The organism is Candidatus Nitrotoga sp. BS (assembly GCF_927797785.1).
GTDB lineage: Bacteria > Pseudomonadota > Gammaproteobacteria > Burkholderiales > Gallionellaceae > Nitrotoga.
On sequence record NZ_CAKMLL010000061.1, the window covers coordinates 1 to 57,671 of the forward strand.

Consider the following 57,671-nt stretch of genomic DNA (forward strand, 5'->3'; position numbering starts at 1 on the left):
AATTTTTTACTCGCGCCTTGTCTTGTCTAGAAAATTGAATTTTTAGAGGCGCCCTCAAGTCTATATTTCGTCGCACTATGAGAAATAGGTAGCTTTAATAGTAAAACGTGACTTTTCAATATTAATTAGCCAATTTTGAAAAGCATGTATTCTAATTGTTAACAATACAGAAGCCGCGCAATGACTGCTATTACTTATTAAAAAGCATGCCAATTTCTTGATGAGCAAGCTGTTCCATGTTCTGTGGAAATGAACCACGTTCTGAAAGCGCTCTAAGAACTAAATGTGCCGGAAGTCTGGCTAAAGTCATCGGTGGACGCACAGGGTTTTCACCACCCGTTGTGCCTTCATCCTCTATTCCTGCAACGATGCCAACACTACCTACTACTTTTGTTACAGCGTGATAGTCCTTTTGATCTTTTAATGCATGGATGATTGCGACTTGAGTATTAATGATACCAATCAGTAATTCGGTCAGCTCTTTCTCGGTTACTACAGCCATAATATATCCTTTAAAAAAATCAATGTTAAGTAACAGTGTTAAAACAGGCGGTATTCAATAATCATGGAAAAGTGGTGTTTTACACTTTGAATTACTTTAACTCACCATTCTGTAGAAATCAATAATCTAAAGATCATAGCCCCACATAAGTCAGCGATTGGAGGAATTGCGCTGCACCTTGGTATCCAATCACTCGGCGGCCATCCTGCTCGCGCCCTTGTGCATCAAAAAACAGAATGGCCGGTGGGCCGAATAGCTCAAACCGTTTTAGCAGTGCTTTATCCTCGTCGTTATTAGCAGTAACGTCGATTTGTAGTAACACAGCATTTCTCAGTTTAGCCTGCACCTTGGCATCGCTGAACGTGAAGCGTTCCATCTCCTTACACGATATGCACCAGTCTGCGTAGAAATCCAGCATCACAGTCTTGCCATTCGCCTGTGCAATGCGGGTATCCAGTTCAGCCACATTTTTTATCCGCTCAAATTTCAGAGTCGAGATCGCTTCTGTCTTACCGTTACCAATTGCTGCCAGCGGCTGCAGGATGTCGCGTGCGCCAGAGAGTGCACCGACCAAGTAGGCACTACCGAGCAAAAGCGCGAGAATACCGATACCTTTCCATAGCTTCTGCCAACCTGAAGCATGATTTGGCAGCGCATCCAGTGCGTGCATATAAATGGCAGAGAGCACTAACAGTGTCCCCCACAGTAACATCTGTATGCTCAACGGGATCAACGGTGAAATAAGCCAGATCGCGAGCGCCAACATTAATACGCCAAAGAAGTGCTTGACCACTTCCATCCAGGCACCTGCCTTGGGCAATAGCGCTCCAGCTGATGCGCCGATCAATATCAATGGCAAACCCATGCCCATTGCGAGTGCGAACAATGCTGTTCCGCCTAGCAAGGCGTCATGTGTCTGCCCGATATACAGTAGCGCAGCCGCCATGGGTGCAGCGACACACGGGCTGACAATAACTGCAGATAGTGCGCCCATCATAAACACGCCGCTCAAATGGCCGCCATGCAGGCGGTTACTGGTGTTGGTCAATTTGCTTTGCAGGACAGCGGGAAGTTGCAGTTCATAAAAACCGAACATCGACAAAGACAGCAACACGAACAAGGCTGCGAAGCTGCCCAGCACCCAGGGCGTTTGCAGCGCACTGGATAATAGCGTACCAGACAGACCCGCAGCCACTCCGATCGCTGCATAGGTTAATGCCATGCCAAGCACGTAGGCAAGCGACAAAAGAAAGCTGTGCATTTTGGTGGGATGTGAGCTATGACCGACGATGATGCCGGAAAGAATAGGGATCATCGGTAGCACGCAGGGAGTGAATGCAAGCAGCAACCCGGCGCCGAAGAAAAATGTCACGATCAGCCAAAAGCCACCTTGCTTGAAGAGTTTGGCAAGCTGCGTACTTTCGGAATCAGCAGGCATTGCAACGCCTTGTGCTGTCTGCGGCGCAGCTTGCATCAGTGGCGAAATAGTTGATGCGAGACTTGCCTTGGGTAGCACGATATTGAACTGCTTATCAATCGGTGCGTAGCAAAGATCGTTTTCTTTGCACCCCTGATAACTAGCTGCCAGCGTAATATCCTGAGTAGTATTATTGTTGCGTTTTAGAGTAATAACCGCCTGAAAGGACTGATGAAATACAGCCATATCACCAAAGTTTGGATCAGACTTCATTTCCCCTTTTGGCATGGAAACATTCGTAATTTTCACGTCCGCAGCTTTTGCAGAATCACCTGATATTGTAAATTTTATTTTGTCACGATATAAATAGTAATCGGGCGTAATCCTGAAGTTGGCAAGCAAGGTCGATTCATCACGTACGCTGACCTCCAGCCCGAATGCCTTATCCGGATGCAAGATAACGGCTTTCTTCGCGCCGCCCAGCAGCGGCAAGCGATCCAGAAAACTGTCCGCATGAGATAACGGAACTAAACACAACAATATCAATAGTAAAAAACGCATCGCTTTCAATACCTTTGTGGGTGTTACCTATTAGTGAGTAATTTGACGAACCAAATGCCTCTACGTAAAAAGAGGATGTTCTATTTTCTAAATGGCTTTATGGTGAGTAATTGTATTCAAGACAGCCGTCACCTCTAATCCTTTCAACCTCATACTTTTCAGAGAAGGCTGGTAGAAGTTGGGGATGTTTCCCGCGCGATCCATTGTAGATAGTCGGGCAACCCTGCGTTAACCGAGACCGCAATGATTTCGGGAAGTTCATAGGGATGATGCGCATGGATGACCGCCTCGAGCTGCGGGTAGGCGGCGCGGGTAGTTTTGATCAGCAGTGGCACCTCACTGGCCGTCTCTGTTTTTTCCTGCCAGCGATAGACCGAAGTGCATTCCGCCAGTATATTAATGCATGCAGCAGCGCGACTTTCAATCAAAGCATTAGCCACACGTTGTGCACTCTCACGATTCGGCAGGTTGGTCAGAACAAGAAGAATTTCATCCATTTGCGTTATGCCGCTTTCACATTAGCGCAGCGAATCCCCAATTGCAGCAGCTCATCCCACACATTGCCGCGACGCAAACCCTTAACCACCTTGTCCACGTGCGCGACCTGGCGCAAGGCGCGCTCGGCTATAACCGGACTGAAGCGACGCGCAGCACGCTCCACGAACTTTTGGCGTGTACCCCATACACGCGCATCGCGTAGCGCAGAAGTCAAATTACCACTGCGCTGCATGGCGCGTAACACCTTGTTCAAGGTGCGGATATCTTCGGTCAACGCCCACAATATAAGAACAGTAGCCGTGCCTTCTGCACGCAGGCCATCAAGGATGTGCGCATAACGCGCCACATCCCCGGTTAGCATGGCCTCGGACAGTTTAAAAACGTCGTACCGTGCCACATCCATCACTGAACCTTGCATCTGCTCGAAAGATAATGGCCCGGCGGGGAAAAGCAGCGCGAGCTTTTGAATTTCCTGATAAGCCGCCAGCAGGTTACCTTCCACCCGCTCCGCGAGAAACATCAACGTGTCCGCATCAGCCGATTGATTCTGACGTTTCAATCGGCTCGCAATCCAGGTTGGCAATGCATTCAATGCAATTTCCTCGGCGGCGATGACCACCCCTTGCGCTGACAGAGCAGTAAACCACTTGCTACCCAGGGCAGCCTTGTCCAATCGTGGCAACGATACCAGTGTGATTGTGTCAGCGTTCAATTTTTGGCAGTAGTCCTGCAAGGTCTGCGCACCTTCCACACCCGGCTTGCCGGAAGGAATTCGTAAATCCACCAACTTGCGCGTAGAGAAGAGCGACAAACTTTGCGCGCTGTTGCGCAATTCTGCCCACTTGAAGCCTGGCTCGGCGATCAACAATTCGCGTTCGATATACCCTGCCAAGCGCGCCGCAGCGCGGATGGCATCGGCAGCCTCGATAGCAAGCAGCAACGCCTCACCGTGAATGACATACAACGGCGCAAGCCCTTGGGCAAGGTGGTGCGACAAATCCCCCTCAGATAGCTTCATTGTGGGTCAGCTAGTTTCATTGTGATGCTTGCGGCGGCTTGGCATGGCTCAAACGGCGCAATGTCTGCTGTACCGCGTCTTTGCGCATGTCTTGATATAGCAGCCTTTCCTCGCTTTCCTTAGCAAGAATTAGAGTGTTGTCATAAGATAAATAACGCTGCAACACAATTTCATCTGAGGGCAGCCATTCATGCTGTTTACTATCGTCGGCATGCAACACAACACGGTAAATCAACTGGTATTCGCGCACGCGTCCGGCATCGCTCAAGGAAAGTACCTGTTTGCTCATCGTTTCGGAAACGATATGCAGCGTCAGTTGCGCGTTTTTGGACGAGTCAACAAGCTTTACATCGTATAACTGCACAGCACGTTTTAAATCAAGAATAAAGGGTACATTGGTATTTGCTGCCTGTATGAATAAAGTCTGAAATGGGAATGCTACTCCCCCTTGCCCCTGCCCGCGCAAATGGAAGCCGCACGCGCCCAAGAGCAAGGTGAGTGTCAACAGCGGTACTAGCAGCAGATTTGTGCGCATTGGCATCTTTCCATTATTTAGATTACTACGTTGATCAATCGTCCAGGTACCACTATGATTTTTTTGGCAGCTTGACCAGCTAGCAGCTTCTCAACCGACGGACATGCCATAGCCAGCTGTTTGAGCGTGTCATGATCGGCATCTTTCGCTACGCGTAACTTACCACGCAACTTTCCATTGACTTGAATTATCAGCTCGATTTCGTCTTGTATTAATGCTGCTTCATCTACTTCTGGCCACGGAGCGGACAGGACATCATCGCCATAACCCAACTCTTGCCAGAGTGTTTGTGTGATATGGGGTGCAATGGGCGAAAGCAGGCGCAGCAGGATACTGAATCCGTTTGTGATGGCAGCTGCTGTTGTATTCATACCGGGGGTCACTATCGCTATTTGCTGTTCTAACGCTTTCAAAATTTTCATGCAAGCTGACGCCACTGTATTGAATTGCAAGCGCTGCAGGTCAAAATTTGCTTGCTTAAGCACTACATGCATTTCTCTATAAACCTCCTTTTGTTCATTATTCATGGCCTGCAAATAAGATTCGACAGACTCTTGTTTGCTGCGACTATGGCAAACCTCAATCTCTTTTTTATTTGAATAAGCAAAATTCCATACCCGCCTCAGGAAACGGAACGCACCTTCCACGCCAGCGTCAGACCACTCTAACGTTTGCTCGGGTGGCGCTGCAAATATTATAAAGAAGCGCGCAGTGTCGGCACCAAACTGATCAATGATGACCTGTGGGTCTACTCCATTGTTTTTGGACTTGGACATTTTCTCTGTGCCACCAATAACAACTGACTGGCCGTCGGAACGCAACTTTGCGCCGACTGGACGTCCGCGCGAATCTGTCTCTATATCCACCTCGGCGGGATTGATCCACAGTTTTTTACCCGCCGCGCCTTCGCGGAAAAAAGTCGGCGCGATCACCATACCTTGCGTGAGCAGGTTGGCAAAAGGTTCATCTATGGATTTTGGTCGCAGCGCTAGCTCCCCCGTTTTCTGCGATGTTGAGGAAAGATCAGTATCGCCGAACAATCCCGCATCACGCATCAACTTATTAAAAAACCGCGCATACAATAAATGCAGGATGGCGTGCTCAATGCCGCCGACGTATTGGTCAACGGGCAGCCAGTATTGGGCACGTTCGTCTACCATCCCCGTGGTACAACCGGGACTGGTGTAGCGTGCGTAATACCAGGACGATTCGACGAAGGTGTCCATGGTGTCGGTCTCACGCTTTGCCGCACCGCCGCATTGCGGGCAAGTGGTTTCGTAAAACTCTGGCATCTTCGCCAGCGGCGAGCCCGCACCGGTGATAGTTACGTTCTCCGGCAATACAACAGGTAATTGTTCATCCGGAACCGGCACATCGCCGCAATTTACGCAATGGATGATCGGGATCGGACAGCCCCAGTAACGCTGACGCGATATGCCCCAGTCGCGCAGGCGGAACTGCACCTTTTTTTCGCCCAAACCTTTCGCGGCGAGGTCGGCGGCGATGGCGTCAACCGCTTGGTCGTAATTCAGGCCATCGTACTTTCCGGAATTTATGCAAATACCTTTCTGTTCGAAGATTTCACTCCATTGTTCCCAGTCTAGGAAGTTGCTGTAGTTGCCCATGGGAGTGCTGATATCGGCTCCCGTGGCATTAAGTAAACGAGGGGCTCCAGACTTGCTCGTGGTTTCGCCGACCTTGGATACATCCCAGTTGGCAGGAACGATTACAGGCTTAACTGGAGGGAGTTGAGCTGCGTACTTTTGCGAAAAATAGAAATCTCTCTCGTCGTGTGTAGGCACGGCCATCACCGCGCCTTCACCATAGCCCATTAATACATAGTTACCGACCCATACCGGCACTAGTTTGTCGGTGAGTGGATGGCTGACCTTCAAACCGGTATCCATCCCCCTTTTTTCCATCGTCGCGATATCAGCTTCCGCCACTCCGCCATGTTTACATTCTTCAATGAACGCAGTCAGCGCAGCATTACCTTGTGCTGCGCGAGTCGCCAAAGGATGCTCAGCAGCGACTGCAACGAAAGTAACGCCCATGATGGTGTCGGCACGTGTGGTATACACCCACAGTTTGTCCTGCTTGCCATCCAGTTGATAAGGGAAAGCAAAGCGCACACCGTAGCTCTTGCCGATCCAGTTGCGCTGCATGGTCTTGACCTGTTCCGGCCAGCCTTCCAACTGGTCCAGATCGGCGAGCAGCTCCTCGGCGTATTGGGTAATACGCATGAAATACATCGGGATGTCGCGCTTTTCCACCAGCGCGCCGGAACGCCAGCCGCGCCCATCAATTACCTGTTCATTGGCCAGCACAGTGTGATCAACCGGATCCCAGTTCACCGAAGATGTCTTCTTGTAAATCAGCCCTTTCTGAAACAGACGCGTGAACAACCATTGCTCCCAACGGTAATAATCCGGCTTACAAGTAGTCACCTCGCGCGACCAGTCGACGCCAAGTCCCAGGCTCCGTAGCTGCGTGCGCATGACGTCAATATTGGAATATGTCCACGCGGCGGGCGGTACGTTGTTGGCCAAGGCGGCATTTTCAGCGGGTAGGCCGAAAGCATCCCAGCCCATCGGTTGCATCACGTTAAAGCCCTTCATGCGGTGATAACGCGATAGCACATCACCAATGGTGTAGTTACGCACATGCCCCATGTGCAGCTTGCCGGAGGGGTACGGAAACATCGACAGACAATAATATTTAGGCTTTTCAGATTGATCCGCCGCACGGAAGGTCAACTTTTCATTCCAATATAGTTGCGCGACAGCTTCGATATTTTTCGGTTTATAATCCTGTTGCATTTTAATTTCTGCGTTGGTTCGTCCAGTCGACATTATAACGGCATAATCCTGCCTAATCTGTTCATGTACTGACAGGGAAGGCTGCAAATGGTGATACGTTAAGATGCCTCGGGGTGCGAGGTTCTGCTAGAATGCCGCCAAAATAATTTTTTAATATCTTTCAGGAGAGTTTTACTATGTCCCGCAAGCACCCCGTGATTGCTGTGACCGGTTCATCGGGCGCCGGCACTACTACCGTCAAGCGCGCTTTTGAAAACATTTTCCGCCGCGAACACATAAATGCCGCCGTAATTGAAGGTGACAGCCTGCACAGCTTGGATCGCATGGAGTTTCGGGCTGCCGTGGCTGAAGCTAGCAAGGCAGGCAATCATTCGTTCAGCCACTTTGGTCCAGAAGCCAATCATTTCGACAAAATTGCAGAGACCTTCAAATCTTATGGCGATACCGGCTCTTGCAAGCGTCGCTATTACATTCATAGCGACGCTGAAGCGAAGGAACTAAATGCGCGTTTGAATACCAGCTTGAGCCCTGGTCAATTTACGCCATGGGAAGATATTGCTGCCAGTACCGATCTGCTATTTTATGAAGGTTTGCATGGCATGGTGAAGACAGATACCGTGGATGCCGCCAAGCATGTTGACTTGAGCATCGGCGTGGTTCCTATCGTCAATCTGGAATGGATACAAAAAATTCATCGTGATCAAGCTGAGCGCGGTTATTCCGCTGAGGCGACAGTAGAGACCATCCTGCGACGTATGCCAGACTATATTAACTACATCACTCCACAATTTTCGCTTACTGATATTAACTTTCAGCGCGTGTCTACTGTGGACACTTCTAACCCTTTCATTGCACGGGACATCCCCACACCAGACGAAAGTTTTGTAGTGATTCGTTTCCGTGATTCCAAGGGCGTGGATTTTTCACACATTCTTGACATGATTCAACACTCATTCATGTCGCGCTCGAATACCATCGTAGTACCTGGTGGCAAAATGAGCTTGGCGATGGAAGTGATTCTTTCTCCAATCATGCATGAGATGCTGCAGAACAGAAATAAGTAATTTTTTAATTTGATATAAGCGGGGAATCAGGCATCGTTGCTGGTTCCCCGTTTTGTTTACGGATATCCCTAATGGATTTTCTTTCTGGCCTAAATCCAGAACAGCGTGCTGCCGTTATCCTGCCAGAACAATCGGCGCTGATCCTGGCTGGTGCGGGCAGCGGCAAAACACGCGTGCTAACCACGCGTATCGCTTGGTTGATCAGCACCGGGCAAGTCAGCCCGCATGGCATTCTGGCTGTCACCTTCACTAACAAGGCGGCGAGGGAGATGCTCTTGCGCTTGTCCGCCATGCTATCAATCAACATACGCGGGCTATGGATGGGTACTTTTCATGGGCTGTGTAACCGTATGTTGCGTGCCCATCACCTCGAAGCGATGTTACCGCAGACATTCCAGATTCTAGATAGCGGCGATCAGCTTGCTTCCATCAAGCGGTTAATGAAAGCACTGAATGTGGATGACGAAAAATATCCGCCGCGCGAGGTTCAAAACTTTATCAGCAAAAACAAGGAACAGGGCCTGCGCGCGCATGAGGTGGAAGCCTTTGATCCCTACACCCGCCGCAGGGTGGAAATTTTTGCTGCTTATGATGAGCAGTGCCAGCGCGAAGGCGTAGTGGATTTTTCTGAGTTGCTCTTACGCTGCTATGAATTGCTGACGCGCAATCAATCATTACGGGAGCATTATCAGTCTCGCTTTCGCCATATTTTAGTGGATGAATTTCAGGACACCAACCGCCTGCAATATCAATGGCTAAAATTATTAGCTGGGCAACACAATGCTTTGTTTGCGGTGGGCGACGACGACCAGTCTATTTATGCGTTCCGTGGTGCGAATGTCGGCAATATGCAGGAACTGACGCGCGATTTTCATGTTCAGAATGTGATCAAACTGGAGCAGAACTATCGCTCGCACGGCAACATTCTTGATGCCGCCAATGCGCTAATCAAGAATAATCTCAGTCGTCTTGGCAAGAATTTATGGACCTCGGAAAATAAAGGTGAGCCATTACGCGTTTACGAAGCACCCACCGATGCGGAAGAAGCCAGATTCATCGCTGAAGAAGCGCGCCAACTCAACCGCGAAGGCATTCATCTGGCCGAGATGGCCGTGCTATACCGTTCCAATGCTCAGTCGCGCGTCATCGAACACGCACTGGTGTCCGCAGGGGTGGCCTATCGCGTGTATGGCGGACTGAGATTTTTTGAAAGACAGGAAATCAAGCATGCGCTGGCTTATCTGCGCCTGATACAGAACTCGGGTGACGATAACGCACTGCTGCGCATCATCAACTTTCCAACGCGCGGCATCGGTGCGCGCACTATCGAACAATTACAGGAAGCGGCACGCGCGCAAAATATCAGTCTGTGGCAGGCGGCAAAACAGACCAGCGGCAAGGTGGCGGCGTTTGTAACTTTAATCGAAATGATGACCGGCGCCACGCGTGAACTGCCGTTGCCGGAAGCCATCGACCATATACTTCTGCACAGCGGGCTGCTTGCACATTATCAAAACGAAACGGGTGTTAAACAACGCGAGGCTCAGGAACGGCTCGAAAACCTTAATGAGCTAATCAATGCCGCTACCCTGTTTGTGCATGAGAATGAGGACGACAGCCTGACTTCCTTTCTTACCCATGCCGCGCTTGAGTCAGGTGAAAGTCAGGCAGAAGCTAATGCGGATGCGTTGCACCTGATGACGGTACATTCTTCCAAAGGTTTGGAATTTCATACTGTGTTCATGGGTGGACTGGAAGAGGGCTTATTTCCGCACCAGAACAGTCGCATGGCGGATGCCGGAGTGGATGAAGAACGCCGCCTGATGTACGTGGCTATCACCCGCGCGCGGCGCAGACTGTATCTCTCCTTTGCCCAGAGCCGCATGCTGCATGGACAGGTGAACTACAGCTTGATGTCCAGTTTTTTACGCGAGCTGCCAGAGAAGTTGTTGCACTGGATTACACCACGCATAGCGACACGCAATAACTTCAGTTCTCCTGCTTATTCAACCGCTTTTGTCCCCAAGCCTCCTCCCATAAACATGAGTGGGCTTGGGGCTAAAAAGTGTGTTAGTGTGCAGAATTCACCATGGCATATAAGCCAAGAGGTTCATCACGCCAAGTTTGGCGAAGGGGTAATAATCGACATTGAAGGTGGTGATTCAGATATGCGCGTACAAGTGAAGTTTCGCACAGCTGGTACGAAATGGCTGGCGCTGGAATATGCGAAGCTCACTCCGCTATAATAAAGACCAGAATAGAGTGTCCACATAAAATGAGCGTAAATTGGGCAAATTTTTTCGCCTCACTATAAAGCCAGAATTATCCAGACTCTCAGGAAAGCACATGAGCAAGAAGCCAAACGAACTAAGTCCGTTACACGCGCAAGCTGAAACGCAATTTGCCCAAGTACCAGAGAAACTATGGAAGCCGCGCCCTGCCGAAGAACTTCTACAAGAGCTCCAAGTGTATAAGGCTGAACTGGAGATACAGAACGAGACGTTGTGGCAGGCACAGATTGAACTGGAAGCGTCTCATGATCGCTACATGGATCTTTATGATTTTGCCCCTGTTGGTTATCTTACGCTCACCAGCGAAGCCCTGATCGCCGAGGTAAATCTCACTGGCGCTGCGCTGTTGGGAGTCAATCGCAAGGAATTGCTACTACACCGTTTCGCACATTTTATCGCAGAAGATTACACCGATAACTGGTATCTTTTTTTAGGGAGCTTTCTGCAACGTGATGAGCGGCAGAGTTGCGAATTGGTTCTTAAGCACAGTAATGGTCAGAACTTTCATGCGCATCTGGACTGCCTGCACATAAAAGCTGGCAACGGCGAGCACTTGGTGCGCATCGCATTTACCGATATCAGCGAGCGCAAGCAAGCCGAGGAAGCACTCAGCATTGCCGCTATAGCCTTTGAGTCACAGGAGGGGATTATGGTGACCGATGCTCACGGCGTCATCCAGCGGGTAAACAATGCCTTTGCACGCCTCTCTGGTTACAGTTCGGAAGAAGTGGTGGGAAAAACACCAGCGCTACTGAGTTCAGGACGGCATGACAAAGATTTTTTCCAAGGTATGTGGACAGCCCTGAATGAGCAGAAATACTGGCAGGGTGAAATGTGGAATAAACGCAAAAATGGCAAAATAGTTGCCGATTGGCTAACCATTACTGCCGTCACTACACTTGATGGAAACATCACTCATTACGTTGGAATTGTTTCCGATATTACCAGCAACCCCGAGTCATTGGCTGAGATTCACCGGTTGGCCTATTATGATTTTCTCACCCAGTTGCCCAACCGCCGCATGCTGCTTGACCGTATGAAGCAGGCGCTCGCGGCCAGCAGTCGCAGCAAACATTATGGCGCCCTTCTATTCCTAGACCTGGATAATTTCAAGAATCTTAATGATACGCGCGGCCACTATATTGGCGATTTGCTGCTGGTTGAAGTCGCGCGCCGCCTTAATGCCATCGTGCGCGAAGGCGATACTGTGGCCCGGTTGGGCGGCGACGAGTTCGTGTTGATGCTGGAAAATTTAAGCGAGGATATTCAGGAAGCTGCCAATCAGGCCGGATTGGTTGGTAAAAAAGTATGCGATGCAATTGCATCGTCTTATTTGCTTGAAGGCATTGAGTTACGGTGTACAGCCAGTATCGGAGTCGGCCTGTTTTTCGGCCATGAAGCTTCAGTCGATGAGCTGCTCAAACACGCCGATTTCGCAATGTACCACGCAAAAAAGGAGGGACGCAATAGCGTGCGCTTCTTCGACCCAGAAATGCAGGCCACGTTGATCAATCGTAGCGCGCTTGAAAGCGACCTGCACCATGCGCTAGAACGCCAGCAACTACGCCTCTACTACCAGATACAGGTAGGCAATGAGCGCCATGCTATCGGTGCCGAGGCATTACTCCGCTGGGTGCATCCCGAGCGCGGCCTGATTCTTCCCGAACAATTTATTCCGCTGGCCGAAAAAACCGGTCTGATCTTACCAATTGGATTGTGGGTGCTGCAAACGGCGTGCGCGCAACTCAGTGACTGGGCTGACAATCCGGCCACCAGCAGCCTGCAACTCTCCCTTAATGCCAGTGCGCTCGAGTTGCGCCAGCCAGATTTCGTCGAACAGGTGCAGCGGGCCATTTTAGTAACCGGAATTAATCCGACGCTTCTAAAAATAGAGCTAACCGAGAGCCTGCTAATCGACAATGTGTATGATACCGTTGCTAAGATGAATGCTCTCAAGGCTCTCGGCATCAGTTTTTCGATGGATGACTTCGGCACCGCTTATTCCTCACTCGCCTACCTAAAACAGCTACCACTGAATCAATTGAAGATAGACCAATCCTTCATCCGTGATTTGGGCGAGAATCCCAGCAATGCAGCCCTTGTGCAGGCTATCATCCTTATGGGACGCACGTTCGGTTTAGACGTCATTGCCGAAGGTGTGGAAGACGAAGCGCAGCTAGCGTTTCTCAATTTGAATGGCTGCCATGCCTATCAGGGATATCTGTTTAGCCGCCCACTGCCACTGGCAGAATTCGAGGAGTTTGTAGAACGAGTTTGATGCATGTTCTATGAAGGGGATGGCTGTAGGGCGCCTCTAAAAGCCGCAATTTTTCGAACAGCCACTTTACTGCTTGCCTGGTTAACTCGTTTCGTCATAATACGGTGTTACTTTAAAATTTATCGCTTACATATCAACTATATGCCGCGCTCAAATTTTTTACTCGCGCCTTATCTTGCCTGAAAACTTTAATTATGTGGTCGTTGCTCAAAAAACTCCCACCTTCCATCGTTGCACTACTACTGCAAACAGCAGCAGTAGTGCTTGCGTTGCTGACGCTAAACGTTATAGAACGGCACGACTCAGCGTTTTTATTTGCCGTGCTTTGTGGCCTGCTCGCCGCCACGTTCAGTTTTTTTGCCGGACTTGCCAAGTGGTGGTTGGTCATTCAACTGCTGTTTGCACCCGCTTTGGTGTTGATGCTCGCAGTCAATTTACCGCCTACTCTTTTCCTCGGTGCATTTCTAATACTACTGCTTGTGTATTGGAGTACTTTTCGCACGCAAGTGCCGCTGTATCTTTCCAGCAATAAAGTGTGGCATGCCTTGGAGCATTTGTTGCCTGTTGCTAAAACTGATTCGGGTTTTACCTTCATTGATTTAGGTTCCGGTTTAGGCGGGGTATTGACGCATCTTGCCAGTGCTCGCCCGGACGGACGATACATCGGCGTGGAGGCAGCACCCTTACCTGTTTTCTGGAGTTGGTTGCGTATCAAGTTAGGCAGTCATCGCAACTGCCGAGTAAAGTGGGGCAGTCTATGGGATTGCGACTTGTCGCAGTACGACGTGGTGTTTGCCTACCTCTCACCCGTACCGATGGAAAAGCTCTGGAACAAGGCACGCTCAGAAATGCGTTCTGGCACAATATTTATCAGCAGTACCTTTACCGTACTTGATCAAGCACACCATGAAATCGTGCAGGTGAATGATCTGCATCATTCCACTCTGTTTATCTGGCATATGTAATGATCTGGCAATATTACGAAATCAGAACTGACTATCTAATACGCAGCGTTGTGGAAGGCGCAGTAGAGAAGGATGTAGGTGGCGTAAAGTCAGTGCATATTTTCTCGAGTCCGGAAACTGAGTTTTCCCATGGCCGTTCGTAAGTCACGATATACAGCAGCAATATATCAAAATACAATCAAGCCCGATTAAGAGTGAAGAAGTAAGTGCTTTTCGTTGGCGATGCACGGTTATCGTATCTGCTAAAATACCAAACTTGTCTACGAGGTTAATCAATTGATCAAGTGATCAATTAGACAACAAGCCACGTCAAGTTCAAGTTTCAAACATTGGCTACCGATAAGTAGGTGAAATGAGCTCATTTGCAATATTAAGTGGGGAAATTACCCGCCATGGGAAAACTTGAAAGTCAGTCGGGAATTAAGGTGGCTAAACGGAATTCTATAAGGGCATTACCCATGCGTTTTCCAAAGTTTTTTTTGTTTGTATTGATTTTTTTTCCTGCTTTGGCGATAGCAAATCAGGATGCGGATTTTCTCGCCGCGCGGGATGCATTCCGTAAAGGTGATTTAGTGAAACTTGACCATATGGCCAAGCGATTAAAGCATTCCCCGCTAGAGCCTTATCTAGCTTATTACCAGTTACGTATGCAACTAGAAACGGCAAGCGTCGCCGATATCAAGAAATTTTTGGCGCGCACCGATGAGACTCCAGTGATTAACCGCCTGCGCGCGGAATGGTTGAAGTTGCTTGGGGAAAGGCAGCAATGGGACGAGTTTTCGACCGAGTACCCACGCTTGGTGGGTAAACAGGTAGATCTGACCTGTTATGAAATGCGATCGCGCCAACATCTGCAGGAGGAACCCATACTGCAGGAGGCCCGCAACCTGTGGTTAACCGGTAGCTCGGAATTGCCGGAGAGCTGCACTCCCTTGTTTGATATGGCAATTGGTAGCGGTATCATTAGTGTATCGGATATATGGCTACGCTTGCGCCTGGCATTGGAGGCAGGCAATCTGACATTAGCTAAACAGCTTTCGGAAAAGTTGCCTGCCAACCGCGCCCTTTCTTCATCCGAACTGGATAGTGCTGCCACTGATCAAGTGCGATATCTTGCAACGGCCAAGCTAGAAAACGCCTCTGAAGCTCTACGCACAGTGGCGATATTTGCCTTGCAACGGCTTGCCAAACAGTCGCCACAATTAGCCGATTTACAGTGGGAAAGCAAAGCAGCCTATTTTACTGCGGATGAACAGCATTATTTTTATGGGTGGTTAGGTTACGAAGCAGCACGTAAACGAGATGTGCGCGCGCTGGAATGGTACAAGGCGGCAGGTGAAGGTCCTCTGACTGAACAGCAGCTGGCATGGCGTGCCCGAACAGCGTTGCTTACGCAGGATTGGCTCGAAGTAGGGGCGAGCATTAATGCCATGACGCCGCAACAGCAGCGCGAGAGTGTGTGGCGCTATTGGAAGGCGCGTGCTCTGAAAGCACAGGGAAACTTGTCAGAAGCAAATGTGTTGTTTGCTGAATTGAGCCGCGAACATGATTATTACGGTCAACTTTCCATCGATGAGATCGGACTAGTGCTTTCCGCAACTACGCCTGCCAACTATCAGCCTAGCAAAGCGACAATAAATGCAATGCAGGCGCAGCCCGCCATTCAGCGGGCACTAGCATTATACCGTATGGATTTGCGCACTGACGCGGCCAGAGAATGGGCATGGGCACTGCGCAAACTTGACGACAAACAGCTATTGGTGGCAGCTGAAATTGCGCGCCGTAACGAGATGTATGACCATGCTATTAATACCGCCGATCGTACAGTGCAGATACATGATTTCAGCCTGCGTTATCTCGCGCCTTACCGGGAAGCATTACAGAGCCATATTCGCAATAATGAACTGGAAGAAGCTTGGGTGTATGGCTTGATGCGGCAAGAGAGTCGTTTCATCCATCAGGCCAAATCGCCAGTAGGCGCGACAGGTCTTATGCAGATCATGCCTGCTACTGCTCGCTGGATAGCGCAAAAGATAGGAATGAAAAGTTATCGCCAGACACTTTTGAGTAAACTAGATACTCAATTCAAGCTTGGCACTTATTACATGAAAACGGTGCTATCGTCACTAGACAATAGTCCGGTGCTGGCCTCCGCCGCCTATAACGCTGGACCTTCACGCGCCCGCAAATGGCGTGGGGAAAGCGCATTGGAAGGAGCCATTTACATCGAAAACATTCCCTTTGACGAAACGCGCGCTTACGTAAAAAAGGTAATGAGCAATACCATGCATTATTCTCGGCTTTTCGGCCATCCAACGCTTTCCCTCAAGCAACGTTTGGGTGTGATTGCGGCAAAGGATGTAATTAGCCTTTAGGTTATTTCTGATGAAAGATAGCGGCCTGAAAATTTACAGTGTTGGCGGTGCTGTGCGCGATGAATTGCTCAACCTACCAGTGAACGACCATGATTGGGTAGTGGTAGGAAGTACGCCGGAAGATATGGTGGCACGTGGCTATAAGCCGGTTGGCAAAGATTTTCCGGTGTTCTTGCACCCCCAAAGACACGAGGAATATGCGCTAGCACGCACCGAGCGTAAAACTGCGCCCGGTTATAGGGGTTTTACCATCCATGCCACGCCGGACGTAACGCTGGAGCAAGACTTGCAGCGCCGCGACTTTACCATTAACGCCATTGCACGTGACCAAGACGGTACGTTAATTGACCCCTATAACGGCATCGCCGATTTGCAAGCCGGAATTTTGCGCCACGTCAGCTCGGCATTCAGTGAAGACCCGGTGCGGATTTTGCGTGCAGCGCGCTTTGTGGCACGTTTCGGTTTCAACATAGCACCGGAAACTTTGTCACTGATGCGCGCAATGGTGACAAATGGTGAGGTGGATGCGTTGGTCCCGGAACGAGTGTGGCAAGAATTGGCGCGTGGTCTGATGGAAAAAGTACCTTCACGCTTTTTTTTCACGCTACGTGATTGCGGTGCGCTGGTGAAAATCTTGCCGGAAGTGGACGCGCTGTTCGGCGTGCCACAGCCACCTAAATATCACCCGGAAATAGATTGCGGCATACACACCATGCTGGTGCTGGACGATGCGGCACAACATGATTACCCACTGGAAGTGCGTTTTTCTGCGCTTACACACGACCTCGGCAAGGGGAATACGCCGACAGACATTTTACCGCGTCACATTGGCCATGAGGTGCGCAGTGTAGAGTTGCTGCGTACCTTGTGTGTGCGTCTGCGCGTAACAAATGAATGCCGCGACCTCGGCTTACTGGTGGCACGCTATCACGGGAATGTGCATCGTGCCCCTGAGCTACGCCCCGATACCATTGTCGCCCTATTGCAGAGTTGCGATGCTTGGCGCAGGCCGGAACGCTTCACACACTTGTTGCAGGCATGCGCGTCAGATGCGCGGGGGCGAACCGGTCACGAACAGGATGTTTATCCACAGGCAGGTTATCTATTGCGAATGTTACAGGCCGCACTGACGGTGAATGCAGGAGAGATTGCGCAGCAATGTGAGGATAAAAATACTATTGCTGACAAGGTACGCGAGGCGCGGGTTATGGCAGTGGAGCGGGCAATCAAAGGTTGAATTTCTCGCTGCCAAATCTCAATAGATTCAGTCAAAACATATAATGAATTTTCTTTCGATCTCTCAACTCCTCCAACGCCATCTGCTCTGGTTCTTGATCGCTGTATATGTTATTGCCGTTGTTTTGCCGGTTCCCGGTCTCAGGATAAGGAATATTTCTTTTGGTGAGATCACTATATACCAGCAAAAAATGAATATATCGTTGCTAATGATGATGCTCGCCATACTCATGTTCAATGCTGGCCTAGGGTTGCAGATTTCCCATATTAAAAAATATTTTGAAAAAAAATTTGTATTACTGGCCGGATTAATTGCTAACGTAATTATCCCAATTATCTATATTTTTGGCGTAACGCTCTTAATGCGGCTTTGGACTGAGCCGGTAGAAGTCCAATACATTCTTGTGGGTCTAGCATTGGTTGCCGCGATGCCGATTGCTGGAGGGTCTACAGCGTGGGCACAAAACGCTAATGGAAATTTGGCTTTAAGCCTGGGATTAGTACTTTTCTCCACACTTCTGAGCCCCATGATCACTCCGGTAATGTTTAACATTTTTGGTGAAATGGCCTCGGAAAAGTTCGAGACGGTCTTGCAAGGTTTGGCAGTATATGGCTCTGGAGCGTTTCTAGGTCTTTGGGTGGTCCTACCATCATTGCTAGGCATTGCGGTGCGCTTTATAGTCTCCGAAGACTGGATAGTTGGAGGAATGCATTATCTGAAATTCATCAATAGCATTGTTTTGTTGTTGTTGAATTACTCAAATGCTGCAGTATCATTGCCTCAAGCCATAGCTGAACAGGATTACGATTTCTTGGCCATCACAATGGTCATTTCTGCAGGACTATGCTTAACTTTGTTTGCTGTAGGGTATGGTATGAGCCGCTTGTTCAAGTTGGATCGAGCTGAGCGCGTCTCACTTATGTTCGGACTGGGTATGAACAATAACGGGACGGGGTTGGTATTGGCATCACTCGCTTTATCTTCTTACCCAAATGTAATGGTTCCGATTATTTTCTACAACTTGGTTCAGCACATCGCAGCAGGGTCTGTGAACGAAGTAATGAACAGAAAAGCAAGCGGATAAAGGGCCACTGTTCTTTAAAATGACGTGACAATGAAGTAGGCACACAATATTCTATTTATCGAGGTGTCCGCTATGTAGTTGTACCATTTCAGGTTGCAGCCATCGCTTGAAACCTACCTGTTGTTCGAGGACGACGGCACAATGTGATCAGCTTGCTTAATATCGTCTTACCAATCGTGCATAGCCACTCAACCAAAATCGAGTATTTAATTCGGTTTGGATAAATATAATTCAAGCTCATTTCAAATGTAACAAGGGGATCAATCCAAACCAAATAATATATGTTAACGATGCCACCATCAGTCCGTCGATGCGGCCGCCTAGCCGCTGTTGTCTCCAGTTGCGGTAAATCAGAAATCCGAGCAGGCAAACATGGGGAAGCACCCACGGTAGCAATCCTTGAAAGCTTCCGTGCAAAGCTGGCTGATCCTTGATGAGCACAACGACCAATGGTGCCGCCGCGGCCAGTATCATAGCTAGCAGCGCTGCCCTGCCTGGGCTTAGACGAACCACCAAGGTGCGCTTTCCAGCTTGTTTATCTGCCTCGAGGTCTGGGATACCGGAAAGGATGATGGCCGGCATCACTGCCAGAAGCAGTGGCAAGCTAATAAGCCAAGGAAAGGAACTGTTCCATGCTCCGCCCTGGAATATGTAGCCACAGAGTATTACACCAAAACTGTGAGTGAGAGCCACATTGAGCTCCCCCAACCCTCGCCAAGCGAGCTTCAGGGGAGGTGCCGTATAACCCAGCCCTAATATTGTCATTATGAGTATAACGATAGGTACAGCACTGTTACCTGCGAGGTCATCCACTAACAAGCCCGCACAGGCCGCGGCGGCCATTAATGACATCACGATGCCCACTCGTAATTCACTGAAGCTTAGGTTTTTATCCACAAGTACCCGAGAGCCGCCAGTAAAGGGGCCAAAATTGCGGTTGCACCGGTCGCTTTCATAGTCGAACCTATCATTGGTAAATACTGTGGCTGCTTCCAGGAAGAACAGGCAGGCATAACCCAGCCAATAGACCCATAGGTTCCAATTTCCACTGATCAATGCCGCTCCCAATGCGCCTACCGTATAGGCCATCCAGGTCATCGGATAAAATTGGAGCCGTAACGCCTTGAGCCAAGCTTTGAGCTTAGTGGTAATACGGTCGGTATAGCTTGAGGCACCATTCCTTAAGGAAAAACCGAGCCCTCGACTTTGCTCCAACCACTGGGCTCGTCGAACCGGCTCTGAGTCCTTGACTGGACCCAGCGCAAGAATGCAAGTAGTAGTGATGCCACAGAAGCCTAACGTGGATCGCTTCATGGCATTGTGACCGGGGGCGCGGTAGATAAATCGATATACCCAAGGTGGCATATCTAAAGTGGTAATTAAATGAGCTGTCTTGCCGGTCAGCAATCCCTCGAAGTGGCCGTCTTCACATTCTTTGAAAGCGAATCCCGGTAATAGAACCCGATCAAGAAACCCCTTAAGACGAGCTGGCCCTACTCCCCACCAGGCAGGATAGATAAAAGCCACATGATCTGCCCACTTGATAAGCTGCAAGGCGTGTTCCAGACCAGGTTCCAGAGGCTGATCTCGAGGCGAGATCAGGTGTACATCAAAGTCGAAGTCTATCGCTCCCAAATCTATCTTTTCAACTTCCACTCCGGCCGCTAGTGCGCCATTTTCATAGGCAGTTGCAAGAGCTGAACATAGGCTGGGGCTACGTGGATGTCCTAAGATCACAAGTACTTTCATAGCAGCATCGCTCGATTCATAAATTTCACCCATCAGTTATGATAATAGTCGCATACCATCAACGTTTTATCCTCCCACTTTTCTTTAACGTGCAACTCGTGCAGCGTATCGTTTACTCCGCCCTCTTGCAAGGGAGAGAGGTGGAATGAAGAAACAGGCATGGCTAGCATGCCTGTCGGACTTAATCATCGGGGGTATTTTTGCCTGCAAGTTCAATTATCGTAGCCGCTGCAGCATTAGTGGTAGATAAACCATGTTGGAAAAATATTATCGAGAATACGATACTCATAGGGATTGTAAGGTTGTGTAAACGGAAGTTAACCAACGCCATGATGCCAAGACATCTAAAACAGGTGTAATGGATGTGAGTCTGCCTCAAGCATTGATCTTACAAAGTGCTGGGATACAGAGCATTATTTCAGGTATTCTTCAAGAAGAAGGTGCGCTACACTGAAAAGTTACATGTAATAATTTTTATCAACTGTTGCACTTCGAATTTAAATCCGCGCTACTTTATCAGGATGTCAATCCTTGCAGCGTTTAAGCTACGGGAATCAGTCAACGGAGAAAATATCATGGCAGGTCATAGTAAATGGGCAAATATTCAGCACCGCAAAGGTCGTCAGGACGAAAGGCGCGGCAAGATTTTTACACGCCTGATCAAGGAAATTACCGTATCGGCCAGATTGGGCGACAGCGATCCGGCCATTAATCCGCGCCTGCGTTTGGCGATGGAAAAAGCCTATGACCAGAATATGCCGAAAGATAATGTGGAGCGCGCCATTAAACGCGGCAGCGGTGAACTGGACGGTGTGGATTATATTGAGCTTCGCTACGAAGGCTACGGCATCAATGGCGCAGCAGTGATGGTAAATTGTATGACCGACAATAAAACACGCACCGTGGCCGATGTGCGCCATGCTTTCACCAAGTACGGCGGCAATCTCGGCACGGATGGTTCTGTGTCATTTTTATTTAAACATTGCGGGCAGATGATTTTTGCACCTGGCACTGATGAGAACGCGCTAATGGAAGTAGTATTGGACGCGGGAGCAGAGGACGTAGTGAGCAATAATGACGGCAGCATTGAAGTTATCACCGCACCCAATGATTTTGTCGAAGTGAAACAGCGCATGGAAGCAGCCGGCTTTAAGCCGGAAATAGCAGAGGTCACTATGAAGCCTATTGTCGAAGTGATGTTTACTGGTGACGATGCAGTGCGCATGCAAAAGCTATTGGACGCACTGGAAAATCTTGACGATGTACAAGAAGTGTATACCACGGCCGTGATAGAGGAATGAATGAAGAGGGCGGTAGAAGGGATAAGGGTAAGTCTTCCCTGCACCGATGAATCTTTCTTCTGCTTCACGCATTTTAGGTATAGACCCTGGTCTGCGCATTACCGGATTTGGCGTGCTGGACAAAGTGGGGCAAAAACTCATTTATGTTGCCAGCGGTTGTATCAAAACGCCCGTAGGCGAGCTGCCTGAACGACTTAAAGTCATTCTCAATTCATTGCGTGAGGTGATTGAGACGCATCAGCCGCAGCTGGTAGCGGTAGAGAAAGTATTCGTCAACGTCAATCCGCAATCCACCTTGCTGCTGGGGCAGGCGCGTGGTGCGGCGATTTGCGCTGCGGTTCTGGCTAGCCTGCCGGTTGCAGAATACACAGCATTGCAAGTGAAGCAGGCAGTGGTAGGCAACGGCCATGCGAAGAAAGAGCAGGTGCAAAATATGGTACAGCGACTGCTGGAATTGTCTACTTCCCCCAGCTCGGATGCTGCGGACGCGCTGGCTTGTGCGATTTGTCACGCACACGCTGGCATGGGGCTGGGTCAGTTGGCAACCAAGGGCTTGCGCATGCGAAATGGCAGATTAAGATAAAAAGCATGATCACTTTCTCCAGCCACAGAATAAACGTGATCGAAATTTTTCTAATGCAATAATTATCGCGCTTGCACAATTAGCCGAGAAAGATTAACAAGGGAAACATGATAGGGCGTTTGACAGGCATTTTGTTGGAAAAAAATCCGCCGCAAATTTTGTTGGATATTCAAGGCGTGGGGTATGAGGTGAATGTACCGATGAGCACCTTCTATAACCTGCCCGTACTGCATGAACGGGTGGTTCTATATACTCAACTTATTGTTCGTGAGGATGCACATTTGCTCTATGGTTTTTCCTCTGAAGACGAACGCGTGGCGTTTCGTCACTTGTTAAAAATTAGTGGCGTGGGGCCGAAATTGGCGCTGTCAGTGCTGTCTGGCTTGAGTTTGAAAGATCTTGCCCTTGCTGTGGCGAGTAAGGAGGTGGGGCAGTTGACCCGAATCCCAGGGGTTGGCAAGAAGACCGCCGAGCGTCTGCTATTGGAGCTGCAAGATAAGTTCGTCGTGTCTATGTCGGATGGCGTGAGTGGAATTGGGAAGCCACATTGCAACGACATCACTAACGCGCTATTGGCGTTGGGCTACAGCGGGAAGGAGGCGGATTGGGCAGCCAAACAATTGGCCGCCGATGCAAACGTCGCGGACGGCATCCGCCAAGCACTTAAGCTATTATCCAAAGCATGATCCAAAACGATAATTTGACTGCGGTCGATCGTATTATTTCTCCCGTTCCGGTCTCTTCGCAGGAGGAAATGCAAGAGCGAGCATTACGCCCTAAGCATCTGGACGAATATATTGGTCAGGAAAAAATACGCGGACAGCTTGAAATTTTTATTGAAGCCGCTCGCAAACGTAAGGAGCCACTTGACCATGTGCTACTGTTTGGCCCGCCGGGGCTGGGCAAGACTACTTTGGCGCATATCATCGCACGTGAAATGGGTGTCAACATGCGCCAAACTTCCGGGCCAGTTTTAGAACGTGCCGGCGACCTCGCTGCCCTGTTAACCAATCTCGAGCCGAACGATGTTTTGTTTATCGATGAAATCCACCGTCTGTCACCGGTGGTGGAAGAAATTTTGTATCCCGCGCTCGAGGATTATCAGATCGACATCATGATCGGCGAAGGCCCCGCAGCGCGTTCAGTAAAGCTGGACTTGCCACCGTTCACTCTAGTTGGAGCAACCACTCGCGCCGGTATGTTGACCAACCCCTTGCGCGACCGTTTTGGTATCGTGGCGCGTCTAGAATTTTACACCGCCAGTGAATTGCAGCGCATCGTGACGCGATCATCCGGTTTACTGGAATTGCCGATCTCGTCTGAAGGAGCCCTGGAAATTGCAAAGCGTTCACGCGGTACACCACGTATTGCAAATCGTTTGCTACGCCGCGTGCGTGATTTTGCCGAAGTAAGGGCGCAGGGCGAAGCTACGCGCGAAGTGGCAGATGCCGCGCTGACTATGCTCGACGTGGATGTGCAGGGATTGGATCTGATGGATAGAAAATTATTGTTGACCGTGATCGAAAAGTTTAGCGGTGGCCCGGTGGGCGTAGACAACCTTGCCGCTGCCATCGGCGAGGAGCGCGATACCATTGAGGATGTGTTGGAGCCTTATTTGATCCAACAGGGCTACTTGCAACGCACATCCCGCGGAAGGGTGGCGACCACCAATGCTTACAAACATTTTGGACTAGTGCAGCCGCGCAATATGAATAGTAAAGATTTATGGGATGAGAGCCAATAAAAACAGTTGGTTGCGAATAATTCGGCATCCGCAATTCCCGCACAGCAGGCTGTGCAGGAAATTTCTTTAAAGGACTGAGATACTTAAACTCAAGTTTAGAGTACCTCTAAGAATTCAAGTTTCTATGCAAGACAAGGCGTTAGTAAAAAATTTGAGCGCAGCATATGGTTGATATGTAAGCGATGATTTTTTCGAGTAGTGCCGTATTGTGACGGAACGAGGTAAGCAGGCAAACCGCAAAGCGGCGGCTCGCTGAATTGCGATTTTTAGAGATGCCCTTTCTATATTCAGTCCCAATATATCCGTACTTAAGCGTATATAGGTATGGCTCATGTGAAACAAAATAGGTAATCAACTACCAACCTCCCGTAGAAGAAGTTAATCCGATCAACCTGAACCAGTCGAAGGATGAATGGATTCACTTTTCGCCAAGAGCAGATCCCAAGTCAGCATCATTCTCAACTGCAGACGCTCCAAAAATCGACTCATATTACCTCAGCTCCTACCACTCACCGTGCACCGCGTTGATGTGGCGCTCACCTTTTATGTCATCCAAACCGCCTGGTACTTCTCCTATTCGGATGGAGCTCGACACACCTATACACGGCGTTTACCGATGGAAGTAGATGGAGCGTATCTTGCCCCTGTGCCGATCATAAGTACGTCATGAGTCAATAAAATGGCCCAGAATTGCCGCTTATCCTAACAAACAGGCTATCGGTCAGCGGAAGTTTGCAATAAGGCTTGGTTGAATTAAAGTCGATGATATCAGTGCCGATAGTAAGCGTGTGGTGAGTCAAGCCAGAGCAACCTAATGGACTGCCCGTACATTCTGGCAAGGCGACCGGTGGTCAAAGCAAAGTGGGGATTTAATTCAAATCTGTCTATCGAATGAGCTATGGAAAACAAACTCCCAAAATTGGGTAACCGAAGAGACGATACATTGCGTGGTCAAACGGGGTTCACTCTGATCGAATTGCTGGTTACGGTCGCAATCTTGACGATTTTGCTGTCAATCGCTGTTCCCAGCTTCATTACGTTTGTGCAGGACAGTCGCCTGGTCGGTCAAACGAATGACCTGGTCACATCGCTCAATTTCGCCAGAAGTGAAGCCATCAAGCGCGGTGTTCGGGTTTCAGTATGCAGCCGCGCAAGCAATACCGCCTGTTCGGGTGCGGCTGTAGTTAATTGGGATACGGGCTGGCTGGTATTTATTAATCCCAATAACAATGCAGCGGCAGACGCAGGCGAAACGGTGCTGCAAGTGCGGCAGCCGCTTGAAAATGGTAATACGCTACGCACGGCTGGGCTACAACGCGTTACGTATCTAAACTCCGGTTTTTCTGGCAACGCTGACACTTTCCGCCTTTGTGACGTTCGTGGTACAGCAAGTGGGCGTGCCATTGCTGTGAGTGTGCAAGGTCGAGTATCTACCACCACAGGAACCACAGCATGCCCCTGATCAAAACACAATCTGGCTTTACCCTCCTGGAAATCATGGTGGCGATCGTCGTTCTTTCTCTTGGCCTGCTCGGTCTGGCGGGGTTGCAAGCTGCCAGCCTGCGCAACAACCAGACTGCCTACTATCGCGGCATTGCCACCCAGCAGGCGTACGACATCGCCGATCGGTTGCGCGCCAATCTGGCTGGTGCGGGACCGCTTCATGGTTATAGTTACAACAATTTGGCGATAAACCTCCCGGTTGGAAATCCCGATTGCTTTACTGCGGCTTGCACCCCTGAAAATATGGCCATTTCCGACCATCGTCAGTGGAACGCGGCTAATGCAGCCTTGTTACCTAACGGCAATGGAACCGTCGTGTGTGCAGACGGTCCTGCTGCTGCGGGGTGTACCGCAGCCACAGGCACCTGGGTATTCAACATTACCGTTACGTGGACTGAAAAAGTTTTGGGAGGGGTCATTACACGTTCCTTTGTGACGAGTATCACACCGTGAGAAACAGCATGTTTTTGTCTTCGACCCACAACGAAACGTCTCAACCTAGCCTATCCAAGCATCAGGCAGGATTTTCGCTAGTGGAATTCATGATCGCGCTTACGTTGGGCATGGTTGTATTGCTTGGTGTTGGTTCTATTTTTATCGGTAGTCAGCAGACCTATCGGGTTCAAGAAGATAACGCCCGCATTCAGGAATCGGGTAGATATGCGCTGGAAATGATTGGCCGCAGTATCAGGCAGGCGGGCACAAATGCGGAGATGAATTTCAACAAAACGGCAACCACAGCGCAATGTAATGTGGCGGGTGTATGTATTGCTATTGGCGGAGTCAATGGCGCCTTGGCGACGCCTGATACGCTAACCGTGCAATTTTATGCGGGTAGCGAAGAATTTGTTCCCACTCCGGCACCAGGCTCATGGATAGCCCGTAACTGTACTGGCGGTCAAGCTGCATTAGGCGCAGTGGTAAGCAACGCATTTGACATCGCGGGAACCGATCTGCGATGTACTGGCAGTGTAGGAGGCGTTGTAGGAGGAGTGCAACCACTGGTTGAAAATGTCCAGGATTTTCAGGTGATTTACGGCATAGATACCGACGTTTCGGGGAGCACAGGATATCGGTCAGCTGATTTATATGTGGCCGCGCCCACTGCGGCACAATGGCCGAATGTCGTGACCGCGCGCGTTTGTGTGCTGATTCAATCGGCCAATAACAACTTGACCACCTCACGGCAGAGCTATCTTAACTGTGCGGGTGCGCTGGGCACCGCAACAGGAGCCGCAGCCTTTACCACAGCAGCTGCCGGGGATCTGCGCTTACACCGCAGTTTTGTGGCCACCTACAACCTGCGTAACCGTGTCGCTGCTGCGCCTTAAGCCCATGATAAATCAACGCTACAATACTCGTCCCGCCAATCACCAGCATGGTATCGCCTTGATTACCGGGTTAATTTTCCTAGTAGTGCTAACTCTAATTTCCGTCACGGCGGCGCGCATGTCCAGTCTTGAAGAGCGCATGTCGGGCAATATGCGGGATCGCTCCATAGCCATGCAGGCAGCCGAAATGGCTTTGCGTGATGCCGAGCGGGATATTCGCGGAGGTACAGGCATTACCCGGGCACCGGTAATTTCCGGATTGACCAACTTCAACTCAACCTGCACTGCTGGCCTGTGTTACAACGGACTCACAGGAAGTGCTAATGGAACAAACTGGAATACCACCCCCGTCTGGAGCGTGGTCAACATGACGGCTGCCCCCAGCGTTGCATATGGCGCCAATACGGGGGCAACACCTATTGGCGAGCTTTCGGCGCAGCCGCGTTACATTATCGAAGGAATCGAGAAAAGTGAAACAGGTACAACCGTTTATTACTACCGCATCACCGTGCGTGCGCAAGGTGCGAACGCTAACACGGTGGTGTGGTTGCAAGAAGTACTCAGGTCATAGCAGTTCCGTTTAATCGAGGAATAGAACTATGAAAATCATCCCCGGCAAGGTTACATCATCGAACTTATTTCGCTTCCGTCCCGCTTCCCGGAGAAAGCATGTCGATCAGCAGAGTGGTCGCATGGAGAACAAGTGATTCCATTCCGTATTACACCATGTGGCTGGGGATTACTGGACAAGCCTGGGCAACCATAGAGGTTGTTATTAACAACTTATTCAAAGGAGTGCATTTCATAATGACTTTTAAACGCAAACCATTGACGCTGTTGCTGTTAGCCACTTTTTCTGTAGGCCATTACGGAGTGGCAAGTGGCACATTATTCATAAGCCAGACCCCTCTGTTTGTTCTTTCTGCGACAAAAGCCAATGTGCTGCTGATTTTTAGTAATTCAAACGCTATGGATGAAGACCCCACCGGCCTGGCTGTGGGTAGCAACAGCTCAACCAGTAAATCAGAGATCGCACGTGTGGCAGCCAGGGAGTTGATTGCGAATTACACCGGACGAATCAATATGGGTTTGATGGCATACCAGCAGAGCGGTGTGGTGCATCAGTGGCTGAATCAAAGCCCTTACGATGCCAGCTTTAACCCAGCCAATTATGATCCAGCCTGGACGGGTGCAAGAGATAGCGCAACCCATAAAAAATTTAAAATCCCCAACTCCAGCAGTCCTAATGCGGCAGGGGCATGCACAACGAGCGGTGGTATTCAGGTTGATTGCGTGTATTACAACGTCAATCTACCTTATTACACGGCAACGCCGCAGGGTAACAGTTTTTGTTATTCAGGCCCGGTTGGGGCAACCACGCCCACCTTTCCGGGTGACCATACAAGTTTTGCTTGCTACGGTACCAAGACAGGTACATCTGATGCCGCACCGGGCGCAGCTGGTGCAGGGTATAGTGCGTTTCAGTTCAATGCAATTTTTGGCCCGACAGAGAGTGATTTTGCACAAAACATTGACGACTTTGGCCAAGTACTAACATCTTCTGATCAGGGGCCGACTTGGTTTGCCAATGGCAGCCCAGGTTTGGGCTATTTGCATGCACCGATCGTAAACCTGGATGCGGTTCAAGCAGGTAAGCTTAATGTAAAGCTGGCAACAAGTGTAGTGCCCACTTGTACTCGTGTCGCAAATGTTTGTACTTGGAACGACAACCCTACCGCCATTTCAGGTGGAAATACCCCTACGAATCCTAACGCGCCCCTGATAAATGCGGGTTTGTCTCCCATTACCGGAACATTCAGGACAGCCAAGGATTACTTTAATGGTGCCACCACGAACTTTACTGCCACTCAAGGCGGGGCGCAGGCGGCACCCATAGCTGCGTGTGGCCACGATTTCGTCGTATTATTGACCAATGGATTACCTAGCCGAACCGCGTCCGGTGGAGCCGTTACTTACGGCGTTGGCCAACCATTTTCGGCGAGTGAGGTGGTAAACGCGGTTGCCGCAGTGACTAATTTGAAAGGTGGTGCGCGTCCAGTCGAAACTTATGTCATCGGTTTTGCCTTGCCGGAATTTACCAATAATTATTTCGTCAGCAACCCACCCAATCCGCTCGATCAAATGGCAGTCGCGGGCGGCACGTTCTCGGCTTTTTTTGCGAACGACCGTGCCTCGCTGAATTCCACATTCAGCAGAATCTTCACCGACATTCTTGCGAAAACGGGATCTGCCGCTGCGGTTGCCACCAATACGGCGAATCTTCAGATCGACAATTATATCTTCCAGGCTAAATTTCAAACGACGGACTGGAGCGGGCAATTGCTTTCGCTCCGCCTCGACACCAGCGGTGGCTCGGTGGTTTTGACGGAAAAATGGGATGCTGCACCCAAGCTCGATGCTATGTCACCCGCTAGCCGGATCATCCTGACCAAGGGGGCGGCTGGCGGAGTGAGTTTCGAATGGGCAAACCTGACGTCTGGCTCACCCACTAGCCAGCAAACCTTGCTCAACACTAACAATCTTAATGTCGACGATGGACTGGGTTCGGCTCGCCTGAATTACCTGCGTGGTGAGACATCCAATGAAGGTAACTCGGCGGGGCAGTTCCGTGTTCGTAACTCGTCAACCGTGACTGGCAGCGTCCTTGGCGATATCGTCAATTCCGGCCCGCTTTATGTAGGCGCACCCAAAGCCGGTTATTCGGATGTCGATTACCCTGGCTATGCTGCTTTTCGTGCGCGGTATTTGAGTCGTAAACCGGTGGTATATGTAGGGGCAAACGATGGTATGTTGCATGGCTTCGATGCGCAACTTGATAGCGGCGGAGACCCGGTTTCCACAGGGGGAAACGAGGTGATTGCCTATGTACCTTCGCAAATGTTTGGCTCCCTGAGCCAGCTCACTGCTCAAACCTATAACCAGAACCATCGCTATATGGTAGATGGCACACCCATGTCAGCCGATGTGTATTTGCCGTCACTGACAGGCAGTAGCGTAGACAAGTGGCGCACCGTGTTGATCGGCAATATGAACAGCGGCGGCAAGGGTTATTTTGCGCTCGATATCACCAATCCCAATCTGTCCAGTATGTCTGCACCCACCTTCAGCACTGGCAATGCAGCAGATTTGCTGTTATGGGAATTCACCGATGCCGATGACACCGATATGGGCTACGCGTATAACCTGCCACCACAGGATTCGGGTAATAGTCAGGCCAAGCAGATCGTCAAGCTGCAAAACGGTAATTGGGCAGCAGTCGTCGGCAATGGTTACAACAGCACGAGTGGCCAGGCGGTGTTGTATCTGCTGAACATTGAAAAGGGGATTGATGGCAGTTGGGTTACCTCGGGCGATTTCTTTAAAGTGGTGGCGGATGGTGGACCCAACAATGGTTTGTCGACACCCGTACCTTACGATAGTGATGGGGATGGCATGGTAGATGTTGCCTACGCGGGCGATCTGCTGGGTAATATGTGGCGGTTTGATATCAGTACCCCCTCCACCCCCGTCGCCTCACTCTTGTTCAGTAGCGGAACAACCAAGCCGGTTACGACCCCCCCCGTAGTGTTCACTCATCCATACGGCGGTAACATGGTGTTATTTGGGACGGGCAAATATCTGGAACTGACAGACAACGCAACTACCGCAACGCAAACGATATATGGCGTACGCGATAGTGCTTCAGGCACAGTGCTGGCGAGCGCGTTGGAAGTGCGTACCATGCTTGATCCAACTGGGAAGCGCACGATATCAGGTGCGTTGATTGATTGGTCAACAAAGAAGGGGTGGCTCCTCGACCTTCCTGCTTCAGGGGAGCGTCTGACCGGTGTCTCCAAACTGGAGAGCGGTAAGTTTTTCTTTAATACCTTGATTCCTTCCACGGTACCATGCGAATCCGGGGGGACGGGTTGGTTGATGGCGGTGGATAGTCTGACCGGAGCTCAGCCTGGCTTTCTGGTGTTTGACGGGAATCACGATGGTGTTTTTAGTGATGCAGATAAGGACTTCGGTGGATTAAAGATCGGCGCCGCCATCGGAGGTACGACGTTTATCAAGGCAGCAGCAGGTGGTTCGGCCGGGACAGGTAGTTCGGGCGGAACAGGTGGTTCGGGCGGAACAGGTGGTTCGGTCGGGATTGGTATTGCCTCACTGACCAACGGCATATTAAGTACACCATTGATTAATTTCGGTTCCTTGTCTGGTGGCCGCGTCAACTGGCGGGAAATTTTGCAATAAACGGGGAGGGTTCCATGCGAGCACATAAGATTGAGAGTCACGCCGATAGGGTTACACCTGCACGGTTTACGATGCTGGCAATACTTAAACGCCAGCCCGCCGGGTTTACGCTGGTTGAACTGATGGTCACGGTGGCAATCATCGGCATTATCTCTGCGATTGCTTACCCCAGTTACACGCAGTATGTGTTACGTGCAAACCGGGCGGAGGTACGCGCTATATTACTGGAGACCATTCAGTTTCTTGAACAGAATTACACTACGGCTAATCGCTATGACCTAGACAGTGCAGGCAATGCTATCGTGTTGCCATACGCAACTTCACCAAAAGCCGGGACAGCAAAATACAACATCACCGAAACGTCTGGTGCAGCCCAAACTTTTGCGCTTAGTGCGGCACCTACTGGCGTCATGACTGGTGATGCATGCGGCACCTACACACTGGATAATACTGGGGCACAAGGAAATAGCGCAGGCACAATAGCCGAGTGCTGGGGAAAATAGTCAAGAGATATTGGCAAATAGTTCTGTTAAAACAATTACAAATATTCCGTTCGGATTGAGCTTGCGAAGGCCAGCATCGGCGCGGGATCAGCGGTTCGACAAGCTCACCGCAAACGGTAATGGTTTTGTTGGAGCGATCGACTCGTTTCTGTGGGTGATTATTGCTTTTTGTCCACTTTGATCTGACCGTCGCAGGCGTGCCGGATGTTGATTTAACCCACTGCCGTCCATACCATATTGTTTGAGACGGCGGCATATTTTTCAATAGGAGGATAAGTGATGAAACAGCTTGTTGCGATATTTTTTTCAGTCATTTGTTTCGGTAGCTTGGCGCATGCCAGGATGCAGATTGGCACACCCCAGTCGGCAAACGTCGCCTCGGCCACGCCAAAAGATTCTGTCTGGCAGAGTGGCAGGGTGGGTGAAATCCACGCAGATGCAAGCACAATGGTGATTGGAGGAGTGACCTATGCATATACCCCTTTAAGGACAAAAGTCACAGTAAATGGAAAGCGTGCCACGATCAGTGACGTACGCAAGGGTACAGTGGTACAGTTTGAAGCTGTATCGCTAGATAAGAATCAATTGAATCTTTTAACAACTGTCAATATGCAGATTCTAAGTAAGCAGAATAAATAAGGCTATGCCACAATTGCCTGTTGATTCTTGGCAACTATTTAGTACCTGCCAGCAAACGGCTGTTATTGAAAAACCTTTCCTGAATTTTCAGTTCGTTCTCCACAAATTTTTTTGTGGCAGGAAGTTAAAAAACTTTACTATCCTGATACTGATGCATTAATTTACTTAACTCCGGGCGATCGCAACTCCCCTATTGTTAAAGTCAGGCCTAAAGAAATTTAGTGTTGCTGAAGTCGCCAGTTTCAATCAGTATCCTTTTATAACACCTCTTCCACATCCGGTGTAACAAATTGTTTTTAAGTAGATAATGGGTCGCGTATCTGGACCCATTATTCAGGAACCACACCCCTTCAGTGACATATGCCACGCTTATCAATTGACGGTCGTTATCTGCAAATTCAATGGTAGATGCCATTGATTCATTGACGGTCATACCACGCCAGAATCGACTCGACAGGGATATTTTGGAAACTATATTTCAATACGAGTACCCATTTCAACAACCCGATTCGTTGGGATTTTATAAAACTCCGTCGCATTCATCGCGTTCTTGGACATCATAATAAATATCCATTCACGCCATTTCATCATGCCAGGAGTCGACGCTGAAACAATCAAAGCGCGAGACGTAAAGAAAGTTGTATCCATCATGTCAAATGTCATCCCCAATGGCGCACATAAATCCAAAGCGGCAGGTACATCGGGTGTTTGCATGAATCCGTAAAAAACCCTCACCCGATAAAAGCCCTTGCCCAAGTCATTAATTAACAGGCGGTTACCCTTCGTAACAAAAGGTTTGTCTTCAATAATGACGGAAAGCAAAACATTGCGTTCATGCAGCACTTGATTGTGTTTCAGGTTGTGTAGTAATGCGGCAGGTGCCCCCTCATTAACGCCAACCAGGAAAACAGCGGTTCCGTGTGCCCGGTTGACATCGCCCACATAATCCACAATGGTCTGAACAGGGATCGATCGACGGGCAATCACTTCGAACAACAACTTTCTTCCGCGCTTCCAAGTGGTGAGGACAACAAATGAAACGAGAGCGATACCCAACGGGAACCAGCCACCTTGCGGAATCTTTATGGCATTGGCCGCAAAATAGGCCAAGTCAACGCAAAGAAATGTGCCTATCAGAGGAATAACCAGCCATGGGGACCAACGCCAAGCAACAAGCACAAAAGCAATCAGCATTGTGTCGATCATCATCGTTCCGGTAACTGCAATGCCGTAGGCTGCCGCCAGATTGCTGGAGCTTTGAAAGGTGAGGACCAAATAAATCACTGCCAGATACAGCGTCCAATTAGTAAAGGGGACGTAAATCTGACCATGCGCTTTACTAGAAGTTTGGCGGATTTCCATTCTAGGCAAAAAACCCATCTGCACTGATTGACTTGCAACTGAAAATGCACCTGATATCACTGCCTGTGAAGCAATCACTGTTGCCGCAGTTGCAAGCAAGACCATTGGAATTATGGCCCACTCAGGAGCCAGAAGAAAGAATGGACTTTTGATAGCTTGTGGGTTGTTTAGCAACAGTGCACCTTGCCCGAAGTAATTGAATACCAGCGCAGGCAGTACAAAGGAGAACCAGGTTAGCCTAATTGGAAACCGTCCAAAGTGTCCCATGTCGGTATACAAAGCTTCGCCACCCGTAACGGCAAGCACGACTGAGCCGAGAGTCAGAAATGAAAGCCAAGGGTCAAGCACAAGAAATTGGTAGGCATAAACAGGATTGAGTGCCAAAAGTACATGCGGACTTTGCGCGATCGATAAAACACCTAGAACGCCCAAGACTAAGAACCAAAGGATCATGATGGGACCGAATGCCATTCCCATCGCACCAGTGCCGCGTTTCTGAACAAAGAACAATGCGGTGAGCACCATAATAGTGATCGGCAGCACAAAGCTATTTAGTTGGGGCGCAATAATATTCAGACCTTCGACGGCTGATAGCACTGAAATGGCCGGTGTAATCATGCTATCGCCAAAAAATAATGCAGCAGCAAATACACCCAGCATTGCGAACAACCACTTGGATTTGGGTTTGTCGGAATACAATTCGCTAACCAAGGCCAGCAAAGCCAATGACCCCCCCTCACCATGATTGTCGGCTCGCATAATAATGATCACGTATTTCAGTGACACCAACAGCATGATGGTCCAGAACATTATCGAGAGTACACCAAGGACATTGGCCTCAATGACTGGCAGAGGATGATGCCCAGCGAAGGTTTCCTTCAAGGCATAAAGGGGGCTGGTGCCAATGTCGCCATACACGACACCAATTGCGCCCAACATCAGTGCGGATAGATTTTTCTGCGTTTGCGGGCTGCCCATATACTCTCTAATCTCTGCCTTGCCCAAAGTGGGTAGCTCTACGCTTAATTATTTCAACAAAGGCAATAGTAACGGGTCCAGTCGCTTGATCAATACAAAATGGATCTGTCGCCTTACCTCAACGCCCTGCCCCGTAACGAATCTAATATGTGAATGGCTATAATCACGTAATGAGTCGTGGTAGAAACTGAGGTCGTATAAAAATATTCCGTTCTCCCGAATATGCTGAAGTATTCCTACATACTCTAATTAAGCAAGGATATCAAACTGACGGATGAAGTAGAAGATGTATGTAAATTTATCATTAATCAAGCAGTTTGACCCATTAGTTCAGCTGCGTGTACCGGTTGTCCAAGTCGAAAAAGCTGCTTTGCATGTTTGCCTACCCTGTCTATATTTATCCTTAGCATTAACGCAAAACACAGCAAATTCGATTACAGAGATAGGGGATTTTTAGAGGTGCCCTATAGTAAAACGATAGTATTTTGTGCTAGGTATGGTTGAACGCGACTAACCGTTGGAAATACTGTTGACCCAGTGGTAGCGATCTGGGTCTTCATGGAGTAAAAACTCCATAATCGCTTCGCGTTTTGACTGGTTGGCACGAAGAATAATGCCACGCAAGTCATAATCGATTGAGCTTTCTTTGGCTCCGCGCGCAGTGGCTTTTTCGTACCAGTCACGGCCGACATCATAGTGCCCGAGTTCAAAGTTGACAGCGCCGAGTAAAGTACATGGTCGGAAGTCTTTCGGCGTCAGCATGTTGGCCTGCTCGCCATGTTTCAGCGCTTCATCCAAGCGCCCCATGTCGCGCATGACGCCACCATGAGTTGTGGCAATTGCTGACCGTAACTTTGGAGCTCGCAACTGTTCCTCAGGGATAGCTGAAAGCAAGTCGTGTGCTTTTTTAGGCAGCTTGCATTTGCGGTAATGGCTGCTTGCATTGACTGCATGCCATGGGTTTCCCGTTCGCTTGTATTCGCTTAGGTAGAATTCTGCTTCACGTTTATGGATTGCCTCCCGTAGAGGCTGAGAGTAGTAATCTTGGCCGTGAGTTGTCAGCCATAAGATATCGTCGTCTGTACGTCGGTTGCCACTCTCGATGCGGCGGAGAATATCCATAAGCTGCGCCAAACATTCCACTTCGACGTATTGGTCAATATTGTAGCACTCGCGAAGTGCTTTATTTTTAAGCCTAGCAATGTACTTAGGATTGCTCTCGCGCTCACGACGAGCTGCTGCCTGACGGGCGAACAATGCTGTTTCACGGGCCTTTTGCTCGGCTGCCCGCACCAACATTGCCGAGTGTTTAGCCATCCTTTCAGCTTCGACCGCCAGCGCACGCTTAGCTTGTTCAAGGGTAGCAGCCTCGCAGAATTTATCATAGGTAATTGCGCCCTGAGCAAACTGGTGAAGTGCGATGAGCTCTTGCTGGTAAAGATAGTACATCGCTAAGGTGGTAAGCGAACGCTTTTGCTGAAGGTCATTCAAAATGTTACGCAAGCGGCTAGCTGGGATAGTAGCGCCTGGAAGGTCGCTGACAAAGTAACGTTGAGCGAGCTCAAGTAAAATCGGACGGGCCATATATTATTGTACGGACGTCCTGCAAAGAAGTATTGCAGGTAAGCTGCCATTGTATGCGATTAGTCAATTTCTACAATGTCAAAATTCTGTGTGAACAGCCACGCTGAGAGACCGCTTACTGAAGCATCGACGATCTGGTATCGCGATCAGCATCAATAAGTTGAGACATGAGCATAAAGCAGAATTTTATAAAATAAAGTTAGCTTCCCCGTGCCCAGATTTATCCCATATGGCGCACCATGTGGACGGGGCACAGCGGCTATTGTAAAGTTATTCGGTACATTTACAGACCATCTGCAATTGGCACTTAACGGCTACTGGCAAGTAATAAGTAACCACATAGCTATCTGTTCACAGTAAATAATTCTGTAGAAAACATAAGCGTAGGGGCAGAATAACCTCTAGTGTGATACCTTTCTTTTTATGACTGCTCCTACCGCCCAACAAATTCTCCACGATGTTTTCGGCTACACGTCCTTTCGCGGTGAGCAGCAATCCATAGTTGAATATGTTGTTGCCGGGGGTGATGCTCTGGTATTAATGCCAACCGGCGGCGGCAAGTCGTTGTGCTACCAACTTCCCGCATTGTTGCGGCGGGGAGTGGGCATAGTGGTGTCGCCGTTGATTGCACTTATGCAGGATCAGGTAGACGCACTTAGCCAGCTTGGTGTGCGCGCCGCTTTTCTTAACTCCAGCCTGGATGCGAACACTGCCCGTGCCGTGTCCAGCCGTTTGTTGCGGGGTGATTTGGATCTCTTGTATGTGGCGCCAGAACGGTTGCTGATGTCTGGCTTTTTGTCCATGCTGGAACAAGTGCAGGCCGAGCATGGTATAGCATTGTTTGCCATTGACGAGGCGCATTGTGTATCGCAATGGGGCCATGATTTCCGTCCAGAGTATCGCGGCCTGACGATATTACATGAACGCTTTCCAGACGTGCCGCGCATCGCGCTGACGGCCACGGCGGATGCGCCGACGCGAGGCGAGATTGTCGAGCGGCTGGCGCTGGAGCAGGCGCGCCAATTTGTGTCCAGCTTCGACCGTCCCAATATCCGTTACAGAATAACGCTGAAAGCCAATGCCCGGCAGCAATTGCTGACCTTTCTGGAAACAGAGCACGCCAATGATGCGGGCATCGTATATTGCCTGTCGCGAAAAAAAGTGGATGAAACGGCCAGTTGGCTGCAGGAGCGCGGATGGAATGCATTGCCTTACCACGCCGGGCTGGATGCGGCCGTGCGGAGCGAGAATCAACGTTCTTTCCTGCGTAAGGAAGGCATCATCATCGTCGCCACTGTCGCATTCGGCATGGGCATTGACAAGCCCAATGTGCGCTTTGTCGCTCACCTTGATCTGCCCAAGAGCATGGAAGGCTATTATCAGGAAACGGGCCGTGCCGGGCGCGACGGCCTGCCCGCAGATGCATGGATGACTTACGGTTTGGGCGATGTGGTTTCCATGCGCCAGATGTTGGCATCCGGCGAGGCGACCGAGGAGCGCAAACGATTAGAGATTCATAAACTTGATGCGCTACTGGGGTTTTGCGAATCCACTGCGTGCCGCCATCAAATTATATTGCGTTACTTTGGAGAGGGGCACCCGGGCAATTGTGCCCAGTGCGACAATTGCCTGGAGCCGATGGAGACTTGGGACGCGACTCAAGCAGCACGGATGGCTTTGTCATGTGTTTACCGCACCGGGCAGCGCTTCGGTGTTGGTTATTTGATTGACGTGCTACTGGGCAAGGTCACGGCACAGGTCGAAAAATTTCGTCACCAACAACTGAGTACCTTTGGGATCGGCCAGTCGCTCTCGCAGACTCAATGGAGCAGTGTCTATCGCCAGTTGGTTGCTGCCGGTTTGCTCAATGTGGATATGGAAGCTTACGGCGGATTGCGTCTAACCGAACAAGCGCGCCCGGTGCTACGCGGTGAGTCCGAAGTGTGGCTGCGACGCGATGCTGAACCGGCTAAAAGCAAAATCAGTAAAATTGAACGCGGCGCAAGAATGCGTGAAGCATTTGCCGGTGCAAATGAAGACCCGCTGTGGCTGGCACTTAAAGCCAAACGCATGGCGCTCGCCCGCGAACAAGGCGTACCGCCTTATGTGATTTTCCACGACAGCACTTTGCTGGAAATCCTCAAACTTCGCCCTGGTAATCTCACCGATTTGGGAAAAGTTAGCGGGGTTGGGTTAGCCAAATTAGATCGTTATGGAGATGATTTTTTGAAAGTAATTGAGGATGAGAGAAATGGTGTTAACTAAGCCAAAAATCCAGCTGAAATATTTATGGAAATCACGTTAGTTACTCCAGCAACGTTCAACTTCAAGATTTCTCCAGTAGTTCAGCCGACTATTGGCACAGTGCCTCAAATCACGCTCCGCATCAACTGAGAATTCTCATACGATTGACAGCCTTCAAATTCCGCCCGATAATTAACCAATAAGTTAATTATCCAATTAGATAGATACATATGTCCACAAATGGCACCATAGACCATCTCAGCGCAACCTTCTCAGCGTTAGCAGATCCCACACGACGGGCGATGTTGTCGCGTTTGGCTGCGGGTGAAGCATCGGTTAACGAGCTTGCTGCGCCATTTGCAATGAGCTTACCTGCTGCATCAAAGCACATTAAAGTGCTGGAAAAAGCCGGACTCGTCACTAAAGGGCGTGACGCGCAATGGCGCCCTTGCCGTATTGACGGTGAACAGCTGAAAGTGGCGATGGACTGGATTGGTCAATACAAACAGTTTTGGGAAGATCGCCTGGATCGCTTGGATACTTATTTACTTACCCTGCAACAAAACCCAGACCCCGATATTAACCCTAGCAAAGGAGAGTAAAGTGAAAACTGAAGAATCATCTAGCCAATTCAACCCCAAACTTGACCTCACTTTTGAGCGCATTGTTGATGTTCCAAAAGAACTTGTTTGGCGAGCTTGGACTGAGCCAGCGCTGCTTAAACCGTGGTTTTGCCCGTTGCCCTGGAAAACAATAGACGCGGAGATTGATCTGCGACCCGGTGGCATGTTTCGCACCACCATGCAGTCGCCAGAAGGTAAGGACTTCCCCAATATCGGCTGCTATCTGGAAGTTATCTCCAACCAAAAACTAGTCTGGACGAATGCCTTGTTGCCAGGCTTTCGTCCCAGCACGCCCAGCCCAACTTGCGGAGACGAACAGGTAGATTTTAAGTTCACCGCCATCATCGAGCTGGCAGACCACCCCAGCGGCACACGCTACACCGCCACGGTAATCCACGCGGATGAAACAGGTTGCAAGCAACACGCTGCAATGGGTTTTGAAAACGGCTGGGGTACAGCGCTCGATCAATTGATTGCTATGATCAAGAAAGGCATCTGATCATGTCTGTCGTGACTCCCGAGAAATCCAACGAACTCATCATCACTCGAACATTCGATGCGCCAAGAGCTTTAGTGTGGAAGGCGTGGACTGACCCCAAGCACGCGTTGAATTGGTGGGGGCCAAGCCATCATCCCGCCGTCAATGTGATGTGGGATGTGAGGTCGGGCGCTCGTTGGCGCAATTGTTTGCGTTCTGTTGAAACCGGAGATTTGTTATGGCACGGTGGCGAATTTCGTAAGGTAGTTGAGCCAGAATTACTTGCATTTACTTTTGCGTGGGAAGAAACAGGCGAACGAGGCATAGAAAATTTAATAATTATCACCCTTACCGAGAATCATGGAAAAACGACTATGGTGCTGAGGCAAACACCATTTCAGTCATTGCTCGAGCAAGAGGGACATAACGAAGGCTGGAACAATACATTTGACCGTTTAGCGACCTATCTGACAAAGGTTATTTAATCGTTTTCAACCCCAGCAGGAGAAAAACCATGCAAAAAATCACCACTTGTTTGTTGTTCGACGGACAAGCCGAAGAAGCGATGAACTATTACGTCTCTATTTTTAAAAACTCAAAAATATTGAAAGTCACTCACTACGGCCAAGGCGCGCCCATGCCAGAGGGCACAGTAATGACCGCAAATTTCGAGCTGGAAGGACGCCAATTTATGGCGCTAAACGGGCCGTTGTACAAATTTTCACCTGCGACCTCTTTCGTCGTGAACTGCGAAACGCAGGAAGAAGTGGACTACTACTGGGACGCATTGGTCGCTGGCGGCAAGCCCAGCCAATGCTCGTGGCTAGACGATAAATACGGCGTGTCATGGCAAATTGTTCCCAAGCAACTCATACAATTGATAAGTGACCCAGACCCTGTTAAAGCGGGGCGTGTGATGCAAGCAATGATGACTATGTCGAAAATCGTGATTGCAGATATACAGCAAGCTTACGACGGGAAGTAAGCGGTTTGTCAGCAGGTAGTACGTGCACCAAGTAAGTAATTTTAATATTCATCAAAAATCTAGGAGAATTAACCATGACCAGTTTAAAAGTCAAAGCCATTCCTGATGGCATGCATTCGATTACTCCATACATCATCTGTGCAGACGCATCGGAGGCTATTACGTTTTACAAAAATGCATTCAATGCCATAGAGTTAATGCGCCTCCCAGGCCCAGACGGCAAAATCATGCACGCCTGTGTCCAGATAGGCGACTCACAATTGATGCTCACTGAAGAAAACCCGAAATGGGGCGCACTGGGACCAAAAACATTGAAAGGCTCACCGATCACGATCCATTTGCAAGTCGAAAACGCGGACGAAACTATGGCGCAAGCTGTCGCAGCGGGTGCGAAAATTACCATGCCTATTGCGGATATGTTTTGGGGCGATCGATACGGTCAAGTGGAAGACCCGTTTGGTCACCGCTGGTCGATAGCCACCCATACGCGTGATGTGACTCCGCAAGAAATGCAGGCGGAGATGGCCAAGATGAGCTGCTAAAATCAACCATCATTTACCTTTGAGAATTATATTAGGGCTATGCTGAACATGCCCCGTACTTCTAATAGTCCAAAATAAATGTGACGCGCTTCATTCTCCATAAATGTTGGATTGTTAGAGGTACCCTATAGGTAAAATTCAATAAAAACATAATTTTTAGGTTTATTCTAGTCTGCGCAATAAGATAATTTCCTTTAGAATTAACAACCGACTAAATGGCTAGTGCAGTGCTTGCGAATTGTTCGAATTATTCGGCTTTTTGTTTATCGTGCTCGCGTCCTTTCCACGAAGCGAAAGATGAATCTGAGTACGTTGATCATTCTTAACAATGAGCGTCAAAACGAATTGAAGTGTCGCGTGAGGTCGCAGCCACTGTATGTGCACAGCATAAGGCGTGCGCGCAAAGCGCTGCTTGCTACCGACGAGGTTGGCTATTTTGAAATTACTCAGAGGTTCAAAATCAGCCGAGGGGAAATAATTGCATGGCACTATCGATTCGCCAATGGCAGCTTAGAGGCGATTCAGTCTAACTTTCCACGTAGCGGGCGCAAGAATTGGGTCGTACACAACTTGCATTGCCGCTGAATAAAGGGCGCACGGCGACCATGACACACGATTTCAAATGCAACGGCATAACGACATCATTAGTTGCGCTCAACATGCTTAACGGACAGGTATCATGCAGTGTCAGCAGCTGCACTGCCATATTTAAAGAGCAAGTCACCATGCACAAGCAAAATTCGAAACGCTTCATCTGGCCTGCCAAGGTCAATGATATTCTCCAGAATCTCAACATTCTTGCCATTCGTAAACTTGGTCCGAAGATAAATGACGCAATACCCTAGCATGCTGCAATTTGATGTTTTGATTATAGGCAGCGGACTGGCAGGGCTTTCATTGGCATTGAAACTTGCCGATCAGCGAAAAGTTGCCGTCATCACCAAGAAATCACTATTGGAAAGTGCGAGTGTGTGGGCACAGGGCGGAATTGCTGCTGTGTTGTCGCAAGAAGATTCTCTGACCGAGCATATACAGGATACCGTGACCGCCGGTGCAGGTCTTTGCGACCCGGCCGCCGTGCGCTATGTTATCGAGCACGCCAAACCGGCAATTGACTGGCTCATTGCACAAGGCGTGCCGTTCACACGTGATGCCGATACCGATACCGGCTATCACCTGGCACGCGAAGGCGGCCACAGCCGTCGACGTATCATCCACGCCGCCGATGCCACTGGCTATGCCGTACAGAAAACGCTCGCCTCCAAAGTTCTGGCGCATCCCAACATCACACTGCTGGAACATTACATTGCCATCGATCTGATTACTGGGAACAAACTCGGTTACACGCACAATCAGTGCTATGGCGCTTACGCACTCAACAGTCTGAGCGATGAAGTCAGCACCATCGCTGCTCATGACACAATTCTGGCCACCGGCGGTGCTAGCAAGGTCTATCTTTACACCACCAATCCAGACACCGTCACTGGCGATGGCATTGCCATGGGTTGGCGTGCCGGTTGCCGGGTGTCCAATATGGAATTCATTCAATTTCATCCGACCTGTCTATATCACCCGCACGCCAAGTCTTTCCTCATTTCTGAGGCAGTTCGAGGTGAGGGTGGCATCCTGAAGCTGCCCGACGGCACACGATTTATGTCTGCTCACGATGAGCGCGCCGAACTTGCGCCGCGCGACATCGTCGCTCGCGCTATTGATTTTGAAATGAAAAAGCATGGTTTAGATTGCGTGTATCTCGATATTTCACATAAATCAGTTGAATTTTTGCAAGCGCATTTCCCTACCATCTACTCGCGCTGCCTGTCGCTGGGTATTGATATCTCGCGCCAGCCCATTCCTGTGGTACCGGCAGCTCACTATACCTGCGGTGGTATCGTTACTGATCTGCATGGACGTACCGATCTCGCCAATCTCTATGCCGTTGGCGAAACTGCACACACCGGCCTGCATGGAGCCAACCGGCTGGCAAGCAATTCCCTGCTGGAGTGTATGGTGTTTGCCGATGCTGCTGCACGCAACATATTGGCCTCGCCGCAAAGTCAGTTCATACCACTGCCGCAATGGGATGAGAGCCAGGTGACCGATGCCGACGAAGAAATTATTATCTCGCACAACTGGGCGGAATTACGCCAATTCATGTGGGACTATGTCGGAATTGTGCGCACCACTAAAAGACTGCAACGTGCACAACACCGCATTCGATTATTGCATGAGGAAATTAACGAGTATTACGCCAATTTTCATGTTACAGCTGATTTACTGGAACTGCGCAACCTGGTGTTAACAGCCGATCTCATCGTACAAAGTGCGTTGTTTCGGCACGAAAGTCGTGGCTTACACTACAGCAAGGACTACCCCGATACGCGGCCGCTGGCCGCATCGACCATACTCACTCCAACTGCATAAAATATGCCTTTAGGGTATACATATTGCGCAATCAAGCAGATATCCACTTGCTTGGAATGCGCTTCAACAGCAGCAACATAGTTAAATTTAATAAATGCGCAAGTTGGCGCATTATTTGGCAATTATTTATTGAATTGTTTAGAATACTGCCCTCACTTTGCATAAGTATATCCATTGGTGGTGTAGGACATAATGTCCAGTATCGTACGAAATAAATTTCGTGCGAAATGCAACATTAATTATTGAGCAGGCAATAGTACTTAGCGTATTTAGTCTATTAAGGAGACGAAGTGGAAAAAATTGAAAAAGATGTTGCAAAAGACTATTGGGAAAATCAGGCTAAAACCCATAAAGGTTCACATCTAGCATCTTGGAGCGATAACTTTATGATTGAACTTGAAATCGATGCTATAGGAGAGCATATTTCAAGTGGGGATCATGTTCTTGATGTAGGTTGTGCAAATGGATATTCCGCGTTCCAACAATTGGAACGGCACAAAGATGTTGGCTCTATAACAGGGGTTGATTTTGCTGAGAACATGATTAAACAGGCCAACCTTCTGAAAAAAGCTCAGTGGGTAGGAGATGTTGTAAAGTTTGAAATTGGCGACATTAACGCTTTACAATTTCCTGACGATACTTTTGATTTAGCTTATGCCACACGAGTGGTCACCCTTATGGCTACCTGGGAAGAACAGCAAATTGCTATCAATGAATGTCTGAGGGTTGTTAAGCCAGGCGGTAAGGTGATCTTATCCGAGCCTTTTTTGGAGCCATTTACATTGCTCAATGCAATGAGGCAACTTAAGGATATGCCCCCATTGATTGAGCATGACTCAAATCGATTCTTTAAAAAAGCTGTATTAGAGGAATTTCTCACTCAAAAGGGTTTGACGTTTAAGGTAGATGAATTTTCATCAATTTATTACCTGGGATCAAGATTTTTGAGGGAATTGGTAACAGACCCGGCAGCATACCCTGGCTTCAACCCGATTAACCGTCTTTTTTATGATATAGAAAAAGACTTTTCTGGCGGTGGTTTTGGCATTCAGCAGGCTTATATTATTACCAAATAAAATCAGTATTGCATGACTCACACCAGAATAGAGCACGACACCTTCGGCCCCATAGAGGTTGCAGCTGACCGACTTTGGGGCGCGCAAACACAACGTTCGCTTGAGTATTTCCATATTTCTTCCGAGCGTATGCCGGAGGAACTCATCCTTGCACTCGCCATGGTCAAGCGCGCTTGCGCGCAGGTTAATCGCGATTTGAATCTACTAAGCGCGGCCAAGGCGGATGCTATTGTGCAGGCGGCGGATGAAATACTGCTTGGCCAGCATACGCAAGAGTTTCCTCTTTCTGTTTGGCAAACAGGTTCGGGCACCCAGACCAATATGAACTTGAATGAGGTGCTCGCTAACCGTGCTTCTGAACTGCTAGGCGGTAAGTGGGGCAAAGACCGTCTGGTACATCCCAATGATGATGTAAATCTCGGTCAATCATCAAATGACATTTTTCCCACTGCCATGCACGTGGCAGCCTGCCTCAGTATCACTCAATCCCTGCTTCCTGCGCTGCGCAAACTGCGCTCGACATTGGAAGAAAAATCCCGCAACTTTGACGCCATCGTCAAGATTGGGCGCACGCACTTGCAGGATGCCACTCCGCTAACGCTTGGGCAGGAATTTTCTGCTTACGTGGCGCAGTTGGATTATGCTGAATCCATAATTAATGCTTCCCTGCCCTCGCTGTGCGAACTTGCGGTCGGAGGGACTGCAGTTGGAACCGGACTTAACACACATGTCGAATTCGGGGAACGCGTTGCTGCGGAACTCGCTCGCAGCACCAGCTTGCCGTTCAAAAGCGCGGCTAACAAGTTTGCAGCTCTGGCCGCACATGACACTCTGGTGGCAGCACATGGCATGCTCAAAACACTCGCTGCCGCTCTTATGAAAATTGCTAACGACATCCGCTGGATGGCTTCGGGACCACGCTCTGGTCTTGGGGAAATCAGTATTCCCGAGAATGAACCGGGCAGCTCGATTATGCCGGGTAAAGTTAATCCCACTCAGTGCGAAGCACTTACCATGCTGTGTTGCCAAGTCTTTGGTAATGACGTTGCTATCAATATCGGTGGCGCTTCGGGAAATTTTGAACTCAATGTCTTCAAGCCACTTATCGTTCACAATTTCCAACAAAGCGTGCGCCTACTTGCTGACGGAATGGCAAGCTTCGAGACACATTGCGTGTGCGGCATCCAGGCCAACGATGAACGTATTGCAGAACTGCTGGAGCGCTCGCTAATGCTGGTGACCGCTTTAACACCGCATATAGGCTACGATCGGGCAGCTAAAATCGCCAAGCAAGCTCACCGGGATGGCGGCACGCTAAAACAGACGGCATTAGCTCTGGGTTATGTTACGGAAGAAGAGTTCGACCGCTGGGTGCAGCCAGCGAAGATGACTTGATCTATCTAAAATTACTGAATCTCGCAACTCTAACATCGCTGACTCATAAATATTGTTGATGTTAGCTCTCTAATCCATAAATTTTAGATCTTCCCCTCTCCCTACTCGTCCACCTGATCTTGTTTATTTGGACGCAGTGCATCAACAAAGCCAAACCGGCTCAGGTCGCGGATTCGCATGGGGTACAGAATCCCGTCCAGATGATCGCACTCATGCTGCACCACGCGAGCATGAAAGTCATTTACCGTGCGATCTATCAATACGCCATATTCATCTCGTCCCTGGTAATGGATAGATTGAAAACGCGGCACCAGCCCGCTTAGTCCCGGCACGCTCAAGCAACCTTCCCATCCTTCCACCATATCAGGATTCAATGTCAATCCCGCATGCGAATCTACTACACTTAATGAATTACCTGATTTTGTTAACGGCGTGATAACGGGGTTAATCAACACCGTTTCCGGGACTGATTTAGCCTCGGGATAGCGAGAATTAAACTGCACACCAAAGATCACTACGCGCAAATTCACGCCTATCTGAGGTGCTGCCAACCCCGCACCGTTTAGCGCCTGCATGGTGTCGCGCATATCAAGCAGCAAGGCATGCAGTTCCGGCGTATCGAAATCAATCACTTCCTCCGCGCAACGCAACAGGCGTGCATCGCCCATACGTAATACTTCCCTAATCGCCATCAGAATACACCATACATTCAAGGATGTTGCGCACGCGCGCCATGGCAGGTTGTGCCACTGTACTGATAGTTTCCAAATGCACGCCATCGCGGCTGCTACCACGTCCGGCAGCATGATTTACCACCACCGCGATAGCGGCGTAATTCAAGCCAAGTTCTTTGGCCAAGGCGGCTTCGGGCATACCAGTCATGCCCACCATATCGGCACCGTCACGCTCCAGGCGATTGATCTCTGCTGCTGTATCCAGGCGCGGCCCCTGTGTAGCGGCATATACTCCGCCATCCAGACAAGGGAAGCCGGCACATCTGCCAGCATCCAGAATTTGTTGGCGTAGTTCCTGACTATACGGCTGGGTAAAATCAATATGCGTTACTGAGCAATCGCGCCCATCAAAGTAGGTAAACTCGCGCCCATAGGTATAATCAATAATTTGGTCTGGCAGCACAAGAACACCGGGCGACAGGTCAGCACGGATTCCCCCAACTGCCGCGACAGAAATAATGCGTTGCGCTCCCTGCTCTTTCAACGCCCACAGATTGGCACGATAATTCACTACATGCGGCGGGATCGTATGGCCGTAGCCATGACGGGCAATAAACATCACCTCATGCTGGCGCAAGCGGCCAAAGACAATCGCTCCGGAAGGCTCACCATATGGTGTGCGCATCACCTGTCGATGTGATATTTCCAGATTGGTCAGCTGCGTCAGCCCCGTACCACCAATAATCGCTAACATTTTTTATTACCTTTTGGAAAATCTAGCAGCCTATCAGACTTACTAATTCCCGCATGACCAAAAATTCAGAAAGCACAAATTAATATACTAATGCAATAAATAGAATGCAATACTTTCATACAGTTGGCTCCATTATTCCTTCGTGGCGTAAATTGCAGGCAGATTACGCCACGCGCCATGTATGTCCATGCCATAGCCGAATACAAAGCGATCTGGTAATTCTACCCCTACAAAATCGGCATGTATCGGCTTGACCTTTGCAATCTTTTTATCCGCAAACACCGCACTGTAAAACCTGGTAGCACCCAAATCCAGCACACGCTGCTTAACTGCGGCCAGTGTCTCACCCTCGTCGAGGATGTCATCCACCACCAAAACCACGCGCCCAGTTACATTTTCGCGTGGCTCGACTTTCCAGTGCAAGGCTCCACCCTGTTGGTGACTGCCATAGCGCGATACATGCACATAATCAAAATCAAGCGGAAAAGTAAGGAGTGGCAGCAACTGCCCGGTAAACACCACCGCACCACCCATCACAGATAGCAATAGTGGATGAACGTCAGTTAATACCGTATTGATCTCCCGCGCGACGTTCATTACGGCCGCTTGCACTTCTCCAGCTGAAATAATCAACTCAGCTTGATTCAGGATATCGTTCGCTTGCTGATTGGAGAGCATTATTTAATCGTTGCCAGGTAAGCGGCAAATCCTTCACTCAGTTCAGGATGCTTAAGGCCGAATGCAACAGTTGCCTTGAGATAGCCCAGCTTGGAGCCGCAATCATAACGGGTACCTTTAAACCGGTATGCCAGCACTTTTTCTTCCTTTAGCAACGCTGAAATACCATCGGTTAGCTGAATTTCGCCGCCCGTGCCCGCCTGCAATTTCGCCAAGTGATGAAAAATACGCGGCGTCAACACATAGCGCCCCACCACCGCCAGAGTGGAAGGCGCATCTGACGGGCTGGGCTTTTCAACGATGGCATGTACCTGCTCCACATTCTGTTCTACATTGCTACTACTAACGATTCCATACTGCCCCGTCTGTGAAGGTGGCACGTCTTCCACGCCGAGCACGGAACATTGATAGCGCTGGTATACATCTGCCATCTGTTTAATGATGGATATGTCTCCAGCGATTAAGTCATCGGCCAAAATCACCGCGAACGGCTCGTTTTGCACCACCGGCTGCGCGCACAAAACTGCATGACCGAGCCCAAGCGTTTCTGATTGCCGGATGTAGATGCAATTCACATGTTTAGGAATGACTTCTTGAACTGCACGTAACAGCTCGCTTTTGCCACGCGCGAGAAGTTCAGCTTCTATTTCATAAGCCGTGTCGAAATGATCCTCAATAGCGCGTTTATTGCGACCAGTAATGAACACCATATCAGTAATACCCGCTGCCACCGCCTCTTCCACCGCATATTGGATTAATGGTTTGTCGACTACCGGCATCATTTCCTTGGGACTGGCCTTGGTGGCAGGCAGAAAACGGCTGCCCAATCCAGCTACCGGAAATACAGCTTTAGTAATTCGAGTCATAACATATTCCCATAACTGTCCGGTTAAAGATTTTAAAAATGAATTACGATTTAGTTGGAAGCTGCTGGCATTTTATTTTTATTTAATAATTGTAAAAACTGTTGTTCATCCAGCACAGCAATATTTAGTTCCCGCGCTTTGCTGAGCTTGGTACCCGCCTCGGCGCCAGCCACCACATAATCGGTTTTCTGCGACACGCTTCCAGTTACGCGTGCGCCGAGCGTTTCCAGCCTCGATTTTGCCTCGTCACGGCTCATGCTGGCAAGCGTACCGGTTAATACAAAAATATTAGCATTCAAAGGTAAAAGTTGCACGGCCATTTCGGCTTGCTCCGGCCACCGTACTCCGGTAGCGCGTAATTGGGCGATCACCTCAATGTTATGCGGCTCGGAAAAAAAAGTTGCAATACTTTGCGCAACAACAGGCCCGATATCGGGTACAAGTTGCAGGCGCGTTTCATCGGCCGATATGAAATTATCCAGCGTGGCAAAATGACGCGCCAGTTCTTTCGCAGTCGCCTCGCCCACATTGCGGATGCCCAGCGCATAGATAAAACGCGCAAGTGTGGTTTGCTTGCTGTTTTCTATTGCGTCCAGCAAATTTTGGGCGGACTTCTCACCCATACGCTCCAGTTGGGCCAGTGCCCGCAAATTCAGTTTATATAAATCGGCAGGTGTATGCACCCATTGCTGTGCCACCAATTGGTCAACCAATTTCTCGCCAAGTCCCTCGATATCCAAAGCACGTCGGCTGGCGAAATGCAACACTGCCTGCTTGCGTTGTGCCGGGCAAAACAGCCCGCCACTACAGCGCCATATTGCCTCGTCCGGCTGTTTGGTAACGTGTGCGCCACATACTGGACAGACTTGCGGCATTTTGAATTCATATGTGTCCACAGGACGCCGCTCGAGCAGGACGCGTGCCACTTCCGGAATAACATCGCCAGCACGCCGAACGCTTACCGTATCGCCGATGCGGATATCCTTACGACGCATTTCCTCTTCGTTATGCAGCGTGGCATTGGTCACCGTTACACCACCGACAAATACTGGGGCCAGGCGCGCTACGGGAGTCAATGCACCAGTACGGCCCACCTGCACCTCAATGTCTAGCACGATGGTCAATGCTTCTTCTGCCGGAAATTTGTGCGCAAGCGCAAAGCGCGGTGCCCGCGATACATAGCCCAGCCTGGTTTGTTGTGAGATGTTATTGACTTTGTATACTACGCCGTCAATTTCGTAGGGCAGCTTGTTGCGCAGTTCACCAATTTCGCGATAATAGGCTAGTAACCCATCGGGTCCGCTCACTACACGGCGTTCCTGTGGCACCGGTATAGACAACTTCTGCAAACACTCTAACTGTTCAGCATGCGTGTCAGGCAATATAAATCCTTCGACCCCGCCTGCCCCATAGGCTAAAAAACTCAGGTGTCGACTGGATGTAATTTGCGAATTGAGCTGCCGCAATGAACCTGCTGCGGCATTGCGCGGATTGGCGAACAGCTTGTCGCCCTTGTCTGCTTGCTGACGATTCAATGCGATAAAATCAACCTTGAACATCAGCACCTCGCCGCGTATCTCTATAAACGGAATGGGCTTGGCTAATCGTCCCGAATCCAAGCGCAAGGGAATATTCCTTACGGTGCGCAGATTTTGCGTCACATCTTCACCAACCTCGCCATCTCCGCGTGTCGCGCCCTGCACAAATACTCCATCGCGATAAGTGAGCGTGACGGCCAGACCATCAAATTTAGGTTCTACGGAATACTCTACTTCGGCCACGCCTAATGTCTCGCGGGTACGAACATCAAAAGCTCGTAACTCTTCTTCATTGAAAGCGTTGTTAAGCGAAAGCATCGGCGAGCGATGGACTACTTTTGTAAAGGATAGTCGCGGCGCGGCACCAACTCGCTGGGTAGGCGAGTCTGGCGTAGTGAGTGAAGGATATTGTATTTCGAGAGCTTGCAGTTCACGGAACATTGCATCGAATTCCGCATCGGTAATCAGGGGATCGTCCAACGTATGATATTGGTAATTATGTCGCTCGATTTCCCCACGCAAACGCGCGATACGCTGCGGCACCGATTCACTCATTAATGGAACCTGATCTGAAAGAAAATTTAGGAAAACAGTCTGCGCGCCTGGGCGCTGCCAGCAATAACATGACCGACTCGCATATCAGCTTCGGCAGCAGCAATGCGCTCACGGATTAGCGTAATGCTGCCTTCACTTAATGCCACATGGCGCGCGTCTACTATGGTCGCGCGCAGTTCGCTAGCCAGTTGTTGTGCCAAAACTACCATTTTATCAAAACTTAATGAGGGTTGTTCAACACGTGGCACATCCAACAACAAAGTCAAGCCGTCTACATGTACTGTATCCAAAGTACCATTTTGAAATGGTGCGTTGTTTTCATTGCACAGACTGAACAAAGTATGTCCGTGCGTATCCACTAAGTGGAACGCGCCGTCCGCCTGTAAACATAAACCGTACTGCTCAGCCACGCGCACTATTTCATTACCAGACAGTATGTGTTCATTGCTGGGAAAAAGATTCAGTCCGATAATCAGATCTACCGCTGCGCAGAAATTGTCCAACTCTACCGCGCGCGCGGTGGCTTCTACCACATCGGGCAGCACCATATCGGCATGCAATTGTGCTGCAATTGTTCGCACCAGTTTGCGAAAGTCCATCAATTTAGCTTCACTCACCGCACCGGCGCGAGTTACTAATTGTAACGCCAGCTTGAACGAGGTATAGGCCCATGGACTACCCTCAATCACTTTCTCCCATTCGCCGCTCGCCACGCTCAAGCCGCATATATGGACGTTTTTATCCAATTCAAAGCGTTGCTGCCATAACAGTTTTAATGCATCTGCATTCACCGGGCTTTTAGGCGAAATCACTGCAATGAAATCGGTTTTCTCATCCAGCAACACGCACATAGCATCTACCGTCTCCCCTTGTTGCGAATCATTGGGCGGTACACTAATGGGCACGGCTGGCTCCATCTTCTCGACCGGCAATTCATCTGTCGGAATTTCTACAGCTGCGCGATATAACGCATCCTCATGCCTATGCTTGAACACCGCGCCGAACTTGCGCCGATATTTGCGCTGCAGCAACCAATTATAAATATATATTGCCAGCACCACGGCGACACCAATGCCCAGCAAGCTAATTTGTAGTTCACTCATATTAAAATAATGCGGTAGATTAATTTTTTCATACGCGGCAAGTCACGCCGTTACTGTTGAATTATCGCAAGAGAGCTGATAAATGGCAAAGGTCAGTAAGCTCTCTTAGTTAAGTTTAGATCATATTTCTGATATTACCTACCGTATTGAAGGCATGGCTGCCGGAACCCTCTGACTCGGCAGAACAAGAAAAATGGTTGGACTTTGAAACTTGTTAGCCTCTTAAGCCACCCACCTCTAGCATCTTGACCAAGGACAACCAGGATGCCTCATCATCTCAGTGCGTACAAGATTCATCCCATTCCACAACGCCCCTGTGCGCTGATAGGTGAAATACAATGCAGCGCAAAAAGAACGTTCATCCTTTGGACAATCCAATGGCCTATGCTATTTGCTCCAGAGTCATGCCGTGTTGTAGTGGCACGACTACCAACAATGAGATTGTTACCTTTCATTTTCGTCGCAATATCAATCTTTCAACTAATAAATTGAAAACACCAACTTGACATTGTTAGGATTCCTTATTATATTCAGATTGGCAACTATTTCAATTAACCAAAAGGGATACAAAATGAGTAAATCAGTTTTCTATCATGCCGGCTGTCCTGTTTGCGTCGGTGCCGAACAGGACATTATCAATTTGATCGGTACCGATAGCGTGGAAATCGTCCATTTTGGCGAGGATATGTCGAGATTTGACGAGGCAAGAAATGCAGGCGTGAAATCTGTTCCGGCGTTAGTAACGCCAAACGGAACTGTACTTCACATCAATTTCGGTGCATCAATGACTGATATCAAAGGTTAAACTTCGAGGGAGCCAGATTTTTTGATATTAGGCTTCCTAATTAATTTTTAATTTTCAAAGAAGATCAAGTTATGAAAAATTCTATTCTCTATCACGACGGTTGCGACATATGTGCATTAGTTGGACAGGAAGTTGTAAATCTAATTGGATTAGCCAATTTAGACATTATCCATATCGGGTTAAATCCTTCAAAACAAATTGAAGCGAAGAACAAAGGAGTCAAAGCATTTCCGGCACTTGTCCTGAACAATGGCAACATATTGCATTTCAACGTTGAAGAACACGAAGGTAGTGTGGACTGTTTATTTTAAAAAACAAAACATTAAAAGTGCGGATGAAATCGAAGATTTCCTGCTGACACGGAATAAGGGAATTCCGTGAGTAATCGAAACGCTACAAATTCCTGGCAATCTCTTTTGGTGGCTGAAAATCCCTGAAGATATTGATTGGTTTTAGATGGAGGCGTGAGTGCTTACGAATGCTAAATGTCCGGCCTCGTTATTTTCAGGATTTGGGAAGATATAGAAACGGTGAATCGATGCAGTATGCGCCGATTCACCCTTGCTTTTGCTACAACGAACGAATAGGCTCAATCAATTCATGCGCTTGATAACAATTTGGGCTGCCGGATTGCGCCAGTCATAAATAGTCGTATCAAGCCCACCTATCCCGTGAATACCGTTGTGAATATGTGTCCCATCCCGTGTGATCATATACCTGCCCGAACTAAGCTTGTTAAAACCCACGTAGTCTTCGTCAGATTCTGGGTGAGCGACCCACTATTTAATGACATAATTTTTAACTATATGATTCATTTTATTGCAAGAATTATATTGATCATTTCTAGCGCATTTTCGCCACCGCATCCTCCACTCGCTCAACCGCAATAATTTCCATGCCAGCTATTTCTTGCTTCGGCTTGTTAGCTTTGGGAATAATGGCCAGGGTAAAGCCTAACTTGGCAGCCTCTCGCAATCGTTCCTGACCACGCTGCACCGGACGTATTTCACCAGCCAGGCCGACCTCCCCAAACACCACCAATTTTTCTGGCAGAGGTTTATTTCGCAACGAAGACACGATGGCCAGCAATACAGGCAAGTCGGCGCCCGGCTCGGTAATTTTCACTCCGCCCACCGCATTGATAAACACATCTTGATCAAAACAGGCTATCCCTGCATGGCGGTGCAATACGGCCAGCAACATGGCCAAACGGTTTTGTTCCAGGCCCAACGAAAGCCGGCGCGCATTGGGTGAGTGCGCCTCATCCAGCAGCGCCTGGATTTCCACCAGTAGCGGACGTGTACCTTCCTGCGTCACCATCACACATGAACCAGCCACTTGCGCGCCATGCTGCGACAGAAACAACGCGGAAGGGTTGCTCACTTCACGTAAGCCTTTTTCGGTCATGGCAAAAACGCCTAGTTCGTTTACTGCTCCGAAACGATTTTTAAACGCGCGTATCATGCGAAAGCTGGAGTGTGTATCGCCCTCGAAATACAGCACGGTATCTACGATATGTTCTAGCACACGCGGCCCAGCCAACGTCCCATCCTTGGTCACGTGGCCAACCAGAATCATGGTCACTGCTGTGCTCTTGGCTATGCGCGTAAGTTGCGCTGCGGACTCGCGCACCTGGGCTACCGAGCCAGGGGCTGAAGTGAGGTGTTCAGAATACATGGTCTGGATGGAGTCGATCACCACCACGTCGGGTTTTTCCTGCTTGATAACAGACTGAATTTTTTCCAGCTGAATTTCAGCCAGCAGGTACATTCCACGCGCATCCAGCGATAGTCGCTTTGCGCGTAAGGCAATTTGCTGCGCCGATTCCTCTCCACTGACATATAAAACTTTTTTATGTGTAGCGAGATGCGCCAGTGCTTGCAATAGCAGGGTAGATTTACCTATTCCAGGATCACCGCCTATCAAAACTACGCCACCACTCACTAAGCCGCCACCCAAAACGCGGTCAAACTCGGCGATGCCGGTTGGCGTACGCGGCACTTCTTCTGCCCCTACTTCGGCCAGCGTCTGCACCATGCTCATGGTCGACAGCGAGCTATAGCGATTTTTTCCACTAGTCGGCGATTCCGCCACACTTTCCGTCAGCGTATTCCAAGCCGTGCAATGCGGACATTGCCCCTGCCATTTGGCAGCCTGTCCCCCACATTCAGTGCAGCTATATATTATTTTTTCTTTCGCCATGATTACCCTTATATTTGCAGCAAAATAGGAAAAATTGGCGCCGTCAAAAATTAAATTTTCTATTTAAGGCTAGATTCAATGAGATTAAACGCGAGAAAGTTTTGCTGGGGGTTAAATAATTTTTAATAAACAACAAGTTCAACACATAGCCTACACCGTCAATGACCGGCATCTAGATTACGTAAATATCTACCACGACACATCGCCTTGACCTGTAAGGAAGGGTGAAGGCTTCCGAGCGGCAGAGAATAAGGCCGGCGCAAAACCCCATGTACGCCACTCATCTACATCCACCAAATTCAACTGGGTTCCAGCAAGAATTGTTCATATGAATGTATGAGGGCGCCTGCCTTTAATCAAAACTTCAATCTTATTATTGGCAACTATGAATGAGATTTTTTCCACTCATTTGCCAGCTCTTTCGCTTCGGCAATTTGGGAGGCCGTCATAAACGATTCCGCAATCTCCAGTCCATTTCTTGCACTTTCATCACCAGCCTCATTGGCAAGAGTGAACCATTTATATGCTTCGATGTAGTCCTGTGTAACACCATGGCCTTGCGCATACATGAGTGCCAAATTGTTTTGTGCAACCGGATGCCATTTTTCTGCGGCCTTAGTCCACCAAGTTACAGCCTGCTTTTGATCTTGCTCTACACCTTCGCCAGTGTCGTACAAACCGCCTAGATTTAATTGGGCATCGGTATTGCCCTGCCCTGCAGCCATGCTGTATAAAAAAACAGCTTGCTGGTAATCCTGAGTGACGCCTATGCCTTTTTCATACATAAAGGCCAGGTTGTATTGAGCCACCTCATCTCCCTGCTCTGCAGCTTTGCGAAACCAAAACACAGCCTGCTCATCGTTCTGTTTAACGCCTTGGCCTTTTGCGTACATAAAAGCCAGGTTATATTGTGCCTCTGAATTTCCCTGCTCTGCAGCTTTTAGCAACCATGACGCGGCGTGCTCGTGATCCTGTGCCACCCCCTCACCTTTGGCATACATGAGCCCCAGATTGTTTTGTGCCAATGGTTCACCCTGCTCTGCTGACTGACGAAACCAAGGCTCTGCTTTCTGAAAATCCTGTTTAACACCCAGGCCTTTTACGTACATTAGCCCCATATAATTTTGCGCCAGTGAGTGCCCCTGCTCTGCAGCCTTCTTAAATGACTTCATGGCTTTAGCATAGTCTTTGCTGGCTATATGCTTTTCACCTGCCTCAAAGTCTTTTGTAACCGCTCCAGCGGGTGTTGATGCCTTCATAATTTCTCTCCGTTATTTTAATCGTGGCTAGCGGCAAATCGAGTTAACGCTGTGGGAATAAATATATAAGTCAGAATCATTGATCACACAATGGCTGACACCTTCGAATGATGTCATCAATTACGCGCCGATGTCGAGAGTATATTTTGTTTTTTTCAAGCAGGAAGCAGCGATTTTCAATCGCGAATTGATCCCATTTCTAACAAGAACGTAAATAATCATCTAAAGCATCAGCTCTCGCTTTGTGTTTCTGTTTGTTTTTTTTGAGACACCCCAATGTGCGAATCACCTCGTTTACGTGCCAGTTCATTCTGTTTTTGTCGCTCAATAGCTCGGGCGCGTGTTTTTTCCGGCAAGGTATCAAAGCAATGCAGGCAAGATATGCCAGCTTGATAGCTGGGCAATGCCTTCTCATCCTGTGAAACAGGATGACGACAGGCAAAACATTGATCATGCGTCCCTACTTTCAGGCCTTGTCCAACAGAAACTCGCTGATCAAAAACAAAACACTCACCCTCCCACATGCTCTTTTCAGCAGGAATGTTTTCCAGATATTTTAGAATGCCGCCCTGTAGGTGATAGACCTCCTGGAAACCCTGCCCAAGCATGAAAGAAGTCGCCTTTTCACACCGAATTCCGCCAGTGCAAAACATGGCAATTTTTTTATGCTTTACAGGATCAAGATTTTTGCTGATGTACTCTGGAAACTCGCGAAATGTCGTGGTGTGTGGGTCGACTGCGCCACGAAAAGTTCCTATATCGTATTCGTAACCGTTTCTTGTATCGATAAGCACTACTTCTGGATCGGAAATTAGAGCATTCCAATCTTTTGCGTCCACATAGGTGCCAACCTTTTCGTTCGGATCTACTCCTGGCACGCCAAGCGTGACAATTTCCTTTTTAAGGCGAACCTTCATTCTGTCAAAAGGCATTTCATCAGAATAAGATTCTTTGTGTTCGATACCCGCTAATCGCGCATCAGCCCGCAAGAAAAATATCAATGCATCCACCCCTGCGCGCGTACCGGCGACAGTTCCGTTAATACCTTCTGCAGCCAGTAAAATTGTTCCATTAATCCCTTGCGCAACGCAAAAATCGAATAAACCGTTCTGCATCTCGCGGTAGTCAGGGAGTTTGGCAAACTTATATAGCGCAGCAATAACAATATTGGACATGAATTATTAGATCTATTAAAACCTATGTGAGGATATTGCAAAAAATTAGCTATTGAGTACAAAGTTCGAGCAGCCTACAGCACCGCATCCGGATTATATGCTGGCATTGATTCCAAT

At 49.1% G+C, this 57,671-nt stretch carries 49 protein-coding genes and 1 pseudogene; 31 read left to right on the top strand and 19 right to left on the bottom strand.

Annotation, left to right across the window (positions count from 1 at the left end; translation table 11 throughout):
- Positions 1 to 190: 190 nt before the first annotated feature.
- The 6 genes from MJ769_RS06830 to leuS form a co-directional block, all read right to left on the bottom strand.
- Positions 191 to 502 (bottom strand): hypothetical protein, encoded by a 312-nt coding sequence (locus MJ769_RS06830; protein WP_239235566.1) that lies wholly within the window; start codon positions 500 to 502, stop codon positions 191 to 193.
- A gap of 133 nt (positions 503 to 635) precedes the next feature.
- A complete protein-coding gene (gene dsbD, locus MJ769_RS06835) occupies positions 636 to 2,480 on the bottom strand; it encodes a protein-disulfide reductase DsbD (protein WP_239235568.1) in 1,845 nt (614 codons plus the stop codon).
- 158 nt (positions 2,481 to 2,638) lie between these two features.
- A complete protein-coding gene (gene cutA, locus MJ769_RS06840) occupies positions 2,639 to 2,977 on the bottom strand; it encodes a divalent-cation tolerance protein CutA (protein WP_239235569.1) in 339 nt (112 codons plus the stop codon).
- Positions 2,978 to 2,982: 5 nt separating this feature from the next.
- Entirely contained in the window at positions 2,983 to 3,996 is a 1,014-nt protein-coding gene (holA, locus tag MJ769_RS06845; RefSeq protein ID WP_239235571.1) for a DNA polymerase III subunit delta, read from the bottom strand.
- A 16-nt stretch (positions 3,997 to 4,012) separates the two neighbouring features.
- Complete coding sequence (locus MJ769_RS06850) at positions 4,013 to 4,531, bottom strand: LPS-assembly lipoprotein LptE (protein ID WP_239235573.1); 519 nt, start codon at positions 4,529 to 4,531, stop codon at positions 4,013 to 4,015.
- Between the two features lie 17 nt (positions 4,532 to 4,548).
- Positions 4,549 to 7,350: a leucine--tRNA ligase gene (leuS, locus tag MJ769_RS06855; RefSeq protein ID WP_239235740.1), complete on the bottom strand. Its 2,802-nt coding sequence runs from the start codon at positions 7,348 to 7,350 to the stop codon at positions 4,549 to 4,551.
- A 176-nt stretch (positions 7,351 to 7,526) separates the two neighbouring features.
- Here leuS and MJ769_RS06860 point away from each other — a divergent pair, with 176 nt between their 5' ends.
- The 8 genes from MJ769_RS06860 to MJ769_RS06895 all read left to right on the top strand — a co-directional run bounded on the left by MJ769_RS06860 (position 7,527) and on the right by MJ769_RS06895 (position 18,644).
- Positions 7,527 to 8,414 (top strand): phosphoribulokinase, encoded by an 888-nt coding sequence (locus MJ769_RS06860; RefSeq protein WP_239235575.1) that lies wholly within the window; start codon positions 7,527 to 7,529, stop codon positions 8,412 to 8,414.
- Positions 8,415 to 8,485: 71 nt separating this feature from the next.
- A complete protein-coding gene (locus tag MJ769_RS06865) occupies positions 8,486 to 10,660 on the top strand; it encodes a UvrD-helicase domain-containing protein (protein WP_239235576.1) in 2,175 nt (724 codons plus the stop codon).
- A gap of 100 nt (positions 10,661 to 10,760) precedes the next feature.
- A complete protein-coding gene (locus MJ769_RS06870) occupies positions 10,761 to 12,983 on the top strand; it encodes a putative bifunctional diguanylate cyclase/phosphodiesterase (protein ID WP_239235578.1) in 2,223 nt (740 codons plus the stop codon).
- Positions 12,984 to 13,177: 194 nt separating this feature from the next.
- On the top strand, positions 13,178 to 13,948 hold the full coding sequence (locus tag MJ769_RS06875; protein ID WP_239235579.1) for a class I SAM-dependent methyltransferase: 771 nt from the start codon (positions 13,178 to 13,180) through the stop codon (positions 13,946 to 13,948).
- Entirely contained in the window at positions 13,948 to 14,091 is a 144-nt protein-coding gene (locus tag MJ769_RS06880; protein ID WP_239235581.1) for a hypothetical protein, read from the top strand. The genes MJ769_RS06875 and MJ769_RS06880 overlap by 1 nt, the downstream gene beginning before the upstream one ends.
- A 249-nt stretch (positions 14,092 to 14,340) precedes the next feature.
- The gene (locus MJ769_RS06885) at positions 14,341 to 16,323 is read left to right on the top strand and encodes a lytic transglycosylase domain-containing protein (RefSeq protein ID WP_239235583.1); all 1,983 of its coding nucleotides are present in this window, start codon (positions 14,341 to 14,343) and stop codon (positions 16,321 to 16,323) included.
- 25 nt (positions 16,324 to 16,348) lie between these two features.
- On the top strand, positions 16,349 to 17,560 hold the full coding sequence (locus MJ769_RS06890) for a multifunctional CCA addition/repair protein (protein ID WP_239235742.1): 1,212 nt from the start codon (positions 16,349 to 16,351) through the stop codon (positions 17,558 to 17,560).
- Positions 17,561 to 17,603: 43 nt separating this feature from the next.
- Positions 17,604 to 18,644, top strand: coding sequence for a bile acid:sodium symporter family protein (locus MJ769_RS06895; protein WP_239235585.1), 1,041 nt, complete (start codon positions 17,604 to 17,606; stop codon positions 18,642 to 18,644).
- A 237-nt stretch (positions 18,645 to 18,881) separates the two neighbouring features.
- On the opposite strand, the gene MJ769_RS06900 is transcribed toward MJ769_RS06895, so the two are convergent.
- Entirely contained in the window at positions 18,882 to 20,393 is a 1,512-nt protein-coding gene (locus MJ769_RS06900) for an NAD(P)H-dependent oxidoreductase (protein ID WP_239235587.1), read from the bottom strand.
- Between the two features lie 32 nt (positions 20,394 to 20,425).
- Positions 20,426 to 20,554 carry a hypothetical protein gene (locus MJ769_RS14435; RefSeq protein WP_256445698.1) on the bottom strand — a complete coding sequence of 43 codons (129 nt, stop codon included), beginning with the start codon at positions 20,552 to 20,554 and terminating at the stop codon, positions 20,426 to 20,428.
- A gap of 414 nt (positions 20,555 to 20,968) precedes the next feature.
- On the opposite strand from MJ769_RS14435, the gene MJ769_RS06905 reads away from it, so the two are divergent.
- The 11 genes from MJ769_RS06905 to MJ769_RS06955 all read left to right on the top strand — a co-directional run bounded on the left by MJ769_RS06905 (position 20,969) and on the right by MJ769_RS06955 (position 32,254).
- Positions 20,969 to 21,694, top strand: a complete 726-nt coding sequence (locus tag MJ769_RS06905; RefSeq protein ID WP_239235588.1) for a YebC/PmpR family DNA-binding transcriptional regulator — start codon at positions 20,969 to 20,971, stop codon at positions 21,692 to 21,694.
- Positions 21,695 to 21,740: 46 nt separating this feature from the next.
- Positions 21,741 to 22,277 carry a crossover junction endodeoxyribonuclease RuvC gene (gene ruvC / locus MJ769_RS06910; protein ID WP_239235589.1) on the top strand — a complete coding sequence of 179 codons (537 nt, stop codon included), beginning with the start codon at positions 21,741 to 21,743 and terminating at the stop codon, positions 22,275 to 22,277.
- 107 nt (positions 22,278 to 22,384) lie between these two features.
- Positions 22,385 to 22,963 (top strand): Holliday junction branch migration protein RuvA, encoded by a 579-nt coding sequence (gene ruvA, locus MJ769_RS06915; RefSeq protein ID WP_239235590.1) that lies wholly within the window; start codon positions 22,385 to 22,387, stop codon positions 22,961 to 22,963.
- On the top strand, positions 22,960 to 24,021 hold the full coding sequence (gene ruvB / locus MJ769_RS06920; RefSeq protein ID WP_239235591.1) for a Holliday junction branch migration DNA helicase RuvB: 1,062 nt from the start codon (positions 22,960 to 22,962) through the stop codon (positions 24,019 to 24,021). The genes ruvA and ruvB overlap by 4 nt, the downstream gene beginning before the upstream one ends.
- Before the next feature lie 898 nt (positions 24,022 to 24,919).
- Positions 24,920 to 25,483, top strand: coding sequence for a GspH/FimT family pseudopilin (locus MJ769_RS06925; RefSeq protein WP_239235593.1), 564 nt, complete (start codon positions 24,920 to 24,922; stop codon positions 25,481 to 25,483).
- The gene (gene pilV / locus MJ769_RS06930; protein ID WP_239235594.1) at positions 25,474 to 25,977 is read left to right on the top strand and encodes a type IV pilus modification protein PilV; all 504 of its coding nucleotides are present in this window, start codon (positions 25,474 to 25,476) and stop codon (positions 25,975 to 25,977) included. Before MJ769_RS06925 ends, pilV begins: the two co-directional genes overlap by 10 nt.
- Before the next feature lie 8 nt (positions 25,978 to 25,985).
- On the top strand, positions 25,986 to 26,855 hold the full coding sequence (locus tag MJ769_RS06935) for a PilW family protein (protein ID WP_239235596.1): 870 nt from the start codon (positions 25,986 to 25,988) through the stop codon (positions 26,853 to 26,855).
- A 4-nt stretch (positions 26,856 to 26,859) separates the two neighbouring features.
- On the top strand, positions 26,860 to 27,426 hold the full coding sequence (locus tag MJ769_RS06940) for a pilus assembly PilX family protein (protein ID WP_239235598.1): 567 nt from the start codon (positions 26,860 to 26,862) through the stop codon (positions 27,424 to 27,426).
- Between the two features lie 98 nt (positions 27,427 to 27,524).
- Positions 27,525 to 31,112 carry a pilus assembly protein gene (locus tag MJ769_RS06945; RefSeq protein ID WP_239235600.1) on the top strand — a complete coding sequence of 1,196 codons (3,588 nt, stop codon included), beginning with the start codon at positions 27,525 to 27,527 and terminating at the stop codon, positions 31,110 to 31,112.
- Between the two features lie 14 nt (positions 31,113 to 31,126).
- Positions 31,127 to 31,615, top strand: coding sequence for a type IV pilin protein (locus MJ769_RS06950; protein WP_305854694.1), 489 nt, complete (start codon positions 31,127 to 31,129; stop codon positions 31,613 to 31,615).
- A gap of 279 nt (positions 31,616 to 31,894) precedes the next feature.
- On the top strand, positions 31,895 to 32,254 hold the full coding sequence (locus tag MJ769_RS06955) for a hypothetical protein (protein WP_239235601.1): 360 nt from the start codon (positions 31,895 to 31,897) through the stop codon (positions 32,252 to 32,254).
- A 471-nt stretch (positions 32,255 to 32,725) separates the two neighbouring features.
- Here the strand turns inward: MJ769_RS06955 and MJ769_RS06960 are convergent, their stop codons facing one another.
- Together MJ769_RS06960 and MJ769_RS06965 are read right to left on the bottom strand one after the other, a co-directional pair.
- Entirely contained in the window at positions 32,726 to 34,594 is a 1,869-nt protein-coding gene (locus tag MJ769_RS06960) for a potassium transporter Kup (RefSeq protein WP_239235608.1), read from the bottom strand.
- Between the two features lie 510 nt (positions 34,595 to 35,104).
- Positions 35,105 to 36,178 (bottom strand): hypothetical protein, encoded by a 1,074-nt coding sequence (locus MJ769_RS06965; RefSeq protein WP_239235610.1) that lies wholly within the window; start codon positions 36,176 to 36,178, stop codon positions 35,105 to 35,107.
- Positions 36,179 to 36,601: 423 nt separating this feature from the next.
- On the opposite strand from MJ769_RS06965, the gene recQ reads away from it, so the two are divergent.
- The 10 genes and pseudogenes from recQ (at position 36,602) to fumC (ending at position 45,945) form a co-directional block, all read left to right on the top strand.
- Positions 36,602 to 38,443, top strand: coding sequence for a DNA helicase RecQ (gene recQ, locus MJ769_RS06970; protein WP_239235611.1), 1,842 nt, complete (start codon positions 36,602 to 36,604; stop codon positions 38,441 to 38,443).
- A gap of 209 nt (positions 38,444 to 38,652) precedes the next feature.
- Positions 38,653 to 39,024: an ArsR/SmtB family transcription factor gene (locus MJ769_RS06975; protein WP_239235613.1), complete on the top strand. Its 372-nt coding sequence runs from the start codon at positions 38,653 to 38,655 to the stop codon at positions 39,022 to 39,024.
- 1 nt (position 39,025) lies between these two features.
- The gene (locus tag MJ769_RS06980; RefSeq protein ID WP_239235619.1) at positions 39,026 to 39,544 is read left to right on the top strand and encodes an SRPBCC family protein; all 519 of its coding nucleotides are present in this window, start codon (positions 39,026 to 39,028) and stop codon (positions 39,542 to 39,544) included.
- Between the two features lie 2 nt (positions 39,545 to 39,546).
- Positions 39,547 to 40,008 carry an SRPBCC family protein gene (locus MJ769_RS06985; protein WP_239235621.1) on the top strand — a complete coding sequence of 154 codons (462 nt, stop codon included), beginning with the start codon at positions 39,547 to 39,549 and terminating at the stop codon, positions 40,006 to 40,008.
- A 29-nt stretch (positions 40,009 to 40,037) separates the two neighbouring features.
- Positions 40,038 to 40,508, top strand: a complete 471-nt coding sequence (locus tag MJ769_RS06990) for a VOC family protein (RefSeq protein ID WP_239235622.1) — start codon at positions 40,038 to 40,040, stop codon at positions 40,506 to 40,508.
- A gap of 74 nt (positions 40,509 to 40,582) precedes the next feature.
- Entirely contained in the window at positions 40,583 to 41,050 is a 468-nt protein-coding gene (locus tag MJ769_RS06995; protein ID WP_239235624.1) for a VOC family protein, read from the top strand.
- A 548-nt stretch (positions 41,051 to 41,598) separates the two neighbouring features.
- A pseudogene (locus MJ769_RS07000) lies at positions 41,599 to 41,727 on the top strand (IS630-like element ISCARN69 family transposase); the annotation flags it as partial.
- 169 nt (positions 41,728 to 41,896) lie between these two features.
- Positions 41,897 to 43,474 (top strand): L-aspartate oxidase, encoded by a 1,578-nt coding sequence (gene nadB, locus MJ769_RS07005; protein ID WP_239235746.1) that lies wholly within the window; start codon positions 41,897 to 41,899, stop codon positions 43,472 to 43,474.
- A 290-nt stretch (positions 43,475 to 43,764) separates the two neighbouring features.
- Positions 43,765 to 44,550, top strand: a complete 786-nt coding sequence (locus MJ769_RS07010) for a class I SAM-dependent methyltransferase (protein ID WP_239235626.1) — start codon at positions 43,765 to 43,767, stop codon at positions 44,548 to 44,550.
- Between the two features lie 12 nt (positions 44,551 to 44,562).
- The gene (gene fumC, locus MJ769_RS07015; protein ID WP_239235628.1) at positions 44,563 to 45,945 is read left to right on the top strand and encodes a class II fumarate hydratase; all 1,383 of its coding nucleotides are present in this window, start codon (positions 44,563 to 44,565) and stop codon (positions 45,943 to 45,945) included.
- 101 nt (positions 45,946 to 46,046) lie between these two features.
- Here the strand turns inward: fumC and MJ769_RS07020 are convergent, their stop codons facing one another.
- The 6 genes from MJ769_RS07020 to MJ769_RS07045 form a co-directional block, all read right to left on the bottom strand.
- Positions 46,047 to 46,637, bottom strand: coding sequence for a peptide deformylase (locus tag MJ769_RS07020; protein ID WP_239235629.1), 591 nt, complete (start codon positions 46,635 to 46,637; stop codon positions 46,047 to 46,049).
- Positions 46,627 to 47,373, bottom strand: a complete 747-nt coding sequence (locus MJ769_RS07025) for an S-methyl-5'-thioinosine phosphorylase (protein WP_239235631.1) — start codon at positions 47,371 to 47,373, stop codon at positions 46,627 to 46,629. The genes MJ769_RS07020 and MJ769_RS07025 overlap by 11 nt, the downstream gene beginning before the upstream one ends.
- Before the next feature lie 132 nt (positions 47,374 to 47,505).
- Positions 47,506 to 48,051 carry a hypoxanthine-guanine phosphoribosyltransferase gene (locus MJ769_RS07030; RefSeq protein WP_239235633.1) on the bottom strand — a complete coding sequence of 182 codons (546 nt, stop codon included), beginning with the start codon at positions 48,049 to 48,051 and terminating at the stop codon, positions 47,506 to 47,508.
- Complete coding sequence (gene galU / locus MJ769_RS07035) at positions 48,051 to 48,917, bottom strand: UTP--glucose-1-phosphate uridylyltransferase GalU (RefSeq protein WP_239235635.1); 867 nt, start codon at positions 48,915 to 48,917, stop codon at positions 48,051 to 48,053. The genes MJ769_RS07030 and galU overlap by 1 nt, the downstream gene beginning before the upstream one ends.
- A 50-nt stretch (positions 48,918 to 48,967) precedes the next feature.
- Positions 48,968 to 51,010 (bottom strand): NAD-dependent DNA ligase LigA, encoded by a 2,043-nt coding sequence (ligA, locus tag MJ769_RS07040; protein ID WP_239235637.1) that lies wholly within the window; start codon positions 51,008 to 51,010, stop codon positions 48,968 to 48,970.
- Between the two features lie 26 nt (positions 51,011 to 51,036).
- Positions 51,037 to 52,113 carry a cell division protein ZipA C-terminal FtsZ-binding domain-containing protein gene (locus MJ769_RS07045; protein WP_239235639.1) on the bottom strand — a complete coding sequence of 359 codons (1,077 nt, stop codon included), beginning with the start codon at positions 52,111 to 52,113 and terminating at the stop codon, positions 51,037 to 51,039.
- Positions 52,114 to 52,684: 571 nt separating this feature from the next.
- Between MJ769_RS07045 and MJ769_RS07050 the strand changes: the two genes are divergently transcribed.
- Positions 52,685 to 52,918, top strand: coding sequence for a thioredoxin family protein (locus tag MJ769_RS07050; protein ID WP_239235645.1), 234 nt, complete (start codon positions 52,685 to 52,687; stop codon positions 52,916 to 52,918).
- A 71-nt stretch (positions 52,919 to 52,989) separates the two neighbouring features.
- The gene (locus MJ769_RS07055; RefSeq protein WP_239235646.1) at positions 52,990 to 53,229 is read left to right on the top strand and encodes a thioredoxin family protein; all 240 of its coding nucleotides are present in this window, start codon (positions 52,990 to 52,992) and stop codon (positions 53,227 to 53,229) included.
- A 532-nt stretch (positions 53,230 to 53,761) separates the two neighbouring features.
- Here MJ769_RS07055 and radA read toward each other — a convergent pair.
- The 3 genes from radA to trhO form a co-directional block, all read right to left on the bottom strand.
- Positions 53,762 to 55,120 (bottom strand): DNA repair protein RadA, encoded by a 1,359-nt coding sequence (radA, locus tag MJ769_RS07060; protein WP_239235658.1) that lies wholly within the window; start codon positions 55,118 to 55,120, stop codon positions 53,762 to 53,764.
- Between the two features lie 383 nt (positions 55,121 to 55,503).
- Entirely contained in the window at positions 55,504 to 56,379 is an 876-nt protein-coding gene (locus MJ769_RS07065) for an SEL1-like repeat protein (RefSeq protein ID WP_239235660.1), read from the bottom strand.
- Between the two features lie 230 nt (positions 56,380 to 56,609).
- Positions 56,610 to 57,554 carry an oxygen-dependent tRNA uridine(34) hydroxylase TrhO gene (gene trhO / locus MJ769_RS07070; protein WP_239235662.1) on the bottom strand — a complete coding sequence of 315 codons (945 nt, stop codon included), beginning with the start codon at positions 57,552 to 57,554 and terminating at the stop codon, positions 56,610 to 56,612.
- Between the last annotated feature and the right edge of the window lie 117 nt (positions 57,555 to 57,671).

Bases quoted from the DNA above. Each gene is read 5' to 3' on its own strand.
- MJ769_RS06900 (WP_239235587.1), bottom strand. From the start codon at position 20,393: ATGAAAGTACTTGTGATCTTAGGACATCCACGTAGCCCCAGCCTATGT.
- MJ769_RS06975 (WP_239235613.1), top strand. From the start codon at position 38,653: ATGTCCACAAATGGCACCATAGACCATCTCAGCGCAACCTTCTCAGCG.
- MJ769_RS06905 (WP_239235588.1), top strand. From the start codon at position 20,969: ATGGCAGGTCATAGTAAATGGGCAAATATTCAGCACCGCAAAGGTCGT.
- MJ769_RS06885 (WP_239235583.1), top strand. From the start codon at position 14,341: ATGGGAAAACTTGAAAGTCAGTCGGGAATTAAGGTGGCTAAACGGAAT.
- nadB (WP_239235746.1), top strand. From the start codon at position 41,897: ATGCTGCAATTTGATGTTTTGATTATAGGCAGCGGACTGGCAGGGCTT.
- MJ769_RS06995 (WP_239235624.1), top strand. From the start codon at position 40,583: ATGACCAGTTTAAAAGTCAAAGCCATTCCTGATGGCATGCATTCGATT.
- MJ769_RS06865 (WP_239235576.1), top strand. From the start codon at position 8,486: ATGGATTTTCTTTCTGGCCTAAATCCAGAACAGCGTGCTGCCGTTATC.
- MJ769_RS06895 (WP_239235585.1), top strand. From the start codon at position 17,604: ATGAATTTTCTTTCGATCTCTCAACTCCTCCAACGCCATCTGCTCTGG.
- MJ769_RS07020 (WP_239235629.1), bottom strand. From the start codon at position 46,637: ATGGCGATTAGGGAAGTATTACGTATGGGCGATGCACGCCTGTTGCGT.
- MJ769_RS06955 (WP_239235601.1), top strand. From the start codon at position 31,895: ATGAAACAGCTTGTTGCGATATTTTTTTCAGTCATTTGTTTCGGTAGC.
- MJ769_RS06850 (WP_239235573.1), bottom strand. From the start codon at position 4,531: ATGCGCACAAATCTGCTGCTAGTACCGCTGTTGACACTCACCTTGCTC.
- ruvB (WP_239235591.1), top strand. From the start codon at position 22,960: ATGATCCAAAACGATAATTTGACTGCGGTCGATCGTATTATTTCTCCC.
- MJ769_RS06990 (WP_239235622.1), top strand. From the start codon at position 40,038: ATGCAAAAAATCACCACTTGTTTGTTGTTCGACGGACAAGCCGAAGAA.
- MJ769_RS06945 (WP_239235600.1), top strand. From the start codon at position 27,525: ATGTCGATCAGCAGAGTGGTCGCATGGAGAACAAGTGATTCCATTCCG.
- MJ769_RS07025 (WP_239235631.1), bottom strand. From the start codon at position 47,373: ATGTTAGCGATTATTGGTGGTACGGGGCTGACGCAGCTGACCAATCTG.
- cutA (WP_239235569.1), bottom strand. From the start codon at position 2,977: ATGGATGAAATTCTTCTTGTTCTGACCAACCTGCCGAATCGTGAGAGT.
- fumC (WP_239235628.1), top strand. From the start codon at position 44,563: ATGACTCACACCAGAATAGAGCACGACACCTTCGGCCCCATAGAGGTT.
- radA (WP_239235658.1), bottom strand. From the start codon at position 55,120: ATGGCGAAAGAAAAAATAATATATAGCTGCACTGAATGTGGGGGACAG.
- MJ769_RS06925 (WP_239235593.1), top strand. From the start codon at position 24,920: ATGGAAAACAAACTCCCAAAATTGGGTAACCGAAGAGACGATACATTG.
- galU (WP_239235635.1), bottom strand. From the start codon at position 48,917: ATGACTCGAATTACTAAAGCTGTATTTCCGGTAGCTGGATTGGGCAGC.
- recQ (WP_239235611.1), top strand. From the start codon at position 36,602: ATGACTGCTCCTACCGCCCAACAAATTCTCCACGATGTTTTCGGCTAC.
- MJ769_RS06985 (WP_239235621.1), top strand. From the start codon at position 39,547: ATGTCTGTCGTGACTCCCGAGAAATCCAACGAACTCATCATCACTCGA.
- MJ769_RS07065 (WP_239235660.1), bottom strand. From the start codon at position 56,379: ATGAAGGCATCAACACCCGCTGGAGCGGTTACAAAAGACTTTGAGGCA.
- pilV (WP_239235594.1), top strand. From the start codon at position 25,474: ATGCCCCTGATCAAAACACAATCTGGCTTTACCCTCCTGGAAATCATG.
- MJ769_RS06875 (WP_239235579.1), top strand. From the start codon at position 13,178: ATGTGGTCGTTGCTCAAAAAACTCCCACCTTCCATCGTTGCACTACTA.
- dsbD (WP_239235568.1), bottom strand. From the start codon at position 2,480: ATGCGTTTTTTACTATTGATATTGTTGTGTTTAGTTCCGTTATCTCAT.
- MJ769_RS06950 (WP_305854694.1), top strand. From the start codon at position 31,127: ATGCGAGCACATAAGATTGAGAGTCACGCCGATAGGGTTACACCTGCA.
- MJ769_RS06940 (WP_239235598.1), top strand. From the start codon at position 26,860: ATGATAAATCAACGCTACAATACTCGTCCCGCCAATCACCAGCATGGT.
- MJ769_RS07030 (WP_239235633.1), bottom strand. From the start codon at position 48,051: ATGCTCTCCAATCAGCAAGCGAACGATATCCTGAATCAAGCTGAGTTG.
- holA (WP_239235571.1), bottom strand. From the start codon at position 3,996: ATGAAGCTATCTGAGGGGGATTTGTCGCACCACCTTGCCCAAGGGCTT.
- MJ769_RS14435 (WP_256445698.1), bottom strand. From the start codon at position 20,554: ATGCCTGTTTCTTCATTCCACCTCTCTCCCTTGCAAGAGGGCGGAGTA.
- MJ769_RS07045 (WP_239235639.1), bottom strand. From the start codon at position 52,113: ATGAGTGAACTACAAATTAGCTTGCTGGGCATTGGTGTCGCCGTGGTG.
- MJ769_RS06880 (WP_239235581.1), top strand. From the start codon at position 13,948: ATGATCTGGCAATATTACGAAATCAGAACTGACTATCTAATACGCAGC.
- MJ769_RS07050 (WP_239235645.1), top strand. From the start codon at position 52,685: ATGAGTAAATCAGTTTTCTATCATGCCGGCTGTCCTGTTTGCGTCGGT.
- MJ769_RS07055 (WP_239235646.1), top strand. From the start codon at position 52,990: ATGAAAAATTCTATTCTCTATCACGACGGTTGCGACATATGTGCATTA.
- trhO (WP_239235662.1), bottom strand. From the start codon at position 57,554: ATGTCCAATATTGTTATTGCTGCGCTATATAAGTTTGCCAAACTCCCT.
- MJ769_RS06860 (WP_239235575.1), top strand. From the start codon at position 7,527: ATGTCCCGCAAGCACCCCGTGATTGCTGTGACCGGTTCATCGGGCGCC.
- MJ769_RS06830 (WP_239235566.1), bottom strand. From the start codon at position 502: ATGGCTGTAGTAACCGAGAAAGAGCTGACCGAATTACTGATTGGTATC.
- MJ769_RS06960 (WP_239235608.1), bottom strand. From the start codon at position 34,594: ATGGGCAGCCCGCAAACGCAGAAAAATCTATCCGCACTGATGTTGGGC.
- MJ769_RS06965 (WP_239235610.1), bottom strand. From the start codon at position 36,178: ATGGCCCGTCCGATTTTACTTGAGCTCGCTCAACGTTACTTTGTCAGC.
- ruvA (WP_239235590.1), top strand. From the start codon at position 22,385: ATGATAGGGCGTTTGACAGGCATTTTGTTGGAAAAAAATCCGCCGCAA.
- MJ769_RS06870 (WP_239235578.1), top strand. From the start codon at position 10,761: ATGAGCAAGAAGCCAAACGAACTAAGTCCGTTACACGCGCAAGCTGAA.
- ligA (WP_239235637.1), bottom strand. From the start codon at position 51,010: ATGAGTGAATCGGTGCCGCAGCGTATCGCGCGTTTGCGTGGGGAAATC.
- ruvC (WP_239235589.1), top strand. From the start codon at position 21,741: ATGAATCTTTCTTCTGCTTCACGCATTTTAGGTATAGACCCTGGTCTG.
- leuS (WP_239235740.1), bottom strand. From the start codon at position 7,350: ATGCAACAGGATTATAAACCGAAAAATATCGAAGCTGTCGCGCAACTA.
- MJ769_RS06935 (WP_239235596.1), top strand. From the start codon at position 25,986: ATGTTTTTGTCTTCGACCCACAACGAAACGTCTCAACCTAGCCTATCC.